This window comes from Tateyamaria pelophila (assembly GCF_019966495.1).
GTDB classification, from domain to species: domain Bacteria; phylum Pseudomonadota; class Alphaproteobacteria; order Rhodobacterales; family Rhodobacteraceae; genus Tateyamaria; species Tateyamaria pelophila.
In genome coordinates this window covers 1-40,696 of sequence record NZ_JAIMIA010000038.1, presented here as the reverse complement: position 1 = coordinate 40,696, position 40,696 = coordinate 1, and the positions used below count along the sequence as shown (strand labels likewise).

The window sequence follows — 40,696 nt, the reverse complement described above, 5'->3', positions numbered from 1 at the left end:
GCCTGTTCTCAGACGAGGAATGCTATAACTTCTTCAGAGCAGCAGGCTATGAGGCCAATTAAGTGCAACACGCTCTAAAGCGGAGCTTCCCGTCGAAATTGGATGCCAGGATGCATTCCTGATCCCGAGGGGCTGCTGGATATCGGGATCTGCTTCGGTCAGCGGGGTACTCGTGCAATCTACCAGCCGATGTTGACGCATTTGGCCCCGATCGTCCCGAGGTGCCAAAATATGTCAGCCGTTCTGCATGCGACTAGTAGCTCAGGGTCGCGGCCACGGCGCGTTGCCAGTTGGTGTATTTTTGCGACCGTAACGCTTCATCCATTTGCGGCAGGAACTGCTGTTCCAGCGCCCATTGCTGTGCGAATGTATCCTGGTCGGGCATCAGTCCCGCCTTCATCCCGGCCAGCCAGGCCACGCCAAGAGCTGTCGTTTCCAACACTTTCGGGCGATCCACCGGCGCGCCGATGATGTCGGCCAGAAACTGCATCGTCCAGTCAGAGGCGCTCATCCCGCCATCGACGCGCAGCACGGCTGAGCCCCCTTCGGACACCCAGTCGGCACGCATGGCCTCCAACAGATCGCGAGTCTGATAGCCGACGCTTTCAAGCGCTGCTTTGGCCAGTTCGTTGGGGCCCGAATTGCGGGTCAGCCCAAAAACTGCGCCGCGACAGTCCGGGTTCCAGTAGGGTGCCCCAAGGCCCGTGAATGCTGGCACCAGTACAACGGATTGAGTTTCGTCGGCGGCTTGGGCCATCGGCTGCGTCTCGGGTGCGTCGTGAATGATCTTGAGACCATCGCGCAGCCACTGCACCACCGCACCCGCGATAAAGATGGACCCTTCCAACGCGTAGGTTGGCTTGCCGTCAAGTTGATAGGCGATCGTGGTCAACAGGCGGTTGTTGGATTTCACCGGCGTGTCGCCGGTGTTCAAAAGCGCAAAGCACCCGGTGCCGTAGGTGGATTTCAGCATACCCGGCTTGAAACAAGCCTGTCCGATGGTTGCCGCCTGCTGGTCGCCTGCCACACCGCAGATCGGAATGGGGCGACCAAAGAGATCCGCACTGCTGGTGCCGAAGTCGTCGGCGCTGTTCTTGACCTGCGGCAGCATATCCATGGGAATGTCGAAGAGGTCACAGATGGTCTGGCTCCACCGGCCTTTGCGTATGTCATAGAGCATGGTGCGCGCGGCGTTGGTGGCATCGGTGACGTGTTCCTTGCCCCCGGTCAGCTTCCAGATCAGGTAGGTATCCACCGTCCCGAACAGCAATTCACCCCGGCGGGCCATATCGCGGGCCCCGTCAACGTGGTCGAGAATCCATTTGAGCTTGGTAGCGGAAAAGTACGGGTCGATCAGCAGACCGGTGCGATCGGTAAACATCTCGACATGGCCTTCGTCGCGCAGATGTTTGCAATAGTCGGCGGTGCGACGATCCTGCCACACGATTGCGTTGTGGATCGCTTGACCTGTCTTCCGGTTCCAGACCACGGTTGTTTCGCGCTGGTTGGTGATCCCGATCGACACGATATCCGTCGCTTCGATACTCGCCTGCTCGATCACTTCGCGGCAGGTGTCGACGGTGGAGCCCCACAAATCCTCCGGATCATGTTCGACCCAGCCCGATTGCGGAAAATGCTGTGCAAACTCTTCTTGTGCTCTGGCGACGGGGGTCAGGGCTTCGTCAAACAGAATGGCGCGGGAAGATGTGGTGCCTTGGTCAATTGCCAGTACGTATTTCATGGTGTCTTCTCTGGAATAGCGGATGGGCATTCAAAATATGTGTGGCGGATCTGCCATCCTGAAGTCGATCCGAATGCGGCCATCTTTACATGGAGGTTTGGGGCGCTGAGAGGATGCCGAAGCGCCCTGCATCCCGGTGGTCCGGCGTGCTGCCGGGATTTGATCAACGCATGACCGACGACGGTCATCGGCCCTTGTCCTCGTCTTGTGGCATGGGGAACAGGCCGCAGGCTTGGGCAAACAACTGCATTCCGGGCTCCTACTCTGCGTGCGGCAAGACCGAAAGGCCACCAGCTTCGGTGTTCAGGAATACCTGTGCGGCATTGATGTCATAAATAACGGATGTGTCCATCAACCCAATCGAGCACGCAATACCCGTGGATGATTCAACTGAGAATGTCATCAATCCCTCCCTGATCGGAAATGACAGTTTCAACGATGATGCGTCGTGAGGTTTTGACCTTTGCCGCATTCGAACCTTGAGTCATGCTTAGCGGAATGCCGCAAAAGCGTAAACAAGGCAGACTGAAGGAGAGCCGCATTTTCGGACAGGGTTGCTGCCCTGCGAGGACGGATCAAACGGTTTCTTGCGGACAAAGGCGGGCATCGGCTTGACGAGCAGTTCTTGCAGGATGGCAATCTGCACAACGCGGCGCTCATGCATCGCGACATCCTTGTGGGCAAATGTGACGTTTCGTTTCGCGTGCGGGTATCATTGATCATGGCGCACCGGTCGCACTTCGAAATACTCCCGATCGTGGAGGCCACGATGATACAGCGCAACGGCCGCCGCGAAAGGTGGCAGAGGCAATGTCGGATCTTGGGCAGACTGGCTGACAGTTCAAGGTTGCTTGCGTCACCCGTTGAATCCTCGTCCGATACAACGCAGGGCAAGTTTTTGCGGGAAGAAATCCTTCCAAAGCCCATGCGGGGAAAAGGAAATGTTCGTTTTCGATCGCATCTTTTTGGTATTGTGAACATGACGTATTATTATTTGTGCATTCTTGATACATAACAGCCTGAACCAGCTTGAAGTGAACAGGTGATGCGGCGTGACGCCAGTCATATGCGCGTCAAGACGGTTGCGAAAAGAAACGCGGGAGGGGGTATGAGTATGGTTCAAACTTTGCGCAAACCCGAAATCCTCAACATCGCGCGGCGCGAAGGTAAAGTCACTGTGGACGGCCTCGTCGAGCATTTTGGTGTCACGCCGCAAACGATCCGGCGCGATCTCACGGATCTGGCGGAGTCTGGCCAGCTTGAGCGCGTGCATGGCGGCGCCATCCTGCCCTCCAGGACGGTGAATATTGGCTACAGCGAACGGCGTGAACTGAACCAGGCGACCAAAGTCGATATTGCGCGGATGTGCGCCACGCAAATTCCCAACGATTGTTCTCTTTTTCTAAATATCGGCACAACCACTGAGGCGGTCGCGGCTGAGCTGCTCAACCATCAGGGATTGTTGGTGGTGACGAACAACATGAACATCGCCCGCATTCTATCCGGCAACCCAGAGATTGACGTGGTGGTGACGGGTGGCCAGTTGCGCCGCTCCGATGGCGGTCTGATCGGTGATCTGACCAAGGAAACCATTCGGCAATTTCGTTTCGACTACGCGATCATAGGCTGCTCTGCGCTGCGCGAAGATGGCGACATTCTGGATTATGACATAAGCGAGGTCGGCGTAAGCAAGGCCATCATCGATCACAGCACATCCGTTTTTCTGGTCTCCGACAGCTCGAAATTCGAACGCAAGGCCCCTGCGCGGATTGCGTCGATCAGCGACGTCGATGTTTTTGTGACCGACAAGGGATTGCCGCCAGCCTGCGCGCGTTTTTGCAGCGATGTCGGCACACAGGTGATTTACGCCTGACCCGGGTCACCAAACGCTACCGTCTTGTTATCGGCCCCGCAGCCCGCGTTCCTGCCCGAGGGTAAGGGTATTGTGACGGGCGCTGCTCATTCGGGATATTTCCTATTTGCTCCGTGCAAAACCACCGCAAGTCATGTGCCTCCAACCGATTGTGCCGCAGCACCCAACCCAGCTTCGTTTCAAGGTCACGATGCGCGTGCCGATCACGTCGGGGCAGGGCCCAGGGATTCGCGTAAACGCTGCGAGCTTTGCAGTTGCGTCGAGGTGCCACCGCTTTTCTTTTCGACCATATTCACCAATTCTACGGCGGCTTTGCGGCCCATTTCGCGGTGTGGCACATGTACGGTTGTGAGCGCGGGTGTAACGATCCGCGCCAGTTCAATATCGTCAAATCCAGTAATCGACACGTCCTCGGGCACCCTTAAGCCCATAACGCGCGCGCGCTGCAATGCCCCGACAGCCAGCACATCGTTGCCGCACATTACCGCCGTGGGGCGTCGGGCGGACTGCATGATCTGACCGAAGGCAGCGGCACCGCTTTCGATCTCGTAGGTGGACTCGATGATGTGGAGCGATTCGGGGTCGATCTGGCTGTCGCGCACCGCGCTCTGAATACCCTTCAAGCGCTGTGTGGCGCGGTCATTGCCTTTCGTGATCCCTGAAATGACGGCGATCCGCCGGTGCCCAAGGCGCAGTACCTCTTGGGCGAGACCATACATCGAGGCGTAATTGTCAAAGCCGATTGCAGGGCGCTTGTCGTCGTTGGAAAATGCCCAGGCAACCAGGGCAGGCACCTCGCGCAGCTCCAGATAGGCATGGATTGCAGGATCTCTGTCATAGCCGATCAGGAGCAGCCCATCGGCCCCCCGCGCGACAAGGGCGCGGATCTGTTCTTCTTCGACGTCGGGGCGATAAGCGGAACTGGAGACCAGCAGCGTGTAGCCGCGCAGGTGCAGTTCTTCCTGAAAAGCTTGTAAGCCACGGGCAAAGATTGCGTTTTCCATCGTTGGAATGATGGCGCCGATTGTATAAGTGCGCTTGGCGGCCATTGCCCGGGCACCAAAATTCGGTGTGTATCCCAATTCGCGAACAGAGTTCATGACGCGATCGCGTGTGCTTTTGACAACGCGGTGGGGTGCGTTCAGGCAGCGCGAAACAGTGGCCGTCGAGACGCCCGCAGCTGCGGCGACATCACCCAGTGTCGGTATGGATCGGCCCTTGTCCATGCATCTCCATCTGCGCAACGCTATTTCTAAACGTGAACATCAGTCTTAACGCTAACTGTATATAGCGCAGAATATAAGAGCTTGAAATAAAATGATGTAAGGGCTTGCATGAATCTGATGTAAGCGCTTACGCTAGGGCACGGAACTCAGCTGGTCGGGAGGGCTACTATGTTCTTAACAGCATCTGCCATCGTCTTTGCCATCTACTTTGCCAATGTTGTGCTTGGTGCTTTTGCAGGTGCCGCGTTTCTAGGCGACGTGGGCGAGATGCTGGTTCTGATTGCTGCCACGATCCTGTTCGTTATCGCTATCCTGAAGAAGGAGGCGGAACGAAACGAACGCAAGCAGGCTGAGGGAATTTCAAGGGAGGATGAAAATGGATAACAACAAGACGGAACTACTATTCGAAGAGCGCCGGAATTTTCTGAAACTGGCCGCAACAGGCGGTTTCACCGCGGCGATTGTGGCAGGTGCAGCGGGCACGCTGTGGTCATCCGAGGCTGCGGCGCAAACCGCCAGTGAAGAGCGCGACCGCGAAGCGGCAGCCGAGCATGTCATGACGCTCGCCACGGAGTATGTCATCGGCACTTCGCGTAGCTATCCGATGATGCAACTGGACGTGAAGGAAAACCTTCAGAACGCGTCCAACGGCAAGATCTACGTCAAACTGGCGCCGGGTGGGCAACTTGGGGTCGGCTCCGCGCTGGCACAGAAAGTGCAGGGGGCGACGATCAACGCCGGCCAGTTTTCCCTGTCCAATTTCGCGCCATTTGCGCCGACGGTTGATCTCATCAACATGCCGTATTTCTGCGGTGCCAACCAACGCTTCGTCAACCTCGTCACATCCGACATCTGGAAGACCGAGGTCAACGCAATGGTCGAGCAGCGTGGCTTCAAGCCGATGTTCTACTTCTGCATTGATCCGCGCGTTATGGCCGTGCGCCAAGGCGGTAGCGGTCCGATCATGACGCCCTCTGATCTGCAAGGCGTCAAGTTCCGCGTGCCGGGATCGCAGATGTTGCAGCAGTTCTACCGTATGGGCGGCGCGAACCCGACGCCGGTGGCCTGGGGGGAAACGCCTTCGGCGATCAAGCAGGGAGTCGCTGATGCTCTGGACCCCTCCGTCGGGGCACTTTACGCCTTCGGCTTCAAGGATATCCTGAGCCATGTGACCTTTACCCAAGCGGTGCCTGACAGCCAAGTCTACGCCTGCAACGTCGAGTGGTTCAACTCGCTGCCCGCAGACGTGCAGGAGGCCATCGAATGGGCGTCCGAGATGAGCTTTCACCAGAACCTTGCCAAAGTTCCGTCGGCGCGTACCTATGCCATGGCCGAGATGCGCAAGGCGGGCGTCGAGTTCCACTCACTCAGTGATGCCCAACTTGCCGAATGGCAGGAGACTGTCGGCTATCAGCGCCCCGAATGGGACGCGTTCAAGGTCGAGCTTGCGGGATCGATGGACACCTTCGAACAGCTGGTCGAAGCGGCGGGAACACAAGGCAAGTATTACGTGCACGACGCCTGAATACTTCAACTGCGGACGCCTGCGAAGGCGTCCGCACTTTCACTGAACAAAGCAGGTTTTTGATCTGGTCTTTGGGACCGGGGCGGATCTGTCTGTAACCACTGGAGGGCGTATGGAAACCTTGCGAAATATTGATCGCAACGCGGAACGATGGCTGCTGCTGGGCTTCTACGTGATGCTGGTCGTGACCATGGCCATCGAGGTGCTGCGACGCGAGGTGTTCTCGTATTCGTCCATCTGGGGGGAAGAGATTGTGCGCTATTCCTTCATCTATCTGGCGTGGGTCGGCGCTGCCGTCGCCGTGAAAGAGCGCGCGCACATCCGGATTGACGTGGTGATGCACTACCTCGGGCCGCGTCCCAAGGCGCTGCTGTATATTTTCGGCGATCTGGTGATGTTCGCTGTGGCGCTTGTCGCGCTCTTCTGGTCGATCGAGACGGTTCTCGTCTCGGCGAAATTCGGGTCGGTCACGGACGGTCTTCGCATCTCGAAGGTTTGGTTCATCATGGCTGTGCCTGTCGGCTTTACGCTGATGATCTGGCGATTGCTGCAATCCTTCCTTCGAGACCTCAGAGCCCTGCGAGACGGTGTCGATGTCTACGAAGGCGATACACTGTTCGATTGAGGGGATAGGCAATGCTTTGGCAACAAATCAATCAGACGGTCGACCTGGGCTGGGACTTCTATGTGCCCGTAATTTTGTTCGTGGCGCTGATCGGGCTCGCCGTACCCGTGTGGGCGGCCATCGGATCGGCAGCGATCGTCATGCTGTGGATGTCCGGCGATCTGCCGCTCAGTCTTGTGGGAGAGAGCCTGTTTTCCGGGATCGACGCCTTTGCGCTCACAGCGGTGCCATTGTTCATCCTGACCGGTGACGTGCTGGTGCGCACGGGTCTCTCGCGGAAATTTCTGGATGTGGCCGAGGCGCTGACCAATTTTGCCAAGGGGGGCTTTGGCTCTGCCACCGTGCTTGTCTGCGGCATGTTTGCCGCAATCTCCGGCTCAGACGCGGCGGGTGCTGCGGCTGTGGGTCGGATGACGATCGCCCGTCTGGTCGAGAGCGGATATCCGCGCCCCTACGCCTGTGCGCTGGTTGCTGCCGGGGCCTGTACCGGCATCCTGATCCCACCATCGATTGCCTACATCATCATCGGCCTTGTGCTGGGCATTTCCGCCTCGACCCTGTTTCTGGCGGCGTTGATCCCCGGCCTTGCGATCCTGTTCTCGATCCTGATCACAAACCTGATCGTCAACCGCATCTACGACTACGAAGGCGGCGGCATGCTGACGTTTTCGGAGTGGTTTGCGAACCTGCGCCGCTCGCTGGCGTCAGGCTGGTACGCGTTCATCGTGCCCGGCATCATTTTTTACGGCATCTTCTCCGGCCGTTTGACGCCAACGGAAGCGGGTGCCACAGCCGTCATCGTGACGATCATCATGGGCTTTGTCATGGGCACGCTGAAACTGGCCGATTTCCCTGCGATGTTGCTCAGCTCCGCCAAGGTGAACGGGGTGATTCTGCCCATTATCGCGTTTTCCGCCCCGCTGGCCGAGGCGCTTGCGATCATGGGGGTGCCTCAGGGATTCGTGACATCGATCACGGGGCTGACAAATGAGCCGTGGATTTTGATTTTACTTATGATCGGTATTCTTATTGCTGCAGGTTGCGTGATGGAGACGACTCCAAACATAGTAATCCTTGCACCCATCTTGAAACCGCTGGCAGATAACATCGGCATGAATGAGATACAGTTCTGTATCATGATGATCACTGCACTGGGTGTTGGGTTTATTACGCCGCCTCTCGGACTCAACCTTTTTGTTGTTTCCGGGATAACGGGCGAATCCATCCTCAAGATTGCCGCCCGCGCCGTACCATTCGTTTTATGCATGTTCGTTGTTGTCCTGTTCATCGCTTACATCCCCGCGATTTCGACAACGTTCCTGCCAGAAATCTACAAGTAGGATCATAGAAATGCCTGTTGAGTATCTAAAGAAAGCCACGCTCACTTCGTCTTCCGGGGCGTCGGATGTGAAGGAGATCGTGTCCAAGATTCTTGATGATATCGAGGCTGGAGGCGACGCGGCAGCGTTGGAATACGCGGCCAAGTTCGATCAGTACGAAGGCAATGTCCTGCTGACTGCGGAAGAGATCGAAGCAGCCTGTGCCGTGGTGCCCGAAAAACTGAAGTCCGACATTCGGTTTTCCCATGACAACGTGCGCCGTTTTGCCGAGGCACAAAAAGCAACCGTCGCCGATATCGAATATGAGGTCGTGCCGGGTATGACCGTAGGGCAGCGCGCCATTCCGGTGGATGCGGCGGGCTGCTATGTCCCAGGTGGGCGCTATAGCCATATTGCCAGCGCGATCATGACGGTGACCACCGCCAAAGTCGCAGGCTGTACTCATATCACGGCGTGTTCCCCGCCGCGGCCGGGTGTCGGCGTGGCCCCGGCGATCATCTATGCGGCGCATATCTGCGGCGCGGACAAGATCCTCGCCATGGGCGGCGTGCAGGGCGTCGCTGCCATGACATTCGGCCTGTTTGGATTGCCCAAGGCCAACATTCTCGTGGGCCCCGGCAACCAGTTTGTGGCTGAAGCCAAGCGCATCCTGTTCGGACGAGTCGGCATCGACATGATCGCGGGTCCCACCGATAGCCTTGTTCTGGCAGATGGTTCTGCGGACGCGCATATCGTGGCAACCGATTTGGTCAGTCAGGCAGAGCACGGGTATAACTCGCCCGTCTGGCTGGTTACCGATGACCGTGCGCTGGCCGAGAAGGTGATGGAGATGGTGCCGACCCTGATCGACGATCTGCCGGACGTGAACCGCGAGAACGCTTTCGCGGCATGGCGCGACTATGCTGAAGTGATTTTGTGCGCAGACCGTGAAGAAATGGCGGCGACCTCCGACGCCTATGCGCCGGAGCACCTGACCGTTCAGGCCGAAGACCTGGATTGGTGGTTGGACCGTCTGACCTGTTACGGATCGTTGTTCCTGGGCGAGGAGACAACCGTGTCTTACGGCGACAAGGCGTCAGGCACGAACCACGTGCTGCCAACGTCAGGTGCTGCGAATTACACAGGCGGTTTGTCGGTACACAAATACATGAAGATCGTCACATGGCAGCGGGCCACGCGCGAAGGCTCCAAATCCGTGGCCGAAGCGACAGCCCGGATTTCCCGTCTGGAAGGCATGGAAGGCCATGCTCGCGCCGCTGATGTGCGTCTGGCCAAGTACTTTCCCGACGAGACGTTTGACCTGACAGCCGATGGCTGATCCACGCGCCTTGTTTGATCTGACCGGCCGGGTGGCTTGCGTAACCGGCGCAAGTTCCGGGCTGGGACAGCGTTCCGCCGACGTATTGATGGCTGCGGGCGCGCGGGTGGTCGGTGTGGCCCGGCGGGTTGATGAACTGGCCCGTTGGCAAGCCGATGCAGGGGATGCGGCGGCCTATGTGGTGGCGAACCTCGCAGATCGCACCTGTATCGCAACATTGGCACAGCAGGTCGCGGCCCCGTTCGGATCGCCAGACATCATTGTGCACGCGGCGGGCATCAACACCCGTGAAGCGGCGAGCGACGTCACGGAGGAGGGCTGGGACATCACGCTGGCATTGAACCTGTCCGCCCCTTTCTTTCTGAGCCAGGCCCTGGTACCCGCGATGCAGGCCAAAGGCTGGGGACGGATCGTGCACTTTGCCTCGCTACAGACGACGCGGGCCTTCGCCGGGGGCATCGCTTACGGCACGACCAAGGCAGGTGTTGGCCAGATGACGCGCGCCATGGCGGAAAGTTGGTCAAAGGACGGGATTACGGCCAATGCGATCGGGCCGGGCTTCTTTCCAACGGAGCTGACCAAGGCCGTCTTTGATGACCCCGAGCGTGCGGCGCGCAATGCCGCACAAACCTGCGTGGGTCGCAATGGTCGTATGGAAGACATCGACGGCCCGCTGCTGTTTTTGTGCTCCGACGCATCTGGCTATGTCACCGGTCAGGTGCTGATGGTGGATGGAGGATATACCGCGAAATGAAAGCGCTGATTTATGATGGGGTGGAAACCCTCGGGTTTCGGGATGCCGCTGATCCGGTGCCTGCGCCGGGCGAAGAGGTCGTGCGCATTGATGCCGTCGGCATCTGCGGCTCTGACATGCACGCCTATCTGGGGCATGATGCGCGCAGGCCCGCGCCGCTGATCCTCGGGCATGAGGCTGCCGGTGTCATCATGGGCGGCCCGCGGGATGGCATACGGGTCACAATCAATCCTCTGGTTCATTGCGGCACATGCACCGCCTGCAAGACCGGGCGTGAAAATCTGTGCCCGGGACGTCAGATCATCTCGATGCCGCCGCGCGAAGGGGCCTTTGCCCAATATGTGGCCATGCCCTCCGACAACCTGATTGAGGTTCCCGATACCGTTTCGCTGGACCATGCCGCACTGGCGGAACCGCTGGCCGTCAGTTGGCATGCCGTGCGTCTTGGGCTTGAAGCGCTTGATCCCGGAGCGGACAAGCGCGCGCTCATCATTGGCGGTGGAGCGATTGGTCTCGCGGCGGCTTTGGCGTTCAAGGCGCAAGGACTGCAAGAGGTCACGATCGTTGAGCCGAACGCCGCCCGCCGTCAATTTTTGCAGGAGGCGTGCGGGCAAGACACCACGGCGACAGCTCAAGGCCAATATGGTATGGTGATAGACGCGGTGGGCTATGCCGCAACCCGTGCGACGGCATCGGCCCATACGGAACCGGGTGGGGTGATTGTGCATATTGGTTTGGGTGAAGATATGGGCGGGCTTGATATCCGCCGGATGACTTTGCAAGAGATCACCTTCATCGGCACCTATACATACACTGCGCAGGATTTCCGCGACACGGCCCAGGCAATCTTTGATAGTCGGCTTGGTCCGCTTGACTGGATTGAAACGCGGGCTTTGGCAGATGGTGCGGCTGCCTTTTCCGACCTGCGGGCGGGCACGGTTGCCTCGCCAAAGATTGTCCTGCACCCTTGGCCCTGACAAAGCCGCCAACAGATGATGGAGAGATAACATGTACAGCAAAATCCTCGTGCCAATGGCGCTTGACCACAACATCTCGCCGCACACGCTTGCTGTTGCCAGGGCCGTCGGAGATGACGACTGCGAGATCATCGCGCTGCACGTGCACGAAGAGGTTCAAGGATCTGCGAAGGCTTATCTTGATGAGGGCGCAATCGAGGCCGGGGTGGCTCGCGCCAAGGCGACGATGGCCGAAAAAGTCGCGGGTTTGCAAAATGTAACGCCCGTCCTCATCACGGGCCACTCATCGCGCTCGATCATTGATTTCGCCAATGCCAACGGTATCGATTGTATCGTGATGGGCTCTCACAGACCGGGTTTGAGCGACTATTTCCTCGGCTCGACTGCGGCACGCGTGGTGCGTCATGCGAATTGTGCCGTACACGTCCATCGGACTTCGGACTGACATAAACAAAACCGTTCTCAAACCGACCTGCGCATACATTCACGCGCCAGATATTTGATGCCCCAACCTGAAAGGCCCCCCTGATGAACATCGACAAGAAGATCACGGATGATCTTGTCGCCAATGACGTCTCCTTTGTCACCACGGTCCCCTGCAAGCAGTTGGCCGGTGTGATCGAAGAGATCGACGCCCGCGACGAGATTTTCCACATTCCTTCCAACAAGGAAGACGAGGGGATGGGGCTGTGTGCCGGGGCCCATATGGGTGGCAAGCGCCCTGCGATCATCATGCAAAACACCGCCATCGGGGTCACCATCAACACGCTGGCGACGCTGATCCAGTATTACCGGATGCCTTTGCCGATGCTGATCTCGTATCGCGGTGAGCTGCGCGAGCCTGTGGCCTGTCAGGTCGAGATGGCTGTGCACACCAAGGCCCTTCTGGCCCAGATGAACATCCCCACCTATCACTTTCACCATCAGTCGGATGTGGAAGAGCTGGATGCGATCCTGAAATACACATTCATGTGCAACAAGCCGGTCGCGATCCTGACCGATGCCAACTTCTGGGGAGGCTATGGCGACCAATGATCCGTTCCGAAATCCTGCGCGAGATCGCGCCCATTCTCCGTGACCACCTTGTCGTCTGCAACATCGGGCTGCCCAGCCAAGAATTGCACATGATCGATGATCAGCCCACCAATTTCTACATGCTGGGCACGATGGGTCTGTCCTCCTCCATCGGTCTGGGCCTTGCCTTGTCGCAACCCAAGACCGTGATTTCCATTGATGGGGATGGGTCCGTTCTGACGAACCTTGGCACGCTGCCGACCATCGCCAACAATGTGGCAGACAACTATATCTTGCTGATTATTGATAATGGCTCCTATGGATCGACCGGGGATCAGCCCACCTATGCGGGCAAGAAAACCAAGCTTGAAAACGTGGCGGCGGCGTGCGGCTGCGAAAACGTGGTGACGTGCAAGGCCGAAGACACCGGCACGGTGCTGCAAGCGGCCATCGACAGCAAAAAGATGACCATCATCGTGTGCAAATGCGAGAGCGGTAACATCAAGCTGCCGGTCATCACCAAGGACCCTGTGGTCATCAAAGATCGCTTCATGAAAGCGGTTCAGGCTTAAAGGCAAACAATTGGCCTGCCCAAGTCCGTTGGGCAGGCCAAATCCAAGGTCCTGAAAAGGCGTTGATGGCAGTTCAACCGCTCAATCTGAGGATGGAACAGAGCGAATGCGCGTCTCCGCTGCCCATTTGACTGGTCACGTTAATGTCACCCGTCTACGTTGTTGCTTGCGAGGCGGGGAATTGGGGCGCGACGTTGGACGACCAGCAGAACACACACAGCATCGACGATACGCAGGCCAGGCTGACGCAAGCGCTTGAGCGTGAAGCTGCGACGCGCGAAATCCTGGACGCGATCAGCCAAAGCCGAAGTGACGATTTGCCGGTCTTCGACGCCATCCTGAAAAATGCCCAAGCGCTGTGTGGCGCGCCGATGTCAGGGCTTATTTTGGCGAAAAAGGGCGACACTCTTCAGACATTGGCGGCGCAGCGTGGCGTTCCCGAAAACTCGCTGGATCACTTCCGTCAGGGCCGGATGCCGATGGATGGCAACGTGTCCTATGCGGCGCGCTGTATTCTCGAAGGCAGGCTGGTCGCGTTTTCCGACATGGGAGACAGCGACCTTTACGCCGCCAACAGCCCAGTCGTACGCTCGATGGTGGATGACATCGGCATCCGCAGCGTTCTGTTCGTGCCGCTGATGAAAGGCGGGGACGCCATCGGTTGCATCACGCTGTTCCGGCTTGAAGTGCTGCCGTTTGAAAAACGGCACATCGAACTGGTTGAAACCTTTGCCGCCCAAGCCGTCATCGCCATCGAAAACGTGCGTCAATTCCGTGAAGTGCAGATCCGGCTGGATCGGGAAGGGGCTACGCGGAGAATTCTCGAGGTCATCAGCCAGTCGCGCGACGATGATTTGCCAGTTTTCGACATTATCCTCGAAAGCGCATCGCGCTTGTGTAACGCCCCCATGGCAATTCTGTCGTTGGCTGACCAGAACCGAGAGTTTGTGAGCATTCCCGCACATTGCGGCGCTGTGCCTGAATACGCCAAAATGCTTGATGGATTTCATCAAGACTTCGAGAGTTCAGAACTATACGCCGTCCGGGCCATTCGGGAATGCAGAGTGCTGCGCTACGCCGACATCAAGGATGATGACCTGTATCGGAAGGGTAATCCGGGTCGTGTGGCAACAGTTGAGATTGGCGGTATCCGCAGCGTAATTGCGGTGCCCCTGGTACACGATGGGCAAGGGATTGGGGCAATTATCCTGTACCGTCGCGAGGTGTCGCCGTTTTCTGACGAAGATGAAGCGTTGGTACGCAGTTTTGCGGCCCAAGCGGTCATTGCTATCGAGAACGTGCGCCAGTTTCGTGAAATCCAGACACGGCTCAAGCGGGAGCGTGCTTCGGCTGAAGTACTGGAACTGATCAGCAAGAGCCGCGACGACGAAGCGCCGGTCTTTGATATGATCCTGAACCGGGCGGCAACCTTATGCGGATCTCCGATGGCAAGCCTGAATATCGTCGATCCGGATCGCAAAGCCGGGCGACTGGTCGCGCATTGGGGGGATGATTTGCGACTGATCCAGGTCGGCAAGACGGTCTGGAATCTTGAAGGGGGCGATTATGTCCACGAGCTTTACACTGAACGTTCGATGCGCGACGGGATCGTGACGCAGTGCGTGGACCTCAAAGATACCGAGCGGTATCGGGAGGGAGAGCCGACGCGCCGTGAAATGGTGGATGTTGAAGGTATTCGGACATTCTTGGCCGTCCCTTTGATCCATGGGGGGCAAGCCATCGGTAATATCGCGCTCTATCGCCGCGATGTCCTCGCCTTTAGCGATGATCAGATTGCTCTTGTTGAAAGTTTCGCCGCGCAAGCGGTGATTGCCATCGAGAATGTGCGTCAATTCAAAGCGCTCGAGACTCTGAATGCCGAACTTGGCGATCGGGTGAAGGAACAGGTCGGCGAGATAGAGCGGATGGGGCGGCTGAAACGCTTTTTGCCTGCGGCAGTGGCCGATACGGTCGTGTCGCAAGGGTCGGAAAAGCTGCTGGCGAGCCACCGCGCGCTGTTGGGAGTACTGTTCTGCGATATCCGCGGCTTTACCGCCTTTTGCGAAACGGCAGAACCCGAAGAAACGATTGAGGTGCTTCAATCCTATCACGAAGAGATGGGCGCGCTGATTGCGGCCCATGGGGCTGGTGTGGATACCCGGGCGGGTGACGGGATCATGGTGCTGTTCAACGATCCGCTGCCCTGCGATGACCCGGCGGGCGATGCATTGCGGCTGGGAATTGCGATGCGGGCGCGGATGCGCGAGCTTTGCAAGGGCTGGCGGCGCCATGGTCACAAACTTGGCTTTGGCGTGGGCATCTCGCTGGGATATGCGACGGTGGGCATGGTCGGTTCCTCGGGGCGGTACGACTACACGGCAAGCGGCACGGCGGTTAATCTGGCCGCGCGATTGTGCGACCAGGCCGATGACGGCGAGATTTTGCTGAGCCCGCGCGCCTATACAGCCGTCGAGGATGATTTCTCGGCCGACGCCGTCGGCGCGATCGCATTGAAGGGTATTCATGCCCCGGTTGAGGTCTTTCGTGTATCCGGGCTCGACGACGCAGGCTAGAGCCGGGTGCGGCTCCCAGTATGCGCCTGCTCCGGGCAGGTCGGAATGTGCCAAAAGGGCTGGTGCGTGGCACATGATTGCAGCAATGTGCACCAGACATCCTGCGCCGGTTTCAGATGGACCTGTGCAAAGCAGGCCGCAGGAAAGAAAGACTTCGCATGGCAGGAAATCTGCAATCGCCTCCAGATATGCACTACGATGTCGTCATCGACGGCGGCGCGATCATGGGACCGCATCCCGATGTTGAGAACTTCAACTTTCTCAATGGGTTTTCCGGCCATGGCCCACATCGCGCGTGGCACACCGATCATCGAAATAGCAGTGATTTGACTTTCGGAGATATCAAATGAAAAAGCTTGTTTTAACCGGCGCGGCCGGACGCCTGGGGTCGTATCTACGCGGACCATTGGCGAAAATGTGTGACACTTTGGTGAGTACCGATATCGTCGAGAGCATCGATGATCTTGCGGCCAACGAGACCTATGTGCGGGCGGATGTCGCCAATATGAACGAGATTGGCCCGCTGCTCGAAGGGGCCGATATGGTTGTGCATTTCGGCGCAATTGTAGACGAAGCTCCGTTCGAAGAGTTGTTGGGGCCAAACTTTATCGGCTCCTATAACGTCTGGGAGGCCGCCTCGCGTCACGGTGTCCGGCGGGTCGTCTATGCGTCGTCTATCCACGCGGTCGGCATGTATCCCAAGACGCAGGCGATTGGCATTGACGTGCCGCATCGCCCCGATACGTTTTACGGCCTTGCCAAGTGCTTTTCCGAAGATCTGGGCCGGATGTACTGGGAAAAACGTGGGCTGGAATGCGTGTGTCTGCGCATCTTGTCCTGTGCGCAGGTGACAAACCCACGCGCCGTCGGCAGTTGGCTCAGCTATGACGACATGATCCTGTTGGTGCAGCGGGCAATTGATACGCCTATCGTCGGGTTTTCGGTTATCTACGGCGTGTCGGACAACGATCGCGCGCCCGTGGACAATTCCGGGGCAAAGCATTTGGGGTTTCGACCGCGCGACAACGCAGAACAGTTCGCAGAAGAGATTTATGCCAATTCCGAACCGCTCGATCCTCTTGATCCATCGGACTATCGGCACGGGGGGCCTTTCGCGGGGGTGCCGCTTGGCAAGAGTGCGATGATGGCGTTGAACCTGAACAAGGACGACACCGGCAAGGGCGATACCTGACATCCGGGCGCAAGCCAAACTGCGCATTTTCCGGCGTGGAATAATGCAGAAGGCTTCAACGACTTCGGGGCGATCGGGCGCGCGCCCGAAGGGGGCGGAAAGTTGCAAATTCCGGTCGCGCCATGTCGCAAACAGGACGGACAAGGAGCGGCATGCTGCAGTCCTTGAAAGTAAAAGACAAGGAAAGACGTGTCATGAAAATTGGTTTCATCGGGTTGGGAAATGTGGGGGGAAAACTGTCCGGCAGTTTGATCCGGAACGGTCACGACGTGGCGGTTCACGATCTGAACACGGACTTCGTCGCAGGGAAAGCTGCGGCAGGCGCCCGTGATGGCAAAAGCCCGGCTGATCTGATGCAAAGCTGCGATGCGGTGATCACGTGCCTGCCCAATCCTGCGGCCTCCGCCGCCGTGCTGGAGCAGATGTTGCCTCACGTCGCGCCCGGAAAAATCTGGATGGAGATGTCGACAACCGATGAGGCCGAGGTCAAACGGATCGGTGCGCAGGTTATCGCGGCCGGTGGGGCTGCGGTCGATTGCCCGGTCTCGGGCGGCTGTCACCGGGCGGACACCGGCAACATCAGCATTTTCGCCGGTTGCGACCGGGAGACGTTTGAGCGGATCTTGCCGCTTCTGACTACAATGGGACGGCGGGTCTTGCACACTGGCGATCTGGGCAGCGCCTCCATTCTGAAGGTCATTACAAACTATCTGGCGACTGCGAACCTTGTCAGCTGTGCCGAGGCGCTGACCGTGGCAAAAGGCGCGGGTATGGACCTGGGCGTCGCCTATGAGGCGATGGCAATCAGTTCGGGCACCTCCTTTGTCCACGAAACGGAAAGTCAGGTTATCCTGAACGGGAGCCGTGACATTTCCTTTACGATGGACCTCGTGGCCAAGGATATCGGACTGTTTCAGAACGTGGCGGATCGGGCCGGGGTGCCGTTGGAGTTGAACCCGTTGCTGATCGATATCTTTCAGGATGGGATCGCCAAATTCGGTCCGCGTGAGTTGTCACCGAACATCATCAAACGGCTTGAGGCCGCGACGGGGCTGGACGTGACGGCGCCGGGCTTTCCGCCCGAAATGACAGATGACGAACCCGAAGAGGTCGGTGCCGAAGTCATCGTGCGCCGCTAAAGCCATGGCGGGGACTTGCGAGCGGGGGCAGTGCGGGCTACGAGCAGCGGATGTCTGATACGAATTCATCCGAGCCCGAAGTCCTTGCCGTGATCCACTCCTCCATGGGGCGGCGCATTCTTGGAATAGGGTCGCTTTATGTCCTGTCTTTGATGGTGATTTACGTGGCGCTCACGCAGCCGCCCGAGATTGGCTGGCAATTGTTTTTGCTGGCCATGGGGGGCGGATCGATCTGGATCGCCGAAAGGATGCGCAAGGCCACCGGAAATGCTCTGGAACTGACAGAACACGAGTTGCGCGACACGTCGGGCATATTGATCGCGCGCGTCGAGGACATAGTATCACTCGACCGCGGTGCTTTTGCCTTCAAACCATCGAACGGATTTTTGATCCGGCTGTCCTCAGGGCAGGGCCGGACATGGCGTCCCGGCATGTGGTGGCGGATCGGGTCCCGCATTGGTGTCGGCGGCATGGTGCCCGGACCCCAGGCAAAATTCATGGCCGAGATGATTTCGGCGATGATTGCACAACGCGAGCTTGATCGTTCGGACGCCAAGTGATCAGCCGTCAGACCACAAGACCCGCGGCGCATAGCGCGGACGCGTAAATACAAAGTTGTGGATTTCGCGGTCTGACAGACCGGTATTGAACGGTGCCTCGTATTTCGCAAATGTCTCGACCACCATGACGCGTTCGTTATGTGGCAGCACGGGCAAGTCATCCCTGAGCGCAGAGACCTCGTTGTTGCCAAGTTTCGGCACCCAGCCCTGCGTGTGGGACCAATCACGTTTGTACACGTCGTTTTCGGCATCGTATTTGACACTTGTCACCCGAATGGCGACCTTGCTCGCTTCGTTTGCGGTCAGATAGGCCAGCAATTCGCGGGTCCCTTGCATGTAGCTGCCGTCGATCGGCGTCGTTTCGCGCGAGATGATGTCGCCGATCGTATAGGCGGCTTTCTGGTTGATCGAATGATGACGGTAGGCATCAAAGATCGAGAACATCGTCAGGTAGACCCAGAAAATCACTGGCACAATCAGAAGGGTCTCGACAGCGATGCTGCCTTCCTCGTCATCGCGAAAGCGACGGAACATGCGGGCGCAGCGGGTCATGAGTTTGGTTCCTGTACAAATCCGGACAGGGAGATCATTTTCGAACGGCCCGAACCGTCTTTGGTCAATGCGTATCCAAGACCGGATGTCGGGAACACCGGATCGAACATATAGCAGGCCTGGACAAGCATCAGCTGATGCTCGCCCCCATGCACAAACGTCCGCGAAGGCGTGACAGGTTGCGAGATGTCAGCGCAGTCCTCGGGACTGTCAAAGCCGGCGAAGGCACGCGGGTCGATCGGGTGCAATTCCAGCTTGAGGGCCGTTTCGCAATCTTCGAGGAAGTGTGAATATTGGCAAATCATGACTTTGATGTCGTGATGCGTATAGTTCACGCCCGTGTTGAGCCGGACATTACGCACCGCCATATCAAGCCCGCGGTCCAGAAACATCTGACGCATGGAATAGATGCCCATTTCGACAGACGTCATGAACAGCGTGAAGATCAGCGGAACGGCAAGGGCAAATTCGATCAGCATCTGACCGTTTTCGTCTCGTTTGAACTGACGGAGGATCGTCGCTGCGCGGCGTATCATTGTGTCAACCTCAGTTGATTGATCTGCTTGGCGATAGCCTCGAAAGCTTCGGTAATCTCGACCCCCTCGACCCGAAAGAAGTGGCTGGGCGAGGAGGCACAGTCTTCCATGACATTTGCGGAGTGGTTCGTGACTTCGAACCCGATGGACCAGACGATGATCCCCTTGGCCTTGGCCGCATCACAAATGTTGGACAACATCGTGTCGGCCTGACCAGAGGTATATTTCGTGTAACGCCAGTTGTTCCAACTGCCCACGTTGTGGTTGTTGAGGTACCAGTACAGCGGATATTTGGACCAATGCACATATTCACTGTTGCTGTTGTAGTACCACGGTTGGATGCGTGTCGTATTGACGTTTTCACCGTCCGTCATCAGCAACAGAGTCTTGATGGTTTCGGCGTCGTCGTAATCCTGCGGGCGGCTTGCAAAGACACCGTCGATCTTGTCGTCCAGCGCGAGCGCCTGCGTGATCGGGCGGAAAGACGGATCGAGCAGCGCCACACCCCATTTCATGCCGAGGTGAATGGATGTGTTGGCCCGCGCCCGGTAATCGTCGATGGTTGCCTTCAGGCTGGTCTTGTTCTGGCTGAAAGGCACGATCCGTTCGTAGGTTTGCTGCGGGCAGCCCGGATTCCCAATACGCCTCGAAGAGTAATAGTCATACCCTTCTTCAAAGTGTTGCATTTGTTCGTATGTGCGCGTGAAGCTGATCGTGGACGTGAGGAAATCGTTCTCCTCAAAGTCGATGCAGTGCGAATAATTGTGCCGATGGTTGGTCTTTAACTCACTATAGATGTCCGGTCCGGCATTCACCTGAGCGGTGTATGGGATAAGTGAGATTGAAATCAGATCGTCGGTTGTGTCCTGAATGACGGTGTCCACGAACGCCTTCGCCGCATCCTGAAGGTTTGACATCTTGCTGTTGCGCCCCATCGACCCGGAGATGTCGAGCACCATTGAAATTTCGACATTCTCGACGCGTTCCTCGGCGGTGCCGCCCGCGGGAACGGGCAACTCATCAACGCCCATCAGATGCATGAACCGGGTTGGCGTTGTGCCTGCCGCCACCGCACTGACGGTGCGGTAGTTGATGCCCTCGTCGACGCTGACGGATGTCAGGAATTCGGAGAGCCCGGACTTGGCAAAGTAATCGTGCACAACGGCTTCCGGATCCAGGGTCTGATCAAGATCGGCCGCGGCCAGAATGGCCCGATCCATTGTGGCCTGGACGTTCGTACGCTCCATTTCATTGCGCATCAGGTCCACGCCGATGCCGCACACCAGGATCATCATAAGGATTATGTAAGTTGCGAAAATGGTCATCGTCCCGGATTCGTCGCGCGAGAAGCGTGCGACCTGACGGCGCAAGGGGTCGCCGCTGATGTGTCTCGATTTCCAAATCCAAGGCATGCATTACCCATTCTTTTTATGGTTTGCAGGCGTTGCAGCCCATGCGTCCGATTATGGAAGTGACCGGTGAATGTGTTCGAAATCTGGCGAAACAACGGATTGAGTGTGGATTAAAGGATCACTTTTCAACGGTTCTGCCCTTGCGGCTGAACCGGCTGCATATCGTTATTCTGCTGAGGAGCGACCACATGGCCGTTTTTAAATTGCCCAAAAAAAACGCATATCAACTGAAATTCCGCATAGGTTGTCCTTACCGACCGCGCAAAAAGCGAGTCGCGACCCTAAAAGGAGACACCGGATGAGCACACCAAATGAACCCAGTTTTCGCGAAAGCGTGGACATGATGTTCAATCGCGCCGTAGCGCTGATGGACCTGCCCCCGGGCCTTGAGGAAAAGATACGTGTCTGCAACGCGACCTATACGGTTCGCTTTGGCGTGCGCTTGCGGGGCCAGATGCAGACGTTCACCGGATACCGCTCTGTGCACTCTGAACATATGGAGCCGGTCAAGGGTGGCATTCGATACGCCATCAGTGTGAACCAGGACGAAGTGGAAGCGCTGGCCGCCCTCATGACTTACAAATGTTCTCTGGTCGAAGCGCCGTTTGGCGGCTCCAAGGGGGGGCTGTGTATCGATCCGCGCGAATATGATGAGCACGAATTGGAATTGATCACGCGGCGCTTTGCCTATGAGTTGATCAAGCGCGACATGATCAACCCGGCCCAGAACGTCCCGGCACCTGATATGGGCACCGGCGAGCGCGAGATGGCCTGGATCGCGGACCAGTACAAGCGCATGAACACGACTGACATCAACAGCAGTGCCTGTGTCACGGGCAAACCGACCAACGCGGGCGGCATTCAGGGCCGCACAGAAGCGACTGGACGCGGTGTCCAATATGCTCTGCGAGAGTTCTTCCGCGACAGGGAAGGGGTCAAAAAGGCAGGGATGACGGGCACATTGAATGGCAAGACCGTTATTGTGCAGGGCTTGGGCAACGTGGGATATCACGCCGCCAAGTTTTTGTCCGAAGAAGACGGCTGCAAGATCACCGGCATCATTGAACGTGACGGTGCGTTGACTGATCCAAACGGGTTGGACGTCGAGGCGGTCCGACACTGGATTGCAAATCATGACGGCGTCTCGGGCTATCCGGATGGTTTTTATGTCAAAGACGGGTCCACGGTGCTTGAAGAGGCATGTGACATTCTATTGCCGGCCGCGCTGGAGGGTGTGATCAACCTTGGAAACGCAGATCGGATCAAGGCGCCTTTGATCATCGAGGCGGCGAATGGTCCCGTCACTGCCGGTGCCGACAACATCCTGCGCGAAAAGGGAACCGTCATTATTCCCGACATGTACGCCAATGCGGGCGGTGTGACAGTGTCCTATTTCGAATGGGTCAAGAACCTGAGCCATATCCGCTTTGGTCGCATGCAGCGCCGTCAGGAAGAGGCGCGCCACCAGCTTGTTGTCGACGAGCTGACACGTCTGAGCGATCACTTGGGCGATGCCTGGAGCATGACACCGGACTTCAAGGAAAAGTACCTGCGCGGGGCGGGGGAACTTGAACTGGTGCGATCGGGTCTCGATGACACGATGCGCGCGGCTTATCAGTCGATGGCGGCCGTCTGGCACGGGCGTGATGATGTCGACGACCTGCGCACCGCTGCCTATCTTGTGGCGATCGAAAAGGTTGCGGCCAGTTACCGGGCCAAAGGGCTCTGAGTTTTGGCCAAAGGGGCCGGGCGCATGTCCGGCCTCATTCCTCTGGCAGCCCGGCCAGCCTTAATCCCTCGAAATACCGTTTCCCGCCTTCCGAGCCGCCGTAATTGTTGATAGACTTCCACAACTTGAGTGTCCGGTTTGGCTCAAATGTCAGGTAATGCTGCAGAACGTCGCGCGCTTCATCAAGTCGGCCCAGATGTGCAAGAGCTGCGCATTTGACGCCGAAATAGGTTGGATAGCTGTCAGACAGTGCCAACCCCTTTTCGACAAAGTCCAAAGCATCCTGGTCTCGCCCCAGTTGCACACTTGCATTGGCAACCCCGCCAACAGACGCGACATAAAAGGGACCAAGCCGCCCAAATTCCAGTGATTTCCGGAAACAGTCAAAGGCGTCTTCCGTCTGTCCCGACCAAAGGTTGGCCCAGCCACAAAAGCTTAAAACACGAGCATCAAAGGGCGCGAGCCGCAGGCTTTGTGCAACCGCTTCCTTCACCGGAATGACCCGCTGGTCCTGAACATAAGTGGCAATTGCGATGGCCAGTGTCAGCATCGCATTCCCTGCTGCCATTGGGCGGCTCGCTTCGACCCATTCGGGAATTTTGGCCAGAAACGGGTCCAGACGCGGGTTGCTTGTCATGGTGCGGCCAGCCATCAACACGATCAGGCCTTCCGCATAGGCGTCTGCCAGATCGGGCTTGGCTGTGATGGCACGGTCGTGAAGCGCCGCAGAGCGGACAAAGGACTCAAGAGAAAAGTCACGCCAGACCATGATGCCCATCAGCATGCATTGCTCTGCGGAAAGTGCGTCGTCGGGAATGGCCATGATGCGTGTGGTTTCGGCTTCAAGGATCATGCCGATGCTGTGGTCTGCAATTTCAACGATGACAGAGTCTTGCCAGTCAAAGGCCTCGTCCAGACTGCTGTTGGATTTATGGGTCCAGATCGTATCGCCGTTCGGGGCGTGAAGCCGTGTTTCCAGTCGTAATCTGTCTCCGCGTGCCCGCAATGTCGGACGCAAGCTGTAGGCCTCCGGGTTGTCTGAAGCGGAAACCGACGTGCTCAGCCAGTTTATGCTGCCGAAATAGCTGGCGAGGTCTGCCGTCAAAGCATCGGCGATATCGCCAAGCTCTGCGCGTGGATCGCTGTTGGCTGTTGGCGTGACGCAAAGCGTTGGAAAATTTGAACGTGTGTGTGGGGCGGTCCGTCCACCCTGTGCGGGATCGGCGTCGGGCACACGTGCCCATGTCACGACGGGCCGCGCGATATTCTTGAGAGTTTGAGTGCCCGTTGCCGTGAAGGAGGGGGAAAGTGTACCGTCAAGACTTGCATGGACCGCGTCCGAGATCAGAACACCGCCCTGTGGCGCAAGCGCCTCAAGCCGGGCCGCGATATTGATACCGTCCCCATACAGGTCGCCGTCACTTCGGGTCACGTCACCGATGTGAATACCCATACGCAGGGCAATCGTGGCATGTCCTCGCAATTGATCCTGCACTTGCATGGCTGCGTTAACAGCCTCGACAGCGCTGGCGAATTCAATAAGCCAGCCGTCGCCCATGCTTTTCACGACCTGCCCGTTATGTTTGGCAAAAACAGGGCCGAAGACTTCGGCGCGCAAGGTCCGCAGGGCGGACAACGTTGCGGTCTCATCCTCACCCATCAATCGTGAATACCCAACAACATCTGCCGCGAGGATGGCAGCAAGTTTGCGTGTGATCTGTTGGTCTGGCGCGCTGGTCATGAGGGCCACGATACGCAAGCGGCCTTGGCAGGGCCAGCGCAGATTGCGACTCGGTGCTTTGGAATGTGGACTTCTTTCATCCGTGATTTTGCACGGGTCGCGGCTTTTTGAGCGATTGATCTTGGCAGGGATCGCGAGGCGCCGGGGTGTGCGTCTTCGCAAGGCGATCGCCAAGGGCCTGGAATTCAGTCGCTGGCAGACCGAACCATGTCGAAAAGCGCAACGGTTGGGCGTCATTGACTTGCTAGGACGGTTCAGATCGTGATGGTATGGCGGCATGGTATTCGACGGGGGCTTATATGCGCTTTTCCGGACTTAGGGTCCTCAAGGAAGGTTTGACCGGCAACAAGGGGTGGGAGCCACATTGGCGGAACCCTGAACCCAAGCCGGAATACGACATCGTCCTGATCGGTGGCGGAGGCCACGGCCTGGCCACGGCCCATTACCTTGCCAAGATTCATGGTCTGACCAATGTCGCCGTTTTGGAAAAAGGCTATCTGGGTGGCGGCAATGTGGGGCGCAACACGACGATTGTGCGGGCCAACTACATGATGCCCGGCAATTCGGAGTTCTATTCGCATTCGCTGAAATTGTGGGAGGGGTTGGAAGAAGACCTCAACTACAATGTCATGCATTCTCAGCGGGGCTTGATCAACCTCTTCCATTCCGATGGGCAACGCGATGCCTTTGCCCGACGGGGCAACCGCATGATCGCGCAAGGCGACGATGCCGAACTGCTGGATACTGCGGGCGTGCGCAAACTCCTGCCTTACCTGGACTATGATCAAACCCGGTTTCCGATCTATGGCGGTCTCTATCACAAGCGCGGCGGGACGGCGCGACATGATGCAGTGGCGTGGGGGTTTGCGCGCTCCGCCAGTGATCGCGGCGTGGACCTGATCCAGCAATGCGAAGTGACGGGCATCGATGTCGAAGGCGGTGTCGTCAAGGGCGTGCAAACCACGCGCGGTCCGATCCGGGCCAAAAAGGTCGGGATGGTCGCGGCGGGCCGCTCCGGTCAGGTCGCCGCCATGGCCGGTCTGACCCTGCCGATCGAAAGCCATGTCTTGCAGGCCTTTGTCACCGAAGGGTTGAAACCTTGCATCGACCACGTGATTTCATATGGGATGGGTCATTTCTATATCAGTCAGTCGGACAAGGGCGGGCTGGTCTTCGGCGGCGATCTGGACATGTATTCAAGTTATGCGGCGCGGGGAAACCTGCCACTGGCCGAACATGTGGCCGAGGCCGCGATGACCCTGATGCCGATGATCGGCCACGCAAGGATGCTGCGCAGTTGGGCCGGAATCATGGACATGTCCCCGGATGGATCCTTCATCATGGACAAGACGGATATCGATGGCCTCTTTGTGAACACCGGCTGGTGTTATGGCGGGTTCAAGGCGACACCGGCTTCGGGCCATACGTTTGCTCATTTGCTGGCCACCGGAAACCCGCATCCGACGACGGCGCAGCATCGCCTTGACCGATTCCGGACTGGCGTCGGGATCATGGACGAAGAAGCGACCGGGTCGCAACATAACCTGCACTAAGGAGGAGGATGAGAGTATGGGAGCCTCCGGCGGGGATTTTTTTGGAACAGAGAAGGGGCGGACTGTACGCCTCTCAGGAGAGGTGTGATGCGGTTGCCCTGTCCGATCTGCGGTGCGCGGGATCATCGCGAGTTTTATTATCAGGGTGCGGCGGTGATGCTGGACCGTCCGGAGCCCGATGCGGGCAGTGACGTCTGGGATGAGTATCTGCATCTGCGTCCCAATGTCCCCGGTGCACATGATGAATTGTGGAGCCATGATGCCGGTTGCGGTGCGTGGCTGAGAGTGACACGCAATACTGTAACCCATGAGGTTATTGGCGCGGTTCTGGCGTCGGAGGTGAGCCGTTGAGGGTTGCAGGTAAAGGGCTGATCGACAGGTCGCGTCCCATTTCGTTCAGATGGGACGGGACGACTTATAGTGGGTTTCAGGGTGATACCCTCGCGTCGGCCTTGCTGGCTCATGACGTGCGGATGGTTGCGCGGTCGTTTAAATATCATCGGCCCCGTGGGATCTTGTCGGCAGGCTCGGAGGAGCCCAACGCATTGGTCACGGTCGGGCGCGGCGCAGACACGGATCCCAACGTGCGCGCGACGGTTCAGGAGATTTACGAAGGGCTGGAGGCGCGGCCTCAGAACGCGTGGCCTTCGCTGTCCTTTGACGTGATGGCGGTGAATGATCTGGCCGCTCCTTTTCTTGGGGCGGGCTTTTATTACAAGACGTTCATGTGGCCGGGCGGTTTCTGGGAAAAACTCTATGAACCGTTGATCCGCAGGGCGGCTGGGTTGGGTGCGCTGGGTGGTGAAGCGGCGAAGGACCAGTCTGAAAAGGCCTATGCATTTTGTGATCTGTTGGTGATCGGCGCAGGGCCTGCCGGTTTGATGGCGGCGCTTGTGGCCGCCCGGTCCGGGGCGGATGTCATTCTCGCTGACGAAGACAGTCTGATGGGAGGGCGTTTGAACGCCGAAACGCTGAGCGTGGATGGACAATCGGGTCATGTCTGGGCGGGGCAGATGGTTGAGACTCTGCGCGCCATGGACAATGTGCGTCTGATGCCGCGCACCACCGTGACCGGTGCCTATGACGGTGGCACCTTTGGCGCGTTGGAGCGGGTATCGCATCATTTGAGCGGTGTACCCGAAGGCGGTGTCAAGGACACGTTTTGGCGGATCGTCGCGCGCCGCTCGGTCCTCGCGGCAGGTGCTTTGGAGCGCCACATTGCGTTTCGGAATAACGATCGGCCCGGTGTCATGGCGGCTGGGGCCGTGCGCGCCTATCTCAATCGCTGGGGGGTTGCGCCGGGCAAGGCGCTGACGCTTTTTGCGAATAATGACGACGCCCATCGCACCGCGTGCGATCTGCTAGACGCGGGCGTGCACATTTCCGGCGTGATAGACAGCCGCCCGGATGCGCAGGCCCAGGGGGATTATCCGCTTTATGCCGGGGCGGTGGTCACGGGCGGTCATGGGCGCAAGGAGCTTGAAGCGATCAGCCTCAAGACCCAAACCGGCACGGAACGGTTGTTTACCGATTGTCTGGCCGTATCTGGTGGCTGGAACCCGACGGTGCATTTGACCTGCCATATGAACGGCCGCCCGACATGGGAGCCCAGAATCGCGAGTTTCGTGCCGACATCGGGTTCAATTCCGGGAATGGAGACAGCCGGAGCCTGCAACGGCGCGTTCTCGACGGCGGCCTGTTTGGCCGAAGGTGTTGCGGCGGCGCAAGCAAGTCTGGCAGCGCTGGGCATGAAATCGGCGTCCGTTGATTTGCCCGTCGCCGAGGATACGCCCTATGCGATCGCCCCGCTTTGGGCCGTTCCGGGCAAGGGACGTGCCTGGCTGGATTTTCAGAATGATGTGAGTGTGAAAGACGTCAAACAGTCGGCGGCGGAGAATTTCGCTTCGGTCGAGCATATGAAACGCTACACCACGCAGGGGATGGCGACCGATCAGGGCAAGAACTCGAATGTGACGGCGCTTGCCCTGCTTGCGGATGCGACGGGGCGCGGCATTCCTGACACCGGGACAACCACGTTTCGGCCGCCCTACAGCCCCGTGCCTTTGGCGGCATTGGGGGCCGGGGCAAAGGGCAAGGGGTTTGCACCGGAACGGTTCACCACGAGCCATGCCGCCAGCGTCGAGGCCAAAGCCCCGATGGTCGAGGCGGGCCAGTGGTACCGCCCGTCCTATTTTCCGGTACAGGGGGAGCGGACCTGGCGGCAGTCCTGTGACCGCGAGGTTGGCTATGTCCGCAATGCGGTCGGGGTGTGCGATGTGTCCACCCTTGGCAAGATTGACATTCAGGGGCCGGACGCGGCGCGCCTGTTGGATCTCGTCTATACCAACATGTTTTCGACCCTCAAGGAAGGGCGCGTCCGCTATGGCTTGATGCTGCGCGAAGATGGCTATGTCATGGACGATGGGACCACGGCGCGTCTTGGGCCTGAGCATTACGTGATGACGACGACGACGGCGGCGGCCGGTCAGGTCATGCGCCATCTGGAGTTCGTCAGTCAGGCGCTGCATCCCGAATGGGATGTGCGTATCATGTCGGTGACCGAGCATTGGGCGCAGTTTGCCGTTGCGGGTCCGCTGGCGCGGAATCTTTTGAGCGGTGTTTTGGATGACCCCCTCACCGATGAAGCATGGCCGTTCATGTCCTGCGGTCCGGTGTCGGTTCTTGGGGTGGCAGGGCGGCTCTTTCGTATCTCTTTCTCGGGCGAGCATGCCTATGAACTGGCGATACCGGCCCGGTATGGCGACAGCTTGTTTCGCCTGCTGGTCGCGCGCGCCGAGGCAATGGCGGGCGGTGCATACGGAATGGAAGCTCTGAATGTGCTGCGCATTGAAAAGGGGTTCATCACGCATGCGGAAATCGATGGGCGGGTGACCGCAGGGGATATCGGGATGGCGCGTATGATCTCTGCCAAGAAGGACTGTATGGGCAAGGTCATGGCGGCACGGCCCGGACTGGTTCAGGAGGACCGTCCACAGCTTGTCGGGCTGAAACCCGTTGGTCCGGTCAAACAGTTGAGCGCCGGGGCGCACATCTGTTCCCGCGACGAAGACGCCGTGCCAACCGATGATCAGGGATATATCACCTCGGTCGGATTTTCACCGACCATGGGGCATTTCGTGGGTTTGGGGTTTGTGAAGGCCGGGCTTGGCCGACACGGCGAAGTGCTGCGCATGGTGGACCACCTGCGCGGCCTGGATGCACAAGTCGAACTCTGCGATCCGGTGTTTTTTGACCCTGAAGGAGGACGGGCCCGTGGGTGAACTGATAGCCAGAACACCGCTGGACGGGTTTGAGCCGCTGACGATCGGCGACGTCACTTTGTCCGAAGTGGACATGGGGGTGTTGACCTCCGTGGCGCCATATAAGGGGCAAACCAAGGCGATTGCCGCGGCATTGCAAGACGCCCATGGTATGGCGTGGCCCGCACCGGGCCGCGCGACGGGCAAGGCAGAGGCGCGCGCCATCTGGTTCGGTCGCGATATGGCGCTGTTGGCAGGGCCAGTGCCGGATCCGTCTTTGGCGCAACACGCCGCCCTCACGGATCAGTCTGACGCCTGGACCTGTTTGCACCTGTCCGGCGCTGGGGCAGAGGCCATACTGGCCCGTCTGGTTCCCGTCGACCTGCGCGGGTCTGTGTTCAAGCGCGGACATACGGTGCGCAGCCTGGTTCAGCACATGAACGGGTCGATCACGCGTACGGGTCCGCAGACATTCCTGATCATGGTTTTCAGGTCGATGGCCAGGACCCTTGTACACGATGTGCAAAGGGCCATGGAAAGCGTGGCGTCGCGAGGGTAACCTTGGGCAATCGAATCTTAATGACGGAGCCATCAATGAGCCGACTTGCCTTGTTTATCCTTGCCGTAACGATGGCGGCACCTGTCGCTGCCGATCAGAAAAAAATCGAATCCTGCGGCTATCAAGCACAAGTTGTCTCTGCCATTCAGCAAGCGCGCCGCGACCGTGTGCCGGAACGCGAAGTGCCCGCACATATTCGTGCATCTGATCCGGCATGGCCGGAAAACTACAATGACGCCATTCCCCTGCTGACTCCTTGGGTTTACGAGCAAAAACGACGGACCATCCGGCAGGAAGACCTTGGGGCTGCGTGGAATGAGATGTGCTTGCAGCAATAAGCGTGCGCTGAGGCTCTCGACTCTGGGGCCGAACGCCCCAATATTGTTTCCATGAGCTTGCCCCCGGGATTTTTGGATGAACTGCGGACGCGCCTGTCACTGGGACAGGTGGTTGGGCGCAAGGTCATGTGGGATGCTCGCAAATCAAATCAGGGCAAGGGCGATCTTTGGGCGTCGTGCCCGTTCCACCACGAAAAATCGGCGTCGTTCCACGTGGATGACCGCAAGGGTTTTTATTATTGCTTTGGCTGTCACGCCAAGGGCGATGCGATCAGCTTTGTGCGTGAGACGGAGAACGTGGGCTTTATGGAGGCTGTTGAAATCCTGGCCGGTGAGGCCGGGATGCCGATGCCCGAACGTGATCCGCGTGCCAAGGAAAAGGCGGACAGGCGCACCCAGCTTTCGGACGTGATGGAACTGGCTGTCCAGCACTTTCGGCTGCAACTGAAAACCGGATCTGCGTCGGAGGCGCGTGGATATCTTGATCGGCGTGGCTTGTCGCCTGATGCGCTGGACCGATGGGAGATCGGGTTTGCGCCGGATGCCTGGCAAGGCCTTTGGGACGCGCTGAAAGCCAAGGGCGTCGAGGATGATCTGATCCTGGGTGCCGGCCTTGGAAAGCCCAGCCAGAAGGGTGGCAAGCCTTACGATACGTTTCGGGGCCGCATCATGTTCCCGATCCGCGACGCGCGCGGGCGTTGCATTGCCTTTGGTGGCCGTGCCATGGACCCGAATGACAATGCGAAATACCTGAACTCGCCCGAGACGGAACTCTTTGACAAGGGGCGGAGCCTTTACAACATCGGTCCGGCCCGTACCGCTGCCGGAAAGGGTCAGCCGTTGATCGTCGCAGAAGGCTACATGGATGTCATTGCCCTTGGCGAGCACGGGTTTGGCGCGTCGGTCGCTCCCTTGGGAACCGCGATCACCGAAAACCAGTTGCAGATGTTGTGGCGTGTATCTGATGAGCCGATCATTGCGCTGGATGGGGATACGGCCGGTGTGCGTGCGGCGATGCGTTTGATCGATCTGGCGTTGCCCTTGCTGGAGGCGGGCAAATCCCTGCGGTTCGCATTGATGCCCGAAGGTCAGGACCCGGATGATTTGTTGAAAGCTCAGGGCGCGCCTGCGCTGCAAAAACTATTGGATAATGCGATCCCGATGGTCAGCCTGTTGTGGCAGCGCGAAACGGAAAGCAAGAATTTCGACAGTCCGGAGCGCAAGGCGGCGTTGGATCGTGCGTTGCGGGACAAGATCAAACTGATTCGCGACCCATCCATCCGCCAGCACTATGGGCAGGCGATCAAAGACCTGCGCTGGCAGTTGTTTCGACCTCAGAGCGCCACCAAAGGCCCGCGTAAGGGGGGGTGGCAAAGGCATGCGCCACAGTCCGCGATGCCTGCCACCAAGTCTTCGGTGCTGGCCATGTCCGGGGATGCCCAGGTCACGGTGCATCTGCGCGAAGCGGTCATTTTGGCGGCCTTGATCTGTACACCCGAAGTGGCAGATGACTTTGAAAGCGGATTGGAAGGACTGCCTTGCGCGGACCCTGATCATGCGATCATGCGCGACCTGATTCTGCGCCATGCCATCGACGGACCGGAAGTGTTGCGCGAAAAGATTTTTAGCGCACTCGGCCCGGAAGCCCTTGAAAATATGCTGTCATCGCGCCATTTGGCTATTATCCCATGTATCCGCTCACCAGGCGATGCCGACATGGCCCGGATGACCGTGGCCGAAGAGCTCGCAAAACTCAGCGCGGCAAAGGGGTTGAATGCCGAGATCGCGGATGCGGTTCAGGATCTTGCCGGTTTGGCGGATGAAGGTGTGACTTGGCGTCTGAGCCAGGCGGCTGCTGCGGCGGCCGACGCAACACGCAGCGGGAAAGACGACAACGCAGAATATGAGACGGGTGATAACGGTGCCCACATTAATCGTAGCGAACGGGACGCCTTTGCTGCTTTGATGGATAAAATCAGGTTTTCAAAGCCCGGACGGTGATGCGTTTTGGCCGCGAAACCTTAAGAAAATGAAGCTACACGGGTGGCGAATCGCTCAAAAGGCATGAATGATTCCCTGACTGATTCGTTTTTATCAGCGAATCACTGAGGAGCCCCGGTAAAGGAGCCCATGATGGCCGCGAAAGACACGAACGAAGACGTCAAGAACGACGATCAGGATACCGGACACTCGCTTGATATGAGTCAAGCGGCGGTCAAGAAGATGATCGGCGAGGCCCGCGAAAAAGGGTACATCACCTATGATCAGCTCAACACGGTGCTGCCACCGGATCAGGTAAGCTCAGAACAGATCGAAGACGTCATGTCGATGTTGTCTGAAATGGGCATCAACATTATCGAAGATGAAGAGGCTGAAGAGGAAGAGCAGAAAGGCTCGACCGATGTGGCCACGACCGAAGGCACGCGTGATCTGACGCTGGGATCCACGGGCCAGGAAAAGCTGGACCGAACGGACGATCCCGTACGGATGTACCTGCGCGAGATGGGCAGCGTCGAATTACTGAGCCGCGAAGGCGAAATTGCCATCGCCAAGCGGATCGAGGCCGGGCGCAACACGATGATCGCGGGCCTGTGCGAAAGCCCGCTGACGTTCCAGGCCATCACGATCTGGCGCGACGAGCTTTTGTCCGAAGACATCCTTCTGCGGGATGTGATCGATCTTGAGGCCACATTCGGCAACCAGATGGGCGAAGAGGGTGACGTTCAGGAACCTGTCGTCGAAGCATCAGCGACCACGGAACAGAAATCCGAGGCAAGCCCTGAACTGGATGCCGACGGAAATCCGATCGCCAAAGACGACGATGATGACGAAGACGAACAGGCCAACATGTCGCTTGCCGCCATGGAGGCGGCGCTCAAGCCTCAAGTCCTCGAAGCGCTCGACATCATCGCCGATGACTATGCCAAGTTGAGCGAGATGCAGGACAGCCGGATTTCGGCGACCCTCAACGAAGACAGCTCGTTCAGCACGGGCGAGGAAGAAATCTACCAGAAACTGCGCTCCGAAATCGTTTTGCTGGTGAACGAACTGCACCTGCACAACAATCGGATCGAAGCCTTGATCGATCAGCTCTATGGCATCAACCGCCGGATCATGCAGATCGACAGCTCCATCGTTAAACTGGCCGACCAGGCCCGTATCAACCGCAAGGAATTCGTTGATGCCTACCGTGGCCGCGAACTTGATCCCGGCTGGCTCGAAGAGATGGGCGGCAAGACGGGTCGCGGCTGGCAGATGTTCATTGAACGCTCCACCGACAAGGTTGAAGAGCTGCGCGCTGAAATGGCACTTGTTGGTCAATATGTCGGTCTGGATATTTCTGAATTTCGTCGCATCGTGCAGCAGGTTCAGAAGGGCGAGAAGGAAGCCCGGCAGGCCAAGAAAGAAATGGTCGAAGCCAACCTGCGCCTCGTCATCTCGATTGCCAAGAAATACACCAACCGTGGTTTGCAGTTTCTTGACCTCATTCAGGAAGGCAACATCGGCCTGATGAAGGCGGTGGATAAATTTGAATACCGTCGCGGGTATAAATTCAGCACCTATGCGACGTGGTGGATTCGTCAGGCGATCACGCGCTCCATCGCGGATCAGGCGCGTACGATCCGTATTCCGGTGCATATGATCGAAACGATCAACAAACTGGTCCGTACGGGTCGCCAGATGCTGCATGAAATCGGTCGCGAACCGACGCCCGAGGAATTGGCAGAGAAACTGCAAATGCCTTTGGAAAAGGTTCGCAAGGTGATGAAGATCGCCAAGGAGCCGATTTCGCTGGAAACGCCTATCGGCGACGAGGAAGATAGCCAGCTTGGCGATTTCATCGAGGACAAGAATGCCGTGCTGCCGCTGGACAGCGCCATTCAGGAAAACCTCAAGGAAACGACGACACGCGTGCTTGCCTCGCTGACACCGCGCGAAGAACGCGTGCTGCGCATGCGTTTCGGCATCGGTATGAACACGGATCACACGCTGGAAGAAGTGGGCCAGCAGTTCAGCGTGACCCGTGAACGTATCCGGCAGATCGAAGCGAAAGCTCTGCGCAAGCTCAAGCATCCAAGCCGGTCGCGCAAGTTGCGGTCTTTCCTCGATCAGTGAAGGTTGAAATGCGCCTGTTGGACGGTTGTCACTGGATGACCGTCCATTAGGACATTTGCCCTTGGAACGTTTGGACTGCGGCAAGACGTGCGCACACTGGAGACTATTCGAGACGCCGAGATTTGCGGAGCAATGACGGGCTTTGGGTTCAAAAGACAACCGATTGCCTTTGGGGCGTTTGACCGTATCGTGTCAGTAGTGGCAAACTGACCAGCAGAGCAAAACAAGAGAGAGTCTTATGTCACTGTTCAAGAAACTCTTTGGCGCAAGCCCGCCGCCGGAACCGACAGTCGAAGAATACGAAGGCTATCGCATCACGGCAGAGCCGCAGCGCGAGGGCAACGACTATCGGGTTGGCGCACGGATTGAGAAGGATGTGGACGGACAGACGCTCACCCATAGCCTGATCCGGGCAGACACCATGAGCGATTTGTCAGATGCCGAAGCGGCGTCGATTTCCAAAGCAAAGCAGATGATTGATCAGCAAGGCGACAAGATTTTTCGCTGATCCGGGGCCTGTTCCAGCGACATGAATCAAACAGCGTTTACAGTTCAGACCCGTGGCCAGGGGCTTTATGAATTCACCCGCGATGTCCTCGACTGGTGTAAAGGCGATGGTCTGCTCTCCCTGTTTGTCAGGCACACATCCTGTTCGCTCCTGATTCAGGAAAACGCGGACCCTGAAGTGCAAGCGGACCTCACCAACTTTCTCAGGCGGCTTGTCCCACCCAGCACCGATCCAAGCATGTCGTACCTGACCCACACCTATGAAGGCCCTGATGACATGCCCGCTCATATCAAGGCGGCGCTGCTTCCTGTCAGCCTGAGCATTCCCGTCGCAAGCGGCCGCCCGTTGCTGGGAACATGGCAGGGCATCTATCTGTTTGAGCACCGGGACGTGGCTCAGACCCGCCATGTCGTCGCTCACTTGGCGTAAAGATCCAGATCGCAAAATTCTTGCTTTGATGCGGCTGTGACTATCAATCTTTCAAAAGTGCCGTATTCTGGAGCGCGAACAAGGAGCGGTTCCATGTATAAATCTTTGGCTCTTGCTGCGGTGATTGCTGTCTCGACCTTTGCAAACGCGGATGCGTTTGGCTTTCCGTTACTGGAGCGCTTTACAATTCCTGTTTTTCCGATCGACGCGACGAGTTTCGAGGTAATTGAAGCGGATGGGGCAGGTGGTCAACAGCTGTGGTGTGCGGCCGGTATCTTTACGACACGCGTCATGGGAGTGCAGCGGGGCGATCTGTACATCAAAGTAGCCCGTGGGCCATCGCAGAACGTTCCCGGGCGCGTCGGCATCGTGTTCACGACACAGCCGGTGCCGGACTCTTTCACAACATATTCGTCCGGCGTGCGCGAGGCAGGCAAGAGAGCATCGGTGGGAATGGCGAATGCGCTTTGCTTTGGCGAACCTGCGCGACGTGTCCGCATTCGCCTGCCCAACGGCAATTTGGTGCGTCCCTGATACAGGATGGGCACAGCTTATTTAGCTGTGTCATTTCTCCTCTACCCAAAACCTAGACGACCTCCTATAGTTTCGTGGAGTGGGGGCAATACCCTACCATAGGCGGGATGAACGAGAAGGGGATAGGCCATGCGCTGTCCGTTTTGTGGAAATATCGACACTCAGGTGAAAGACAGTCGGCCTGCGGAGGATCATGTTTCGATCCGTCGCCGCCGCTTTTGCCCCGCCTGTGGTGGACGGTTCACCACATATGAACGCGTGCAGTTGCGTGACCTCGTCGTCATCAAATCCAACGGCAAGCGTGAAGACTTTGATCGCGACAAACTCGAACGCTCGATCCGTATTTCCATGCAGAAACGCCCGATTGATCCCGAGCGGATCGACCAGATGATTTCGGGCATTGTTCGCCGTCTGGAATCCATGGGCGAGACGGACATCCAGTCAAAACAGATTGGTGAGATCGTGATGGAGGCGCTTCAGCGTATCGACACAGTGGCCTATGTGCGGTTTGCCAGTGTCTACAAGAATTTCCAGGCGGCCGATGACTTTGACAAATTCGTCGCCGAACTTCGACCCGATCCCGCGCCCGAAGAAGAGTGACCGCGACGCACGACACACGCTTCATGCAGCTCGCGCTCAGCCTTGGAAGGCGTGGGCAGGGTAACGCGGCCCCGAACCCGGCGGTCGGTTGTGTGATCGTCAACAAGGGCCGCATTGTCGGGCGTGGTTGGACGCAACCGGGCGGCAGGCCCCATGCCGAAACCGAAGCGTTGGCGCAGGCCGGTGCCGCAGCGCAGGGGGCGGACGTCTATGTGACGTTGGAGCCCTGCGCTCACCACGGCCAGACCCCCCCTTGCGCAGAGGCGTTGATTGCGGCGCGCGTGGCGCGCGTTATCGTCGCCATCGAAGATCGCGACCCACGGGTCAATGGTGCTGGCCTTCGGATGTTGCGTGCTGCGGGCATTGCCGTAGAAACCGGGCTTTGCACGGACATCGCCGCTGCGGATCTGGCCGGATTCTTCCTGAAAACAGAACAGGAGCGCCCCTTTGTGACACTCAAGCTGGCCAACAGCTTTGATGGGCGCATCGCCACCGGCACGGGCGAAAGCAAGTGGATCACCGGGCCACATGCCCGGCGCGCCGTCCATGCAATGCGCGCGCGTCATGATGCGGTGATGGTCGGCGGCGGCACGGCACGTCAGGACGATCCGTCGCTGACGGTCCGTGATCTGGGTATCTCCAGACAACCGGCGCGCGTGATCGTTTCGCGGCGTCTGGATGTGCCGTTGATGGGAACGCTGGCCCGCACGGCGCAGGATGTGCCCGTGCTGATGTGCCATGGGCCGGATGCGGACCCGACCTTGCAGGATGTCTGGCGCGATCTTGGGGCACATCTTTTGCTCTGCGCCAACAGCGGCAATCAATTGGACCCGCGCAGCGTGTTGCACGCGTTGGCAGAGTTTGGGATGACGCGCGTGTTCTGTGAAGGTGGCAGCGCGCTGGCGGCTTCGATGATCGAAGCGGATTTGGTGGACCGGCTGGTTGGCTTTACGGCGGGCCTGACCATTGGCGCGGAAGGGTTGCCGAATGTGGGTGCGCTCGGTCTTGGCAAGCTTGCCGATGCAGCCCGGTTTGATCTGCTGTCTGTCCGGCCCGTCGGCGGCGACATCTGCCATGAATGGGCGCGCGCCTCGCGTTGAGCTTACCGCCAGAGATGCGCACGGCTGGCTAGCACGCCTTGTGCCTTGGATAAAAGGCGATTGACCAGACCCGGATGGGGCAATGGGCCGTTCGCAAGCCGTTCCACGATGACTTCGACAGGGCAAGGCAGCCCGCTGACGGGATCGTAGTAGCGCGGATAATCGATCAAGGTCGCATGGACGAGGCCCAGCAGCGAGATATCCTCCCGGCGGCGCGGTGGGACCTCGCCGAGATCCTCGGTCAAACCCCAACCCGCATAAAAAGGCGCGCCTGTGGTTACCACATGAACGCCGCGCAGCAGGGCTTCGAACCCGGCCAGCGACGTCATTGTCCATACCGTTCCGGCCGCATCCAAAAGCTGTGTAATATCGGCCCGATTGGCGACGACATCTGCGAGAGCACTTGCATCGCAGTGTCCGCTGCGCAGGCCTGCCTCGACGTCGGGGTGCGGTTTGTAGATCAGCGTTGCACCCGGATGCGCGGCTCGGGCAGCTTCCAACAAGGCACCGTTCGTTGAAATTGCGCCTGCTCCGAGACGGATGGATGCGTCGTCTTCGACCTGTCCGACGACCAGAACGCGCGGTCCTGGCGGAAATTCAGGCATTGTGCCGCCAAGGTTATATTTACTCACGGCATTTTTCTTCAGTGCTGCGATCAGGCGTTCCGCGCGAAGCGCTTGATCCGGGCGGAGTGACCGGCGGGACCGGATCAGGTTTTCCAAACGGCTGGGACGCGTTGGATCATAGTAGATACCCAGATCGTCCGTCACCAAAGACAATGGTGGCACCAGTTCTGCGCCCAATCCCCGCGAACGCAGGAAACCGTCTTCGACGCGAACGGCTGTTCTGTGTTCTTGCTCCGCTTTGCCTGCCCAAACCATCCAGGGGCGACCGCTGGCGCTTGCCTTGGCCGGGTCGTCCTGAAATGAAATCGCTTTGTAGCGACCAAAGACCTTTTGCAAAGGTCCACGTTTCCATAGGCGCATGCCACTGGCGACCCATCCGCGATGATCCTCGCGCCAGCTTCGGGTCTCGGCGGCGAGAGCTTCGATAGCCGTTTCGCAGTCGCAGAGGCAATCGCGACAGGGATCGTACCATTTGGGATAAAGGATCATCGCCGCCGCAAAGAGTTGCGCGCGCGTCAGGCCGCGCTGCCGACGCTGTACAGGAAATTCATCCTGTGTCAGACCCCAGCCCGCGTAAAATGGCTGGCCGAAAACACGCGGTTTGTGCCCTGCCAGAATGGCCTCGAAGCCCAGCCCGGACGACACTGTGTAGACGGCAATGGCACCCTCCATCAGGGTCCATGGGCTGACTGGGGCACTGAGGAAGCTGACCCCCTGACTGGCATCGCTTTGTGTGAAATAGCCCGGACGATGGCCTTGTGCTGTTTCAGGATGGGCCTTGATCACGATGCGCGCGCCGGGATGCTCCTCTTGCGCGACGAACAGCATTTCAAGGAATCGGTTTCGATCTGCACCTGAGGCAGTAACGGATGCATCGCCCCTGGTCTGGTCGATCACCAGCACATAGCCGGGGGAGGGCACGACCGCTTCGGGTTCGAAACAGGTGTATTTGCTCAGATGGGCCTCTTTGATCCGCGCGATTGCGCCGCGGGCGCGGTCGAGCAAGGCAGTGTCGTCAAGTGGATGAGTTGCGAGCAACTCTTCGAGATCGGAGGGGTGACTGGGGTCGAAATGAACGCCTTTGTGGTCGATCAACAGGCCCAAAGGTGGGCTGCCATCACGTCCGGTAAACACCGACCGCAAAAAGGCATCTTCGACGCGCACCAATTTGGCATTGTATCGCGCAGCCACGGCGATGCCGCGATGTGCCGTGGGTGAGTTGCCCCATATCCCGATCAGATCGCCTGCCTTGGGCCGGCCCAGCGATACCTTGTAGTCGGCCAGAGCCAGAATACGCCGCACCCGCGATTGGGTCAGAAAGCCACCATTAAAAACGAAAAGCCGCCGGGCCTTTTCTGGTCCGGCGGCAGACGCTGACATGTCCGTCACGTCAGTTTTCAGATCAGTAACCTGTCGCGATGTTCACAATCGAATCGGCTGACGTCAGGGGGCCGGTCAGGGCCGAAAGCACTTTGGTGAACTGGGTGTAGGGCGCTTCTGTTACAAAAACCGTGTCACCATCGCGGATCACGAAATCGCGGGCCTGGAAAACGCCGTTGGGTTTGGTGAGGTTCAGCACGTAGATCAGTCGCTGCTCACCAACCAGATCGCTCCGCCCAAGAACGGTATTTGAAATCGCTGCGGTCTCGTTACGGAAGACGAAAATACCGGTCGGGTCAGCTGCGGAAGACTGCAAACCACCCACTTCTGCAATGGCCTCCAGTGCGTTCAGGTCCTGGCTGCGAAACTGTACGCGCGATTGCCCGCTCGTTGCGCCCATGGCTGTAAAGCTGCGGGTGTCTTCTTCGACAAGAATGCGGTCACCGCCCCGCAAGGCGATATCGAGTTCGGGGTACTTGAAAAGATCCTGGAACCAGATGCGGCTGCGCATACCGCCCCGAATGACGGTCACTTGTGCGATTTCCGGTGTGATTGTCACACCGCCGGCCCGCGCCAGCATGGTCGACAACGTCCGCGTGGGGCGTTCGATTGCGTAAACGCCCTGCGCGCCAACCGATCCGATCAAGGAGACCGTCGAGCCGTCGCCTGCGAGGCGGCGCACTTGCACCTGCGGATCGGGTGTTTGTTCTTCGAGGCGCATCGTGATGATGCGCCGAATCTCTTCGGGAGAGTTGTCTGCAGCCCGAATACGCCCGGCGTAAGGGACAAAGATGAAACCATCCCCGTCAACCTGCACTTCTTCGAGGATTGTGGAGCTTTGGGTTTCGCCGACGAGCAAGCCGTCATCGACGTTTTCCCAGATCGTGAGGCCGAGTTTGTCGCCGGGGCGGATCGTATCGGATCCCAGAACACCGGCGTTCTTGAAGCTGTTGGAAAAGCCCAGGGCTGGGGTAACTGCGGTGGCACGGGTCACACTGTCATTGACCGTGACAACAAATGCGTCGCCTTGCTTTTGCACGGAGCCTTCGTAGATTTCTCTTTTGTTGGGGCCGACCTGGGCCAATCCGCATGCAGAAAGAATGCCAACAATGGCCAGTGCCGCACCAACGCGCGCCAGACGGAATGACGGAAAATTCACTTTCCACCTAATGGATCGAAGCCACCGGCTTCTAGCCGGTCCGCTTCAGCGAATCTTTCTCTGATCTTCTCTCCTGAATTTTGAAACCCGCTGTGGCGGTATGGTTTCAAAATTCAGGAGAGAAGATCATGCGTT

General features: G+C 58.3%; 39 protein-coding genes. 29 read left to right on the top strand and 10 right to left on the bottom strand.

The features are described from left to right. Positions 1-253: 253 nt before the first annotated feature. The 3 genes from glpK to LC354_RS13400 form a co-directional block, all read right to left on the bottom strand. Entirely contained in the window at positions 254-1,741 is a 1,488-nt protein-coding gene (glpK, locus tag LC354_RS13410; protein ID WP_223424621.1) for a glycerol kinase GlpK, read from the bottom strand. A gap of 259 nt (positions 1,742-2,000) precedes the next feature. Further along, positions 2,001-2,144 carry a hypothetical protein gene (locus LC354_RS13405; RefSeq protein ID WP_223424620.1) on the bottom strand — a complete coding sequence of 48 codons (144 nt, stop codon included), beginning with the start codon at positions 2,142-2,144 and terminating at the stop codon, positions 2,001-2,003. An 87-nt stretch (positions 2,145-2,231) separates the two neighbouring features. Continuing rightward, positions 2,232-2,405 (bottom strand): hypothetical protein, encoded by a 174-nt coding sequence (locus LC354_RS13400; protein WP_223424618.1) that lies wholly within the window; start codon positions 2,403-2,405, stop codon positions 2,232-2,234. Between the two features lie 450 nt (positions 2,406-2,855). Here LC354_RS13400 and LC354_RS13395 point away from each other — a divergent pair, with 450 nt between their 5' ends. Beyond that, entirely contained in the window at positions 2,856-3,614 is a 759-nt protein-coding gene (locus LC354_RS13395) for a DeoR/GlpR family DNA-binding transcription regulator (RefSeq protein WP_223424626.1), read from the top strand. 203 nt (positions 3,615-3,817) lie between these two features. Here the strand turns inward: LC354_RS13395 and LC354_RS13390 are convergent, their stop codons facing one another. After that, positions 3,818-4,840, bottom strand: coding sequence for a LacI family DNA-binding transcriptional regulator (locus LC354_RS13390; protein WP_223424617.1), 1,023 nt, complete (start codon positions 4,838-4,840; stop codon positions 3,818-3,820). A gap of 168 nt (positions 4,841-5,008) precedes the next feature. Here LC354_RS13390 and LC354_RS13385 point away from each other — a divergent pair, with 168 nt between their 5' ends. The 15 genes from LC354_RS13385 (at position 5,009) to LC354_RS13315 (ending at position 18,429) form a co-directional block, all read left to right on the top strand. Beyond that, complete coding sequence (locus LC354_RS13385; protein ID WP_223424615.1) at positions 5,009-5,224, top strand: hypothetical protein; 216 nt, start codon at positions 5,009-5,011, stop codon at positions 5,222-5,224. Continuing rightward, positions 5,217-6,365 carry a TRAP transporter substrate-binding protein gene (locus LC354_RS13380; RefSeq protein WP_223424613.1) on the top strand — a complete coding sequence of 383 codons (1,149 nt, stop codon included), beginning with the start codon at positions 5,217-5,219 and terminating at the stop codon, positions 6,363-6,365. The genes LC354_RS13385 and LC354_RS13380 overlap by 8 nt, the downstream gene beginning before the upstream one ends. Before the next feature lie 112 nt (positions 6,366-6,477). Continuing rightward, on the top strand, positions 6,478-6,990 hold the full coding sequence (locus tag LC354_RS13375; protein ID WP_223424612.1) for a TRAP transporter small permease: 513 nt from the start codon (positions 6,478-6,480) through the stop codon (positions 6,988-6,990). Positions 6,991-7,001: 11 nt separating this feature from the next. Then, positions 7,002-8,330, top strand: a complete 1,329-nt coding sequence (locus tag LC354_RS13370) for a TRAP transporter large permease (RefSeq protein WP_223424610.1) — start codon at positions 7,002-7,004, stop codon at positions 8,328-8,330. 10 nt (positions 8,331-8,340) lie between these two features. Continuing rightward, positions 8,341-9,648 carry a histidinol dehydrogenase gene (gene hisD, locus LC354_RS13365; RefSeq protein ID WP_223424609.1) on the top strand — a complete coding sequence of 436 codons (1,308 nt, stop codon included), beginning with the start codon at positions 8,341-8,343 and terminating at the stop codon, positions 9,646-9,648. After that, on the top strand, positions 9,641-10,402 hold the full coding sequence (locus tag LC354_RS13360) for an SDR family NAD(P)-dependent oxidoreductase (RefSeq protein WP_223424607.1): 762 nt from the start codon (positions 9,641-9,643) through the stop codon (positions 10,400-10,402). The genes hisD and LC354_RS13360 overlap by 8 nt, the downstream gene beginning before the upstream one ends. Continuing rightward, a complete protein-coding gene (locus LC354_RS13355; protein WP_223424606.1) occupies positions 10,399-11,379 on the top strand; it encodes a zinc-dependent alcohol dehydrogenase in 981 nt (326 codons plus the stop codon). The genes LC354_RS13360 and LC354_RS13355 overlap by 4 nt, the downstream gene beginning before the upstream one ends. A gap of 31 nt (positions 11,380-11,410) precedes the next feature. Further along, positions 11,411-11,824 carry a universal stress protein gene (locus tag LC354_RS13350; RefSeq protein WP_223424605.1) on the top strand — a complete coding sequence of 138 codons (414 nt, stop codon included), beginning with the start codon at positions 11,411-11,413 and terminating at the stop codon, positions 11,822-11,824. Between the two features lie 83 nt (positions 11,825-11,907). Then, complete coding sequence (gene comD, locus LC354_RS13345; RefSeq protein WP_223424604.1) at positions 11,908-12,414, top strand: sulfopyruvate decarboxylase subunit alpha; 507 nt, start codon at positions 11,908-11,910, stop codon at positions 12,412-12,414. Next, a complete protein-coding gene (gene comE, locus LC354_RS13340; protein WP_223424603.1) occupies positions 12,411-12,965 on the top strand; it encodes a sulfopyruvate decarboxylase subunit beta in 555 nt (184 codons plus the stop codon). Before comD ends, comE begins: the two co-directional genes overlap by 4 nt. Before the next feature lie 143 nt (positions 12,966-13,108). Continuing rightward, a complete protein-coding gene (locus LC354_RS13335; RefSeq protein ID WP_223424602.1) occupies positions 13,109-15,538 on the top strand; it encodes a GAF domain-containing protein in 2,430 nt (809 codons plus the stop codon). A gap of 158 nt (positions 15,539-15,696) precedes the next feature. Further along, positions 15,697-15,888 carry a hypothetical protein gene (locus LC354_RS13330; protein WP_223424601.1) on the top strand — a complete coding sequence of 64 codons (192 nt, stop codon included), beginning with the start codon at positions 15,697-15,699 and terminating at the stop codon, positions 15,886-15,888. Beyond that, positions 15,885-16,730, top strand: a complete 846-nt coding sequence (locus LC354_RS13325) for an NAD-dependent epimerase/dehydratase family protein (protein WP_223424600.1) — start codon at positions 15,885-15,887, stop codon at positions 16,728-16,730. Before LC354_RS13330 ends, LC354_RS13325 begins: the two co-directional genes overlap by 4 nt. A gap of 194 nt (positions 16,731-16,924) precedes the next feature. After that, positions 16,925-17,869 carry an NAD(P)-dependent oxidoreductase gene (locus tag LC354_RS13320; protein WP_223424599.1) on the top strand — a complete coding sequence of 315 codons (945 nt, stop codon included), beginning with the start codon at positions 16,925-16,927 and terminating at the stop codon, positions 17,867-17,869. A gap of 50 nt (positions 17,870-17,919) precedes the next feature. Beyond that, positions 17,920-18,429, top strand: a complete 510-nt coding sequence (locus tag LC354_RS13315) for a hypothetical protein (protein WP_223424598.1) — start codon at positions 17,920-17,922, stop codon at positions 18,427-18,429. On the opposite strand, the gene LC354_RS13310 is transcribed toward LC354_RS13315, so the two are convergent. The 3 genes from LC354_RS13310 to LC354_RS13300 are packed head-to-tail and all read right to left on the bottom strand — an operon-like array spanning position 18,430 to position 20,929. Beyond that, positions 18,430-18,981 (bottom strand): TadE/TadG family type IV pilus assembly protein, encoded by a 552-nt coding sequence (locus LC354_RS13310; protein WP_223424597.1) that lies wholly within the window; start codon positions 18,979-18,981, stop codon positions 18,430-18,432. It abuts the gene before it with no gap. Further along, positions 18,978-19,517, bottom strand: a complete 540-nt coding sequence (locus LC354_RS13305; protein WP_223424595.1) for a TadE/TadG family type IV pilus assembly protein — start codon at positions 19,515-19,517, stop codon at positions 18,978-18,980. Before LC354_RS13305 ends, LC354_RS13310 begins: the two co-directional genes overlap by 4 nt. Then, complete coding sequence (locus LC354_RS13300) at positions 19,514-20,929, bottom strand: TadE/TadG family type IV pilus assembly protein (RefSeq protein ID WP_223424593.1); 1,416 nt, start codon at positions 20,927-20,929, stop codon at positions 19,514-19,516. Before LC354_RS13300 ends, LC354_RS13305 begins: the two co-directional genes overlap by 4 nt. A 298-nt stretch (positions 20,930-21,227) precedes the next feature. Here LC354_RS13300 and LC354_RS13295 point away from each other — a divergent pair, with 298 nt between their 5' ends. After that, complete coding sequence (locus tag LC354_RS13295; protein ID WP_223424591.1) at positions 21,228-22,658, top strand: Glu/Leu/Phe/Val family dehydrogenase; 1,431 nt, start codon at positions 21,228-21,230, stop codon at positions 22,656-22,658. A gap of 34 nt (positions 22,659-22,692) precedes the next feature. Here LC354_RS13295 and LC354_RS13290 read toward each other — a convergent pair whose 3' ends face one another. Beyond that, on the bottom strand, positions 22,693-24,399 hold the full coding sequence (locus tag LC354_RS13290) for an adenylate/guanylate cyclase domain-containing protein (protein ID WP_223424589.1): 1,707 nt from the start codon (positions 24,397-24,399) through the stop codon (positions 22,693-22,695). A gap of 299 nt (positions 24,400-24,698) precedes the next feature. Between LC354_RS13290 and LC354_RS13285 the strand changes: the two genes are divergently transcribed. The 12 genes from LC354_RS13285 (at position 24,699) to ribD (ending at position 37,396) form a co-directional block, all read left to right on the top strand. Then, positions 24,699-25,952 (top strand): sarcosine oxidase subunit beta family protein, encoded by a 1,254-nt coding sequence (locus tag LC354_RS13285; protein WP_223424587.1) that lies wholly within the window; start codon positions 24,699-24,701, stop codon positions 25,950-25,952. Positions 25,953-26,039: 87 nt separating this feature from the next. Then, positions 26,040-26,303, top strand: a complete 264-nt coding sequence (locus LC354_RS13280; protein ID WP_223424585.1) for a sarcosine oxidase subunit delta — start codon at positions 26,040-26,042, stop codon at positions 26,301-26,303. Further along, on the top strand, positions 26,300-29,233 hold the full coding sequence (locus LC354_RS13275) for a sarcosine oxidase subunit alpha family protein (protein WP_223424583.1): 2,934 nt from the start codon (positions 26,300-26,302) through the stop codon (positions 29,231-29,233). The genes LC354_RS13280 and LC354_RS13275 overlap by 4 nt, the downstream gene beginning before the upstream one ends. After that, the gene (locus LC354_RS13270) at positions 29,226-29,771 is read left to right on the top strand and encodes a sarcosine oxidase subunit gamma (protein WP_223424581.1); all 546 of its coding nucleotides are present in this window, start codon (positions 29,226-29,228) and stop codon (positions 29,769-29,771) included. Before LC354_RS13275 ends, LC354_RS13270 begins: the two co-directional genes overlap by 8 nt. 35 nt (positions 29,772-29,806) lie before the next feature. After that, on the top strand, positions 29,807-30,109 hold the full coding sequence (locus LC354_RS13265) for a hypothetical protein (RefSeq protein ID WP_223424579.1): 303 nt from the start codon (positions 29,807-29,809) through the stop codon (positions 30,107-30,109). A gap of 51 nt (positions 30,110-30,160) precedes the next feature. After that, positions 30,161-32,110, top strand: a complete 1,950-nt coding sequence (gene dnaG / locus LC354_RS13260) for a DNA primase (protein ID WP_223424577.1) — start codon at positions 30,161-30,163, stop codon at positions 32,108-32,110. A 132-nt stretch (positions 32,111-32,242) separates the two neighbouring features. Further along, positions 32,243-34,225, top strand: a complete 1,983-nt coding sequence (gene rpoD / locus LC354_RS13255) for an RNA polymerase sigma factor RpoD (RefSeq protein ID WP_223424624.1) — start codon at positions 32,243-32,245, stop codon at positions 34,223-34,225. Positions 34,226-34,463: 238 nt separating this feature from the next. After that, positions 34,464-34,733 (top strand): HlyU family transcriptional regulator, encoded by a 270-nt coding sequence (locus LC354_RS13250; protein ID WP_223424575.1) that lies wholly within the window; start codon positions 34,464-34,466, stop codon positions 34,731-34,733. Positions 34,734-34,754: 21 nt separating this feature from the next. Then, on the top strand, positions 34,755-35,162 hold the full coding sequence (locus LC354_RS13245) for a secondary thiamine-phosphate synthase enzyme YjbQ (protein WP_223424573.1): 408 nt from the start codon (positions 34,755-34,757) through the stop codon (positions 35,160-35,162). A gap of 93 nt (positions 35,163-35,255) precedes the next feature. After that, positions 35,256-35,696 carry a hypothetical protein gene (locus tag LC354_RS13240; RefSeq protein ID WP_223424572.1) on the top strand — a complete coding sequence of 147 codons (441 nt, stop codon included), beginning with the start codon at positions 35,256-35,258 and terminating at the stop codon, positions 35,694-35,696. A gap of 129 nt (positions 35,697-35,825) precedes the next feature. After that, positions 35,826-36,296, top strand: a complete 471-nt coding sequence (nrdR, locus tag LC354_RS13235; RefSeq protein ID WP_223424570.1) for a transcriptional regulator NrdR — start codon at positions 35,826-35,828, stop codon at positions 36,294-36,296. Next, the gene (ribD, locus tag LC354_RS13230; protein WP_317849318.1) at positions 36,293-37,396 is read left to right on the top strand and encodes a bifunctional diaminohydroxyphosphoribosylaminopyrimidine deaminase/5-amino-6-(5-phosphoribosylamino)uracil reductase RibD; all 1,104 of its coding nucleotides are present in this window, start codon (positions 36,293-36,295) and stop codon (positions 37,394-37,396) included. The genes nrdR and ribD overlap by 4 nt, the downstream gene beginning before the upstream one ends. 2 nt (positions 37,397-37,398) lie before the next feature. Here ribD and LC354_RS13225 read toward each other — a convergent pair whose 3' ends face one another. Continuing rightward, a complete protein-coding gene (locus LC354_RS13225) occupies positions 37,399-39,402 on the bottom strand; it encodes a capsular polysaccharide biosynthesis protein (RefSeq protein ID WP_223424568.1) in 2,004 nt (667 codons plus the stop codon). Positions 39,403-39,424: 22 nt separating this feature from the next. Further along, positions 39,425-40,561: a polysaccharide biosynthesis/export family protein gene (locus LC354_RS13220; protein WP_223424567.1), complete on the bottom strand. Its 1,137-nt coding sequence runs from the start codon at positions 40,559-40,561 to the stop codon at positions 39,425-39,427. Positions 40,562-40,696: the final 135 nt, after the last annotated feature.

Bases quoted from the DNA above. Each gene is read 5' to 3' on its own strand.
- glpK (WP_223424621.1), bottom strand. From the start codon at position 1,741: ATGAAATACGTACTGGCAATTGACCAAGGCACCACATCTTCCCGCGCC.
- LC354_RS13405 (WP_223424620.1), bottom strand. From the start codon at position 2,144: ATGACATTCTCAGTTGAATCATCCACGGGTATTGCGTGCTCGATTGGG.
- LC354_RS13400 (WP_223424618.1), bottom strand. From the start codon at position 2,405: ATGCATGAGCGCCGCGTTGTGCAGATTGCCATCCTGCAAGAACTGCTC.
- LC354_RS13395 (WP_223424626.1), top strand. From the start codon at position 2,856: ATGGTTCAAACTTTGCGCAAACCCGAAATCCTCAACATCGCGCGGCGC.
- LC354_RS13390 (WP_223424617.1), bottom strand. From the start codon at position 4,840: ATGGACAAGGGCCGATCCATACCGACACTGGGTGATGTCGCCGCAGCT.
- LC354_RS13385 (WP_223424615.1), top strand. From the start codon at position 5,009: ATGTTCTTAACAGCATCTGCCATCGTCTTTGCCATCTACTTTGCCAAT.
- LC354_RS13380 (WP_223424613.1), top strand. From the start codon at position 5,217: ATGGATAACAACAAGACGGAACTACTATTCGAAGAGCGCCGGAATTTT.
- LC354_RS13375 (WP_223424612.1), top strand. From the start codon at position 6,478: ATGGAAACCTTGCGAAATATTGATCGCAACGCGGAACGATGGCTGCTG.
- LC354_RS13370 (WP_223424610.1), top strand. From the start codon at position 7,002: ATGCTTTGGCAACAAATCAATCAGACGGTCGACCTGGGCTGGGACTTC.
- hisD (WP_223424609.1), top strand. From the start codon at position 8,341: ATGCCTGTTGAGTATCTAAAGAAAGCCACGCTCACTTCGTCTTCCGGG.
- LC354_RS13360 (WP_223424607.1), top strand. From the start codon at position 9,641: ATGGCTGATCCACGCGCCTTGTTTGATCTGACCGGCCGGGTGGCTTGC.
- LC354_RS13355 (WP_223424606.1), top strand. From the start codon at position 10,399: ATGAAAGCGCTGATTTATGATGGGGTGGAAACCCTCGGGTTTCGGGAT.
- LC354_RS13350 (WP_223424605.1), top strand. From the start codon at position 11,411: ATGTACAGCAAAATCCTCGTGCCAATGGCGCTTGACCACAACATCTCG.
- comD (WP_223424604.1), top strand. From the start codon at position 11,908: ATGAACATCGACAAGAAGATCACGGATGATCTTGTCGCCAATGACGTC.
- comE (WP_223424603.1), top strand. From the start codon at position 12,411: ATGATCCGTTCCGAAATCCTGCGCGAGATCGCGCCCATTCTCCGTGAC.
- LC354_RS13335 (WP_223424602.1), top strand. From the start codon at position 13,109: ATGTCACCCGTCTACGTTGTTGCTTGCGAGGCGGGGAATTGGGGCGCG.
- LC354_RS13330 (WP_223424601.1), top strand. From the start codon at position 15,697: ATGGCAGGAAATCTGCAATCGCCTCCAGATATGCACTACGATGTCGTC.
- LC354_RS13325 (WP_223424600.1), top strand. From the start codon at position 15,885: ATGAAAAAGCTTGTTTTAACCGGCGCGGCCGGACGCCTGGGGTCGTAT.
- LC354_RS13320 (WP_223424599.1), top strand. From the start codon at position 16,925: ATGAAAATTGGTTTCATCGGGTTGGGAAATGTGGGGGGAAAACTGTCC.
- LC354_RS13315 (WP_223424598.1), top strand. From the start codon at position 17,920: ATGTCTGATACGAATTCATCCGAGCCCGAAGTCCTTGCCGTGATCCAC.
- LC354_RS13310 (WP_223424597.1), bottom strand. From the start codon at position 18,981: ATGACCCGCTGCGCCCGCATGTTCCGTCGCTTTCGCGATGACGAGGAA.
- LC354_RS13305 (WP_223424595.1), bottom strand. From the start codon at position 19,517: ATGATACGCCGCGCAGCGACGATCCTCCGTCAGTTCAAACGAGACGAA.
- LC354_RS13300 (WP_223424593.1), bottom strand. From the start codon at position 20,929: ATGCCTTGGATTTGGAAATCGAGACACATCAGCGGCGACCCCTTGCGC.
- LC354_RS13295 (WP_223424591.1), top strand. From the start codon at position 21,228: ATGAGCACACCAAATGAACCCAGTTTTCGCGAAAGCGTGGACATGATG.
- LC354_RS13290 (WP_223424589.1), bottom strand. From the start codon at position 24,399: ATGACCAGCGCGCCAGACCAACAGATCACACGCAAACTTGCTGCCATC.
- LC354_RS13285 (WP_223424587.1), top strand. From the start codon at position 24,699: ATGCGCTTTTCCGGACTTAGGGTCCTCAAGGAAGGTTTGACCGGCAAC.
- LC354_RS13280 (WP_223424585.1), top strand. From the start codon at position 26,040: ATGCGGTTGCCCTGTCCGATCTGCGGTGCGCGGGATCATCGCGAGTTT.
- LC354_RS13265 (WP_223424579.1), top strand. From the start codon at position 29,807: ATGAGCCGACTTGCCTTGTTTATCCTTGCCGTAACGATGGCGGCACCT.
- dnaG (WP_223424577.1), top strand. From the start codon at position 30,161: ATGAGCTTGCCCCCGGGATTTTTGGATGAACTGCGGACGCGCCTGTCA.
- rpoD (WP_223424624.1), top strand. From the start codon at position 32,243: ATGGCCGCGAAAGACACGAACGAAGACGTCAAGAACGACGATCAGGAT.
- LC354_RS13250 (WP_223424575.1), top strand. From the start codon at position 34,464: ATGTCACTGTTCAAGAAACTCTTTGGCGCAAGCCCGCCGCCGGAACCG.
- LC354_RS13245 (WP_223424573.1), top strand. From the start codon at position 34,755: ATGAATCAAACAGCGTTTACAGTTCAGACCCGTGGCCAGGGGCTTTAT.
- LC354_RS13240 (WP_223424572.1), top strand. From the start codon at position 35,256: ATGTATAAATCTTTGGCTCTTGCTGCGGTGATTGCTGTCTCGACCTTT.
- nrdR (WP_223424570.1), top strand. From the start codon at position 35,826: ATGCGCTGTCCGTTTTGTGGAAATATCGACACTCAGGTGAAAGACAGT.
- LC354_RS13225 (WP_223424568.1), bottom strand. From the start codon at position 39,402: ATGTCAGCGTCTGCCGCCGGACCAGAAAAGGCCCGGCGGCTTTTCGTT.